Genomic DNA, 55,496 nt, shown 5'->3' with positions numbered 1-55,496 from the left:
CCGCGGCCAGTCCCTCGGGGACGATCGAGAAGAGCATCGCGCTGAACACCAGCACCGCGATGGCGCGCAGCACGGGCCGCTGGAAGACGATCTGGAAGCCCTGCACGGTCTCCCGCAGCAGGTGGCTGCGGTGCACCTCGGTCATCGCCGGTGGCCGTTCGCGTACGCCGAAGCGGACTATCGCGGCCGACACGGCGAAGGTCACGGCGTTGACGAGCAGCGCGGTGTTCGGGTTGAGCGCCGCCACCGTGGCGCCGATCAGGTAGCCGACGACCTGGGCGGCCTGGCCGGCGCTGGTGAACGCGGACAGGCCCACGACCAGCCGGTCGCCGGTCAGGATGTGCGGCATCAGCGCGGACCGTGCCGCCTGGCTCGGCGGGTTCGCGAGCGTGGCCAGGAAGATCAGTGCGAACACCGACCAGGTCGGCATCCAGGGCATCGCGACCAGCGCCATCAGCGCCATCCGGAGCAGGTCGCAGACCACCATGACGCGCCGGTAGTGGTGCCGCTCGGCGAGCGCGGAGAGCAGCGGCCCGCCGACCAGCCAGGGAAGGTAGCTGGCGGCGAACGCGGCGGCGGAGAGCGCGACCGAATCGGTCTCGCGCAGCACGAGCACCGTGACCGCGGCGCGGGCCAGGTAGTCACCCACCCAGGAGAGGGTGTTGGCGGCGAAGATGGCGCGGAACTCCGACTGACCGAAGACGTCCCGGAAGGTGGCCGGGCCCTCCCGGGCAGGTCGCGCGTCGGACACCGTCGCCTCCATCGTTCCTGGTCGACCACTTGTGATGGCCCGACCGGGAACCGTCGTCAGATCAATCGATCAGCGAGGACACGAGCACGCCCCCCGGTGGAGCGTGTGCACCGGATTCTGCCCGATCGTCTGACAACTGGCTAGGGCGAACGGATTGATCGTCGCATCTCCGACTGAACGAACGGACGATACCCGAGGGGCCGCGCGGTGCGGAACCCCGGAAAACAGTCCGGCTCGTCCGGCGGCTCAGGTGGGTCCGCCGGTACCCGTACCCTCGGCGGCGGCGGGCGGCGCCGGCGGCTGGACCGGCAGGCCGGGGAACAGCCGGGCGGCCGCGATCTGCGCGACGATCCCCGAGTTCTCCAACGCCTCCGCGAGGCGCCGGCGCAGCTCGCGCCCGACCGCGAACTGCCCGTCCGCGGTGGTCTTGACGACGGTACGGATCACCGCGCCGTCGACAGTCATCTGCTCGACGCCCAGCACCTCCGGCTGCTCCACGATGCTCGGCGCCAGCTCCGGGTCCAGCGCCACCGACGCCGCCGCGGTACGCAGCACGGCGGTGGCGTCCTCGGTGCCGGCGAATCCGATCGGCAGGTCGACCACGACCAGCGCCCAGCCCTGGCTCTTGTTTCCGACCCGGACGATCTCGCCGTTGCGGATGTACCACAGCACGCCGCGGCCGTCCCGGACCGTGGTGACCCGCAGCCCCACCGCCTCGACCACGCCGGTGGCCTCGCCCAGGTCGACCGTGTCGCCGACGCCGTACTGGTCCTCTATCAACATGAACAGGCCGGCGATCAGGTCCTTGACCAGACTCTGCGCGCCGAAGCCGAGCGCCACGCCGGCGATTCCCGCGCTGGCCAGCAGCGGGGCCAGGTCGAAGCTGAACTCCTTGAGCACCATCAGCAGCGCGATGCCGAAGACGAACGCGGTGACCATGCTGCGCAGCACCGACCCGATCGCCTCGGCCCGCTGCCGCCGCCGCTCCGGCACGAACTGGTCCGGGTCGAGCGTGGCGCTGGGGATCCGCTCACGCAGCGGGCGGAGCATGGTCGGCACCGCGCCCTGGGTGGTGGTCCGCACCAGCCGGTTGATGGTCCGGTGCAGTGCCCACCGGGCGGCCACCGCGATCAACAGGATCAACGCGACCCGTAGCGGCTTCAGCAGGATCCAGTAGCTGCTCTCGGCGAACCAGGCGGAGCCGGTGAGCCGGTACAGGAACTCGCAGGAACTGCTGCCCTGGCAGTCCGGGCGCCGGTCGGAGAAGGCCGACAGCAGGGCGGAGATCAGGTCGGAGACGTTCACCCTGCTTTCGTACCGCACCGGTGACCGGCGGCGGACACCGCCACCTCGGCGAAGTGTCGCTACCGGAGGGGGTAGCCCGGATTAGTACGTGCAATCCGGGGCGCGATCAGGGACTATTGGCGCAACGGACGTCGGTGATCCGGCCGGCGTCGGAGCCGTTCCGCGCTGTCCGCGGGGCGGTTCCGGCGCGGACGAGGCGGGAGCGACTGGACCGGGAGGGTGAGCGCGATGCCTGACATACGACCCACTGCGGGCTCCGGTGCACTCGTTCTCAACGCCACCTACGAGCCCCTGTGCGTCGTGTCGGTGCGTCGTGCCGCGATCCTCGTCCTCAGCGCCAAGGCGGTCTGTGTGGCCGACGGCGAGGGCATCCTGCACAGTGCGCGCAACGCGTTACCGGTGCCCTCCGTGGTACGCCTGACCCGCTACGTCCGGGTGCCGTACCGCACCCACGTCGGGTTGTCCCGGCGGGCCGTGTTCGCCCGCGACGGGTGGCGGTGCGCGTACTGCCGGGGGCCGGCCGAGACCATCGACCACGTGTTCCCGCGCAGCCGGGGCGGCCGGCACGCCTGGGAGAACGTGGTCGCCGCGTGCGCGCGGTGCAACCACACCAAAGGCGACAAGACGCCCGCCGAGCTGGGCTGGCGGCTGCACCACCTGCCGGCCGCGCCCAAAGGAGCCGCCTGGCGGGTGCTCGGGCACCGCGCCCCCGATCCGCGCTGGGCGGACTGGCTCGACCTGCGCGAGCCCGAGCCCGAGGCGGCCTGACCGGCCCGCTCAGCGCGCCTTGACCAGCGAGGCGTAGACGACCAGGTTGTCCGCGTACCCGGTCTCGCCGCCCACCCAGCGCCCGCCGCACGTGATCAGCCGCAGGTTGGGCCGGCTGAAGTCGCCGTAGACGTCCTCCACCGGCAGCTTCTCCTTGCCGTACCGCTCGATCGAGGTCACCTCGAACACCGCCACCGACCGGTCCTCGCGGGTCACCTCGATCCGGTCGCCGTCGTCCAGTTGCTTCAGCCCGTGGAAGACGGCCGGACCGGTGGTGGTGTCGACGTGTCCGACGAGCACGGCGGGTCCGTACTGACCGGGAGTGGGGCCCTGGTCGTACCAGCCGACCTCGCCGGCCCGCTCCACGTCCGGCACCGCGATGCTGCCGTCCGGCGCGATGCCCACCCGGTGCACCGGCGCGCGCAGGTTCAGCTTGCCGATGCTCAGGTCCGTCGGCGGGCTGGCCGGCAGCACCGGGAACTTCTTCGGCGGCGGTCGCAGACCGGCGACGATCCGGTCCGGCAGCAGGCTGACGCCGGTCACCCGTTCCACGCCCAGCATGGCCACGATCAGCGCCATCACGCTCGCCACCACGAGCACCGGGACACCCGGGTTGCGGCTCGGGGCGTACCGGCGGGTGGTGGTCCGGGCGGCGCGGGCCCGGACCGGCCGGGACTGCGGGTCGGCGGTGGCGACGCTGGCCGAGAACGCGTGCCCGGCGACGTGCGCGAACCGGCGCGCGGCCCGGGACGTCAGCCGCAGCGCGGCCCGGAGCCGGCCGGCGCGCTCGGGCGACCGGCGGCCGGGACGGTCGGCGGCGCGGCGTGTGCGGTCCGCCGCCGGGCCGGTACGGTCCCGGCGGCGCGAGGAGCGGGCCATTGCGGCACCTCTCGTCAGACGCGGCCGCCGGGCTTGCGGCGGGCGCTCACACCGGCCACCACTGCCACCGCGACCAGGCCGCCGACCAGCAGCAGGGAACCGGTGCCCCGGCTACCCGCGGTGCCACCGCCGCCGGTCGCCGGCCCCTTGCTCGGCTGCGCCATGTTGAGCACGGTGAGCATGGTCGAGGCGGTGTTGCCGTTGGAGCAGTCCAGGTTCACCGGGTAGTCGCCCGGCCCCTTGTTGCCCGGCACCGTGACCGAGCCGCTGAGGAAGCCGTTGTCCGGCCGCAGCGTCACCCGCCCGAAGGCGTCGGAGGTGACCTGCGCCTGGCGGTTGTTGCTGTTGTCGCAGCCGGCCCGCAGGTTCACCCGGGAACCGGCCTGGACGCTGTTCGGCGTGACCTCGATGAACACGCTCTCCCCGGCCCGGGCCGGCGGCGCGGTGGTCAGGACGAACGCCGCCACCAGGCCGAGCAGGCCCAACAGGGACGACAACGCACGATGTGACAAGAGCCCTCGCATGGTTCCCCCCTCCCGGCGCGACGGTGCGCCGGACCACTGACGGGCAGCGGCGCCTGCTTTCCCGGGGGGCGGGGGAAGCTAACGAGGCGCCTTGACCACGGGGTGCCAGGCCAGCGGGGTGGAGAGCACCATCGTGCTGGACGGCTGCCCGTACGGCGCGAGACGGTCGATGACCTCCTCGAACTCGCCCATGTTGGTGGCGGCGACCTTGAGCATGCTGCACGCGTCCCCGGTGATCCGGTGGATCTCCATGATCTCCGGCCAGCCCGCGACGTCGGGGTCGTTGAGGATGCAGCGCGCGCCGTAGCAGGACATCCGGATCAGCGCGAGCACCGTCCGCCCGGCCCGGGTCAGGTCGACGTGGGCGTGGTAGCCGGTGATCACACCGGATTCCTCCAGCCGCCGCACCCGCTCGGCCACAGCGGGCGGCGACAGGTGGACCCGGCGGGACAACTCGCTGTACGACAGCCGGGCGTCGGCCTGGAGCTCGCGCAGCAGCGCCCAGTCCATGTCGTCCACGCGCGGACCTTCCTTCCGTAAAGACGGCGACGCGAGATGGTTTCGGTTCGCGAAGTGAGACCACCATACCGCCGTTGAACAGGCATTCCATTCGGCCGCCCACCAGCGGGATCATGACGTCTACCCCGCGCACGGACGGAGAATGACTGTGGAACAGACGACGGCGGTGCGCCCGGTAACCCCCCAGGAACGGGCGGCTCGGGCGGCACGCAACGGCGGCGAGCCGACGCTGGAGTTCGCCGACCGCGTGCCGTACGACGCGTACGTGCGGGCCAGCACGCTGCACCGGCTCCAGGAGCCGCTCAGCGACGACCCGGGCGAGATGTCCTTCCTGATGGTCAGCCAGATCATGGAGCTGTACTTCGGCCTGACCTGCCACGAGCTGCGGCACGCCAAGCGTGAGCTGCGCGAGGACCGGATCTGGGAGGCGCTGCCCCCGCTGCGCCGCGCCGCCCTGCACCTGGAGGGCCTCAACGCCGCCTGGCACGGCCTGCGCTGGATGAGCCCGGCCGACTTCAACCGCTTCCGCGACCGGCTCGGCGAGGGCTCCGGCTTCCAGTCCGCCATGTACCGCCAGCTGGAGTTCCTGCTCGGCCTGCGCGACCGGGCGCTGATCCGCCCGTTCCGCCGGCAGACCGAGGTGTACGACGAGCTGACCGCCGCGCTCGCCACCCCGAGCCTCTGGGACGAGGTGGTGGCGCTGCTGGCCCGCAAGGGCTTCGACGTGCCCGAGGAACTGCTGTCCCGGGACGTGAACGCCGAGCACGAGGCGCATCCCGCGATCGAGGCGGCCTGGGTCCGGATCTACGGCGACAACGGGCCGGACAACCACCTGCGCCTGCTCGGTGACGCGCTCACCGAGATCGCCGAGGAGTTCGGCGACTGGCGCTGGAACCACGTCAAGGCCGTCCAGCGCACCATGGGCGCCAAGGTCGGCAGCGGCGGTTCCGCCGGACTGGCATGGTTGCAGCGCAGCATGGCCCGGGTGGTCTTCCCGGAGCTGTGGTCGGCCCGCACCGCGATGTGACGAGAGAGAACAGCATGCACACCCCCGAGAACGAAGCCCTCCGCCGCGACGCGGCCGACCCCGGCCACCGGCACCTGTTCCACATCCCACCCGCCGACGGCGGGCGCTACCCCGACACGGCGTACCTGGCCGGCAACTCGCTCGGTCTCCAGCCCCGGGCCACCCGCGACGAACTCCTCGCCGACCTGGACGCCTGGAGTCGCCTGGGCGTCGAGGGGCACCTGGAGTCGGAGCGGCCCTGGCTGCCGTACCACGAGCTGCTGACCGCACCGGCCGCCCGCCTGGTCGGCGCGCTGCCCGCGGAGACAGTGGTGATGAACTCCCTGACCGTCAACCTGCACCTGCTGATGGTCAGCTTCTACCGGCCGGCCGGCGAGCGCACCCGCATCGTCATCGAGGACAGCGCGTTCCCCTCGGACAGCTACGCGGTGCGCAGCCAGGCCCGCTTCCACGGCCTGGACCCGGACACCACAGTCGTACGCCTCAAGCCGCGCCCCGGCTCCGACACGCTCGGCACCGAGGACGTGCTGGACTTCCTCGCCCGCGAGGGCCACACGGTGGCGCTGCTGATGCTCGGCGGCGTGAACTACCTGACCGGCGAGCTGATGGACATCCCCACCATCACCGCCGCCGGCCGGGCCGCCGGCGCGGTGGTCGGCTGGGACCTGGCGCACGCCGCAGGCAACGTGCCGCTGGCGCTGCACGACTGGGACGTCGACTTCGCCGCCTGGTGCTCGTACAAGTACCTCAACTCCGGCCCGGGCGCGCTGGGCGGCGTCTTCGTCCACGAGCGGCACCTCGGCGACCCGTCGATCCAGCGCTTCGAGGGCTGGTGGAGCACCGAGGCGGCCACCCGGTTCGAGATGACCCCGGTGTCCCGGCCGCCGGCCACAGTGGAGGCGTGGCAGATCTCCAACCCGCCGATCTTCGCGATGGGCCCGGTGCGGACGTCGCTGGAGCTGTTCGACTCCGTCGGCATGCCGGCGCTGCGCGAGCGCAGCCTGCGGCTCACCGCCTGGCTGGAGCAGCTGCTCGACGAGGTGACGCCCGGGCGTCCGCTCACGGTGGTCACGCCGCGCGACCCGGCCCGGCGCGGCTGCCAGCTCTCGGTGCGGATCGGGGCCGGCAGCGCGAACGAGCTGACCAAGCGGCTGCGGCACGAGCACGGCGTGGTCGCCGACGCCCGCGAGCCGGACATCGTCCGGTTCGCGCCGGTGCCGCTCTACTCCACGTACCACGACTGCTGGCGGGTCGCCGAGGCGCTGGCGGCGACGTTCGACAAGGAGGGATCGTGACGGAGCGCGACGAGATCGCTGTGGTCGGCGCCGGGCTGGCCGGCTGTCTGCTGGCCTGCTACCTGGCCCGGCGCGGCTACCCGGTGGCCCTCTACGAGCGGCGGCCCGACCCGCGTACCGGCACCGTCGAGCGGGGTCGGTCGATCAACCTGGCGCTGTCCGAGCGCGGCCTGGACGCGCTGCGCCGCATCGGCCTCGAGGACGAGGTGATGGCGGACGCGCTGCCGATGCGCGGCCGCATGATCCACCCGGTCGAGGGCGAGCCGGAGTTCCAGTCGTACAGCGGTTCCGGGGACCGGGCGATCAACTCGATCAGCCGGGGCGCGCTGAACAACGCCCTGCTCGACGCCGCCGCCGCGCTGCCGAACGTGCGCGTCGCGTTCGACCACCGGCTGGTCGGCCTCGACCCGCTCGGCGGCGAGATGACGTTCGAGACCCCGCAGGGCAAGGTCACCGCCACCGCCTCGGTCGTCCTCGGCGCCGACGGCGCCGGCTCCGCGGTGCGCGGGCAACTGCTCGCGTACGGCGGCGTGACCGAGAGCCTCGACTTCCTCGACTACGGCTACAAGGAGCTGACCATCCCGCCGCTGGGCGGGGAGTTCGCGCTCGATCCGGGTGCCCTGCACATCTGGCCGCGCGGCACCTCGATGATGATCGCGCTGCCGAACCCGGACCGCTCCTTCACCTGCACGCTGTTCTGGCCCACCCACGGCACGCGCAGCTTCGCGTCGCTGAGCAGCCCGGCCGCGATCGAGCAGTTCTTCGCCACCCACTACCCGGACCTGGTCCCGCTCGCGCCGAACCTGGTCGACGACTACCAGCACAACCCGGTCGGTGTGCTCGGCACGGTGCGCTGCACGCCGTGGCAGGTGGCCGGCAAGGTCGGCCTGATCGGTGACGCCGCGCACGCCATCGTGCCGTTCTACGGCCAGGGCGCGAACTGCGCGTTCGAGGACGTGGTCGAGCTGGACCGCTGCCTCGACGAGTGCGACGACGAGTGGGCCGCCGCGCTGCCGCTGTTCCAGCACCGCCGCCAGGACAACGCCGAGGCGATCGCCCGGATGGCGCTGGCGAACTTCGTGGAGATGCGGGACAAGGTCGCCTCGCCGGTGTTCCGCACCCGCAAGCAGGTCGAGCACGCGCTGGAACGGGCGCTGCCCGGCCGCTACGTCTCCCAGTACGAGCTGGTCTCGTTCTCCACCACCCCGTACGCGCAGGTGCGCCGCCGGGTGCGCGCGCAGTACGCGGTGGTCGGCGCGGTAGCGGCCGGCGCTGTCGCGCTGCTGGCCGGCGGTGTCCGGGCGGCGCTGGGGCGGCGGCGATGACGCTCTGGGATCCCCGGCTGATGACCGGGCACGCGCCGGACGGTCCCGGACTGCTGCGCAACTTCGTCGGCGGCGAGTTCGTCGACGCCGGTTCCCGGTTCACCAAGCGCAGCCCGGTCACCGGCGAGCCGGTGTTCGAGGTGGTCGAGGCGTCGCAGTCGACAGTGGACGACGCGGTCGCCGCGGCCCGGTCGGCGCTGCGCGGCCCGTGGGGCCGGATGGGGGAGCGGGAACGCGCCGAGGTGCTGCGCCGCGTCGCCGACGAACTGGAACGGCGCTTCGACGACCTGGTGGCCGCCGAGGTCGCCGACACCGGCAAGGCCATCTCGCAGGCCCGGACGCTCGACATCCCGCGCGGCGCGGCGAACTTCCGGGCGTTCGCCGAGATCGTGGCGACCGCGCCCACCGAGTCGTTCACCACTGTCACCCCGTCCGGTGGCCGGGCGCTGAACTACGCGGTCCGCAAGCCGGTCGGCGTGGTCGCTGTCATCGTGCCGTGGAACCTGCCGCTGCTGCTGCTCACCTGGAAGGTCGCCCCGGCACTGGCCTGCGGCAACGCCGTGGTGGTCAAGCCCAGCGAGGAGACTCCCGCCTCCGCCACGCTGCTGGCCGAGGTGATGGCCGCGGCGGGTGTGCCCAAGGGCGTGTTCAACCTGGTGCACGGCTTCGGCCCGGGCTCGGCCGGTGAGCATCTGACCCGGCACCCGGGCGTGGACGCGATCACGTTCACCGGCGAGTCGGCGACCGGCAGCGCGATCATGCGCGCCGCCGCCGACGGGGTGAAGGCGGTCAGCTTCGAGCTGGGCGGCAAGAACGCCGGCCTGGTGTTCGCCGACGCCGACCTCGACGCGGCGGTCGCCGGTTCGGTGCGGTCCAGCTTCACCAACGGCGGTCAGGTGTGCCTGTGCACCGAGCGCATCTACGTGCAGCGGCCGGTGTTCGAGGAGTTCACCGCGCGGCTGGCCGAGCGCGCCGACGAGCTTGCGTACGGCTGGCCGGACGACGAGGCGACGGCGAACATGCCGCTGATCTCGCACGGCCACCGGGACAAGGTGCTCGGCCACTACGCGCTGGCCCGTACCGAGGGCGCCGAGGTCCGCGCCGGCGGCGGCGCGCCGCGCTTCGGCGACGCCCGCGACGGCGGGGCGTACGTGCAGCCGACGGTGCTCACCGGCCTCGGCCCGGACGCCCGCACCAACCAGGAGGAGATCTTCGGCCCGGTGGTGCACGTCGCGCCGTTCGACGACGAGGACGAGGCGTACGCGCTGGCGAACGGCACCGCCTACGGCCTGGCCGCGACGGTGTGGACGCGGGACGTGGGCCGGGCGCACCGGGCCGGCGCCCGGCTCGACGCCGGCATCGTCTGGGTGAACACCTGGTTCCTGCGCGACCTGCGGACCCCGTTCGGCGGGGTGAAGGCGTCGGGCGTGGGCCGGGAGGGCGGCGTGCACTCGCTCGACTTCTACTCCGAACTGACGAACGTCTGCGTGGATTTGACGTGAGCGCGAGGAGTGAGCCGGTGTTGCGAGCCCCGCAGTCGCGAACGAAGGGTGGCTCAGCATGAGCGCCCGGACTGGCACGGGCGCGCGTGGTGGGCAGAATGGCCGGAATCCCCAGCGACGTAAGCGAGGAGCCGCCATGACCGTGGACATCGAGGCCGCCAACCGGGAACTGGCAGTGGCCCGGCAGGACGGGAAGCCCTGCCCGCCGCTGCGCGGCCGGCTGCTGCCCGAGGGTGACATCGAGGCCGCGTACCAGGTGCAGCAGGTCTACACCCGGCAACGGCTGGGCAAGGGGCACCGCCGCGTCGGCGCGAAGATCGGCCTGACGTCGCGGACCGTGCAGGAGAGCTTCGGCGTCTTCCAGCCCGACTTCGGGGTGCTCTTCGACGACATGGCCGTCGGTGACGGTGTCGAGGTGCCGATCGACCGGCTGCTCCAGCCGCGGGTGGAGGCGGAGATCGCCTTCGTGCTCGGCGCGGACCTGCCGGACGAGCGGGTCACCACTGTCGACCTGATCCGCGCGGTGGACCACGTGCTGCCGGCCATCGAGATCGTCGACTCGCGGATCGCCGACTGGGACATCTCCATCGTGGACACGGTGGCGGACAACGCCTCCAGCGGGCTGTTCGTGCTCGGCACCGCGCCCCGGCGGCTCGCCGACGTGGACCTGCGGCTGTGCGGCATGGTGCTGGAGCACGCCGGTGAGCCGGTCTCGGTCGGCGCGGGCGCGGCCTGCCTCGGCAATCCGCTGCACGCGCTGCAGTGGCTGGCCGGCACCATGGCCCGCGCCGGTGACCCGCTGCGCGCCGGCGACGTGGTGCTCTCCGGCGCCCTCGGCCCGATGGTGCCGGTCACGCCCGGCGCCGCGTACGAGGCGCGCATCTCCGGGCTCGGCTCGGTGCGTACCTGTTTCTCCTCGGAGGGAACGTCATGACTGTCGGAGTGGCGGTGCTCGGGTCGGGCAACATCGGCACCGACCTGATGATCAAGGTGCTGCGGCTCAGTGAGAGCCTGCGCATGGTGGCCATGGCCGGCATCGACCCGGCCTCGGACGGGCTGGCCCGGGCCCGCCGGCTCGGCGTGACCACCACCGCCGAGGGCGTCGACGGCCTGGTCGCGCTGCCCGAGTTCGCGGACGTCCAGCTGGTCTTCGACGCCACCTCGGCCGGCGCGCACAAGCGGCACGACGAGGTGCTGCGGGCACACGGCCGCACGGTGGTCGACCTGACGCCCGCCGCGATCGGCCCGTACGTGGTGCCGCCGGTGAACCTCGACGAGCACCTGGGCGAACCGAACGTCAACATGGTGACCTGCGGCGGCCAGGCGACAGTGCCGATCGTGCACGCGGTCGGCCGGGTCACCCCTGTCGCGTACGGCGAGATCGTCGCCTCGATCGCGTCGAAGTCGGCCGGTCCGGGCACCCGCGCCAACATCGACGAGTTCACCGAGACCACCGCCCGTGCCATCGAGGTGGTCGGCGGCGCCGAGCGCGGCAAGGCCATCATCGTGCTGAACCCGGCCGACCCGCCGCTGCTCATGCGCGACACGGTCTACTGCCTGTGCCCGGACGCCGACGCCGACCGGGGCGCGATCGCCGCCTCGGTGGCCGACATGGTGAAGGCCGTGCAGGAGTACGTCCCCGGCTACCGGCTCAAGCAGGACGTGCAGTTCGACGCCGTGGACACGTACGCGCCGGTGCTCGGCCGGCACTTCACCGGCCTCCAGGTGTCGGTGTTCCTGGAGGTCTCCGGCGCCGGGCACTACCTGCCCGCGTACGCCGGGAACCTGGACATCATGACGTCGGCCGCGCTGCGCACCGCGGAGCGGCTGGTGGCGCTGCGTTCGCCGGAGGGGGCACCCCGATGACCGACCTCTACATCCAGGACGTGACGCTGCGCGACGGCATGCACGCCATCGGGCACCGCTACACCGTCGACCAGGTGCGTACCATCGCCGCCGCGCTCGACGCGGCCGGCGTGGCAGCGGTCGAGGTGGCGCACGGCGACGGCCTTGCCGGTTCCAGCGTCAACTACGGGCACGGCGCCGCCGCCGACGCGGACTGGATCGCCGCCGCCGCCGAGGTGCTCACCACCGCGCGGCTCACCACGCTGCTGCTGCCCGGCATCGGCACCATCGCCGACCTGAAGGCCGCGAAGGCGCTCGGCGTGAGCAGCGTCCGGATCGCCACGCACTGCACCGAGGCGGACATCTCCGCCCAGCACATCGCGTGGGCCCGGGAGAACGACATGGACGTCTCCGGGTTCCTGATGATGTCGCACCTCAACGACCCGGCCGGGCTGGCCGCGCAGGCCAAGCTGATGGAGTCGTACGGCGCGCACTGCGTCTACGTCACCGACTCGGGCGGCCGGCTGCTGATGTCGGACGTGGCGCAGCGCGTCGACGCGTACCGGCAGGTGCTGGAACCGGAGACGCAGATCGGCATCCACGCGCACCACAACCTGTCGCTGGGTGTGGCGAACAGCGTGCTCGCGGTCGAGCACGGCCGGATCCTCGGCGACGGCCCGCTCGGCTCGCCGTCCGGCCGGACCGTCCGGGTGGACGCGTCGCTGGCCGGCATGGGCGCCGGTGCGGGCAACGCGCCGCTGGAGGTCTTCGTCGCGGTCGCCGAGCTGCACGGCTGGAAGCACGGCTGCGACGTGTTCGCGCTGATGGACGCCGCCGACGACCTGGTCCGCCCGTTGCAGGACCGGCCGGTCCAGGTCGACCGGGAGACGCTCTCCCTCGGGTACGCGGGCGTCTACTCCAGCTTCCTGCGGCACGCCGAGCGGGCCTCGGCCAAGTACGGCGTGGACGTCCGCTCGATCCTGGTCGAGCTGGGCCGGCGCCGGATGGTCGGCGGCCAGGAGGACATGATCGTGGACGTGGCACTGGACCTGGCGGCTAAGGAGAACAACTCATGATCGGGCCGGACATCGCCGGCATCGCGGAGAAGCTGGGTGCGGCGGCCGACACCGCCACCGCCATCCCGCAGCTGGCCGCCGAGACCGGCCTCGACGTCGACGCCGCGTACGCGGTGCAGACCGCTCTGGTGAAGCGCCGCCTCGACCGGGGTGAGCGGCTGGTCGGCCTCAAGATGGGGCTCACCAGCAAGGCCAAGATGGCGCAGGTCGGCGTGGACGAGGTGATCTGGGGCCGGCTGACCGACGTGATGCGGGTGCCCGACGGCGGCGGTGTCGACGTCGGCGACTTCATCCACCCCCGGGTCGAGCCGGAGGTGGCGTTCCTGCTGGACCGGCTGCCCGACCCGGGCGAACCGGTCGGCTCGTTCACCCGGGCCGTACGCGCGGTCGCCCCGGCGATCGAACTGATCGACTCCCGGTACGCGAACTTCACCTTCTCGCTGCCGGACGTGATCGCCGACAACACCTCGGCCGCCGCGTTCGTGGTCGGGCCGTGGTCGCCGGTGCCGGACGGGCTGGACAACCTCGGCGTGCTGCTGGAGATCGACGGGCGGGTGGCACAGGTCGGCTCGACCGCTGCCATCCTCGGCGACCCGCGCCGCGCGCTGGACGAAGGGCTGCGGCTGGCGGGCCGGCACGGTGTCCGGCTGCGCAAGGGCTGGGTGTTCCTGGCCGGCGCGGCCACCGCCGCGGTGCCGCTGCGCCCCGGCGCACACGTGCGGGCCACTGTGGAGAAGCTGGGTTCCGCCGCGCTCAAGGCTCTGCCGTGACCGCCCGGGTGGTTGCCGGGAAGGCCGTGCCGCGGGGCGCGTTCCCGCACGTCAAGGTGGCCGGCGGATTCGTCTACGTCTCCGGTACGTCGTCGCGCCGGCCGGACAACACGTTCGCCGGGGTGTCGGTGGACGAATTCGGCACCACGGACCTGGACATCCGCGAGCAGACCCGGGCCGTGGTGGAGAACATCCGCGACCTGCTCCGCTCGGTCGGCGCCGACCTGAACGACCTGGTGCAGGTCACCAGCTACCTGGTCAACATGAACGACTTCGGCGGCTACAACGAGGTGTGGGCGGAGTTCTTCGACGCCACCGGGCCGACCCGGACCACTGTGGCCGTGCACCAGCTTCCGCACCCGCATCTGCTGATCGAGATGCAGGCAGTCGCCCTACTTCCGTCGGGAGGTTCCCATGAGTGAGATCGCCGAGCCGTTCAGCTTCTCCGGCTGGATCGGCGAGAACCAGCACCTGCTCAAGCCCCCGGTGGGCAACAAGGAGATGCTGCCCGGCAGCGACGACTTCATCGTCATGGTGGTGGGCGGCCCGAACCAGCGCACGGACTTCCACGTCGACCCGTACGAGGAGTTCTTCTACCAGGTCAAGGGCAACATGCACATCAACCTGATGCTGCCCGAGGGTCCGCGTACGGTGCACGTGCGCGAGGGCCAGATGTGGATGCTGCCGCGCAACACCCCGCACTCGCCGCAGCGTCCCGAGGCCGGCTCGATCGGCATGGTGATCGAGCGGGTCCGCGAGGAGGGCACGCTGGAGAAGTTCCAGTGGTACTGCGCCGAGTGCCACCACAAGGTGCACGAGGTGGAGTTGCAGGTCCGCGACATCGCCGCCGACCTCCCCCCGGTCTTCGCCGCGTTCTACGCCGACGAGAAGGCCCGCACCTGCGACAACTGCGGCGCGCTGCACCCGGGCAAGGGCTGACGCGTGCCGGTCGTGGACGTGCACACGCACGTCGTACCGAAGGGGTGGCCGGACCTCGCCGCGGCGTGCGGCGGGTCCGGCTGGCCCTGGCTGCGGGTGGACTCCGAGCGCGCCGCCATGATCATGGTGGGGGAGACGGAGTTCCGCCCGATCGGCGCCCAGTGCTGGGACGCGCCGACCCGGCTCGCCGACATGGACGCCGACGGCGTGGACGTGCAGGTCGTCTCTCCCACCCCGGTCTTCTTCAGCTACGACCGCCCGGCCGATCAGGCGGTCAAGGTGGCCCGGATCTTCAACGACCTCACACTGGAGGTCACCGCGGCCGGCGGCGACCGGCTGGTGCCGTTCTGCCAGGTGCCGTTGCAGGACCCGGACGCGGCCTGCGCCGAACTGGACCGCTGCCTGGCGGCCGGGCACGCCGGTGTGGAGATCGGCAACCACGTCGGTGACCGGGACCTGGACGACGAGGGCGTCGTGCAGTTCCTGACCCACTGCGCGGAGGTCGGTGCGCCGGTGTTCGTGCACCCGTGGGACATGCCCGGCGGCCCCCGGCTGGACCGGTGGATGGCCCGCTGGCTGACCGGGATGCCGGCCGAGACGCACCTGTCGGTGCTCGCGCTGATCCTCGGCGGCGTGTTCGACCGGGTGCCGGAGACGCTGCGGATCTGCTTCGCGCACGGCGGCGGCAGCTTCCCGTTCTGGCTGGGCCGCGCCGACAACGCCTGGCACCGTCGCGGCGACCTGGTACGCGGCGCTTCCAGCGCACCGCCCAGCTCCTACGTCGACCGGTTCCACGTCGACTCGGTCGTCTTCGAACCGGCCGCGCTGCGGCTGCTGGTGGACACCATCGGCGCCGAGCGGGTGCTGCTCGGCAGCGACTACCCGTACCCGCTGGGGGAGCGGCCGGTCGGCCAGGTGGTGCACCGGGCGGACTTCCTCACCGACGCGCAGCGGGACGCGCTGCTCGGCGGCAACGCGCTGCGGTTCCTCGGCCGCTGAAGGCGGCTGCCGCCGGACGTGTCGCCCGGCCTGCGGGCCACCGGACCGGCAGGATGGACGGCATGGCCGAGCCGCACGACCTGACCGCGCTGGAACAGGCCGCCGCGATCCGCCGGGGCGAGCTGTCCAGCCTGGAACTGGTCGAGCACCACCTGCGCCGGGTCGAGGCGCTCCGCGACACCGTCGGCGCGTTCGTCACCGTCACCGCCGACCGGGCTCTCACCGCCGCCCGCGCCGCTGACGCGCTCGCGGTGGAGGAACGCGGCCCGCTGCACGGGGTGCCGACCGCGATCAAGGACCTCACGCTCACCGCCGGCGTACGCACCACCTTCGGCTCGGCCGCCTTCGCCGACTTCGTCCCGCCGGTCGACGCCGACGTGGTCCGCCTCCTGGCCGACGCCGGCCTGGTCAGCCTCGGCAAGACCACCACCTCCGAACTCGGCTGCTCGCTCTACTCCGAAGGGCTGGTGGCGCCGCCCGCCCGAAACCCGTGGAACCTCGCGTACACCGCGGGCGGGTCCAGCGGCGGAGCGGCAGCCGCGGTCGCCGCCGGGCTCGTGCCGGTGGCGCAGGGCTCCGACGGCGGCGGCTCACTGCGCATCCCGGCCGCGCTCTGCGGCCTGGTCGGCTACAAGCCCAGCCGGGGCATGGTCTCCGGCGGGCCGCTCGGCTTCGGCGGCTTCGGGCTGCCGGTGAACGGACCCATCGGCCGAACGGTCGGCGACGTGGCCGCGCTGCTCGACGTGCTCGCCCGCCCGGTGCCCGGCGAGCCGTACCTGCCGCCGGCCGCGCCCGCCGGCGGGTATCTCGGCGTCACCCGCGCCGCCCGCGCCGCCGGCCCCGGCCGGCTGCGCGTCGGCCGCTTCACCACGCCGATGCTCGCCGACGAACCGGTCCACCCCGACTGCGTCGCCGCCGTCGACCGGGCCGCCGCGCTGCTCACCGACGCCGGCCACGAGGTGGTCGACGTTCCCGCGCCACTCGGCCCCGAGGCGTGGCCGCTGTTCGAGACCGTCTGGTACGCGCTGGCGGTCACCCCGGTCCCGGCCGGGCGGGACGGCGACCTGCTGCCGCTGACCCGGTTCCTGCGCGAGCGCGGCGAGGCGCTCGGCGCGGCCCGGCTGATGGCCGCGCTCGGCGAACTCCAGGCGCAGGTACGCCGTGGCGTACGCCGTACCGCCGGCTGTGACCTGCTGCTCTGCCCGACGCTCGCGGCCCCGCAGGCGCCTGTGGGCGCGTTCGCCGCCCTCGAACCGGCCGAGGACTTCGACGCGCAGAGGCGCTTCTCGCCGTACTGCGCGGTCTTCAACGTCACGGGCGATCCGTCCGTTTCGCTGCCGGTCGGACGGACCGCCGACGGGCTTCCGGTCGGGGTGCTGCTCACCGGCCGGTACGGCGACGACGCGACACTGCTCGCCACTGCCGCGCAGCTGGAGCACCGGAGTGACGGATGGGATCAGCACCCCGCAATCTGGCGGGCCGCCGACTCCGCTAACGTGAACATCACAAGTGACGTGGGACGCGACCGGTCCTGACCGGCCGACCCGCACCATTCCTGGTCTCTCTTTCCGCCTGGGGGCGTTGGGATTGTCTGTTACCGAGACGTTGGTGGTCTTCGTCGGCATCCCGGCCGCCGCGGTGCTGCTGATCGCCGCCCTGGCGGCCGTCGGCAGCCGCGGCAACGGTGGCGGCGCCAAGCGCTACCGGCCGGGCCGGCCCTTCGACTTCACTCCGGTCTGGTTCCTGGGCCGTCCGGAGCAGCTGGCCGACTCGGCCGGCACGGCGCTGGCCGCCGGGGCGCAGGCGCCGGCGTTGACCAGCCGCAAGCAGGAGCAGGCCGGCCGGGAGGCGCCGGCCGGTGGAACCGGAGGCGCAAGTGACCGTTGGTGAAGCGCGGCCCACGACGGGGACCGGCACCCCGCCCGACGTGCTGGACGGCCCGTTCTCGACCCGTCAGCTGCTCCGCATCGACGAGGCGCTGCGCCTCGCCGACCAGGGCACCGGCCTGGTCTTCTCGGTCTACGTCGGCGGCCTCGACGAGCCGATCCGGGAGCACGCCGAGCGGCTGCACCGCCAGCTCGCCGACCCGGACCGCTCGGTGCTGATCGCGGTGTCGCCCAACCAGCGGCAGCTGGAGATCGTCACCGGCAAGTACGCGCGCAAGCGCATCCCGGACACGTACGCCAAGCTGGCCGCGCTCTCCATGGTGGCCTCCTTCGGCGGCGGCGACCTGGCCGGCGGCATCATCCAGGGTCTCGACCAGCTCGCCAGCCACGCCGGCAAGGGCTGATCCCGAACCGCACACACGACGAAGCCCGGCCCGCGCACACGCGGGCCGGGCTTTCTCGTTCGCCGGCGGCGCAGACCGCACGACAGCGGCCGGGGCCGGCGCGGGCTGTCACCCGCCCCGGCCCCGGCCGGCGTGCCTCACTCAGGCGCTGCGCGCGTCCCGCTCCCGGGCCTTCAGCGCGCGGACCACGCCGTCGCGGCCCTCGGCCACCAGCCGCCGCAGCGACGCCGGCCGGCCGTCCTGGGCCAGCCACGCGTCGGTGGCCGCGACGGTGTCCTCCTCGACCAGGTACGCCGGGTACGCGAGCTGCACGAACTCCTGCGCCGGCTCGCTGTCGCGCTGCGCCCACACCTGGTCCACCGTGGCGAAGTACCGCTCCCGGTAGGGCGCGGTCAGCTCGACCTGCGCCGGGTGGGTGAAGCCCTGCAACAGCGCCCGGTTGCGCCAGTTGGGCAGCGCGTCCGGGCCGGTGAGCAGCGCCCACACCGCGGCCTTGTTCTCGACGGTCGGCACCAGCGCGTGCGCGTACGCGGCCTCCCGCTCGCCGCTGGCGGTACGGTCGGCGGCCAGCTCCGCGTCCACGTCGGCGGCGCCCGCCGCGCCGTTGGCCACGAGCGACTGGAGCACGGCCCAACGCAGCTCCGTGTCGACGGTCAGCCCCTCCGGCACCCCGTTGCCGTCCAGCCAGCCGCGCAGCGTGGCCAGGTCCTCGCCGGAGCGGGCCGACGAGGCGTACGCGCGGGCCCAGGCCAGCTGGAAGCCGCTGCCCGGCTCGGCCGCGGCGAGCGCGGTCCGGGCGGTACGGGACAGGTCCGCCCAGCCGGTCGGCGCCCACTCCGGGTCGGCGTAGAAGGTGAGCGCGGTGGTCGCCTGCCGCAGCGTGGCCGTGACCAGGTTGATGTCGGTCTCGGCGGTCAGCCCGGCCAGCACCAGCGCGACGTAGTCGCGGGCCGACAGCTCGGCGTCACGGGTCATGTCCCAGGCGGCGGTCCAGCACAGCGCCCGGGCCAGCGACGAGTCGAAGCCGGCGATGTGCTGCACCACAGTGGCCATCGACCGCTCGTCCAGCCGCAGCTTGGCGTAGGTGAGGTCCTCGTCGTTGAGCAGCAGCACGTCGGCGGCGGGCCTGCCGTGCAGCTCGGACAGCTCGGTCAGCTCGCCGGTCACGTCCGTCTCGATCAGCTCGCGGCGCACCAGCCGGCCGTCGGTCAGGTCGTACAGGCCGACGCCGATGCGGTGGGTACGCAGCGTCGGGTAGCCGGACGGGGCCTCCTGCCGGACCACCACCCGCTCGTACGTGCCGTCGGCCCCGATGGTCACCTCCGGGCGCAGCGTGTTGACCTGCGCGGTCTCCAGCCACTGGGCGGCGAACTTGCGCAGCTCCCGGCCGGAGGCCGACTCCAGCTCGGACAGCAGGTCGTCGAAGGTGGCGTTGCCCCAGGCGTACTTGCCGAAGTAGGCGCGCAGGCCGGCCAGGAACGGCTCCTCGCCCACGTACGCGACGAGCTGCTTGAGCACGCTCGCACCCTTGGCGTACGTGATGCCGTCGAAGTTGACCTCGACGGCCTCCAGGTCCGGCATCTCGCAGTAGACCGGGTGGGTGGAGGAGAGCTGGTCCTGCCGGTAACCCCAGTTCTTGCGGATCGACAGGAACGTGGTCCAGGCGTCGGTGAAGCGGGTCGCGTGCGTGTTGCACCAGTGGCTGGCCCACTCGGCGAACGACTCGTTGAGCCACAGGTCGTTCCACCAGCGCATGGTGACCAGGTCACCGAACCACATGTGCGCCAGCTCGTGCAGGATCGTGTTGGCGCGCTGCTCGTACTCGAAGTCGGTGACCTGCGAGCGGAAGATGTAGTGCGACTCGGCGTGCGTCACGCAGCCGAAGTTCTCCATCGCGCCGGCGTTGAAGTCCGGCACCCAGAGCTGGTCGTACTTCGGCAGCGGGTAGCGCACGCCGAACTTCTCCTGGAAGAAGTCGAAGCCCTGCGTGGTGATCAGGTGCAGGTCGTCGGCGTCCATGTGCGGGGCCATGCTGGCCCGGCAGAAGTAGCCCATGTCGATGCCGTCGTGGGTGCGGCGCACCTCGTGGTACGGCCCGGCGCAGAGCGCGGTGATGTAGGTGCTCATCCGCTCCGAGACGGTGAAGTGCACCGTCTTCAGGCCCTCACCGGCGGCCTCCTCGCGCTCCACCGGCATGTTCGACACGACCCGCCAGTGGTCCGGGACCGTGGCGTGCCAGGTGTAGACGCTCTTCAGGTCGGGCTGGTCGAAGCAGGCGTAGACCTTCTGCGCGTCGGCGGTCTCGAACTGGCTGTAGAGGTAGGTCTCGCCGTCCACCGGGTCGACGGTGCGGTGCAGGCCCTGCCCGCTGTTGGAGTAGCCGAAGTCGGCGTCGACCACCAGCACGTTCTCGGCGGCCAGGCCGCTGAGCGTGAGTCCCTTCTCGGCGGACCAGCCGGACAGGTCCACCGGCTCGCCGTTGAGCGTGGCCGACCGCACCGATTCGGCGGCTGTCTCGATGAACGTGGTCGCCCCCGGCTCGGCACAGCGGAACCGGACCTCGGTCACCGAGCGGAACGTGCGACCGGTGGGCTGCACCGCGGTCGACAGGTCAAGGCTGATGTCGTACCCGGTCACCTCGAGCAGGCGGGCCCGCTCGGTCGCCTCGACCTGGGTCAGGTTGCGCACTCCCGGCACTGTTCGTCTCCATCCCACTCGTCTCGCCGCGCCCCGCGGCGCCGGTCTCCCCCGGCCGCTCGTGACGGCCCGTCGATAACCGAGTCTTCCATGCACGGACCGCTCTCGGTGGTCGAGGTCACGCTCTCATTCCGGTACCGGGCACCCGGGTGCGGGGTGAGGATCGGAGGTGACCGCGCCGGGTCCCCGGCGCGACGATGTCGTGAAGGGAAAACACCGTGACCGAACGTGTCACCGCGGACATGTGGTTCGACCCGCTGTGCCCGTGGGCGTGGATCACCTCCCGTTGGCTGCTGGAGGTCGAGCAGGTCCGGGACGTGGACATCCGGTTCCACGTGATGAGCCTGTCCGTGCTCAACGACGGCCGGGAACTGCCGGAGGAGTACCGCGACCTGATGCGCGACGGCTGGGGCCCGGTGCGGGTGTGCATCGCCGCCGAGCAGGCGCACGGCGCCGAGGCGCTGGCGAAGCTCTACACCGCGATGGGCACCCGGATCCACCTCGGCAAGGAGGGCCTGGGCCGGGACATGCTGGTGGGCGCGCTCACCGACGTGGGCCTGGACCCGGCGCTCGCCGACGCGGCCGGGTCCACCCAGTACGACGAGGCGCTGCGGGCCAGCCACGAGGCGGGCATGCGGCCGGTCGGCACCGACGTGGGCACCCCGGTGATCCACGCCCCGGGTCCGGACGGCGCTCAGGTCGCCTTCTTCGGCCCGGTGATCACGCCGGCGCCGAAGGGCGAGGCGGCCGGCCGCCTCTGGGACGGCGTGCTGCTCGTCGCCGGCACCCCCGGCTTCTACGAGCTGAAGCGCACCCGGGAGCAGGGCCCGATCTTCGACTGAGCGGTAAGGAAGGGCCCCTTCTTAACGCCTGCGGTAGAGAAAGGGCCCCTTCTTAACACCGGCATCGCACCCCGAGCCCCGCACCGCCCGTCACCGGGCCGGTGCGGGGCTCGTTTCACCGGGTGTCCCAGCCGACGGCCCGCGGGGCCGCAGCACGGCAGCTCCTGGAGGCGTTCCCATGGCCAAGCACCGCCGCATGTCCGACGACGCGCCGCAGCAGGCGACCGAGGACTCCGGCGCGACGTACTGGTCGGTGACCGAGAGCGACTGGCCGGCCGGCCCGGCCGAGGTGGCGGACCTGCTGGCCCCGCCGATCGTGGTGGGCGTGGCCCGGGTGGTGGCCACCTCGCGGATGACACCGCCGGGCGAGGCGGGCCGACCGGCCCGCACGCCGTCGCGGCCGGGCACCGCCGCCCACCCGCCCCCCGCGGGCGCGACGACGGTACGCCTCAACGGCGGCCCCCGCCTCGCCCCGCCGACCCGCCGTCCGGTTCCGGGCCGGCACCGTAACCCCACCGCCTGAGCCACCTGCCCGGTGTTAAGAAGGGGCCCTTCCTCTACCGGAGGCGTTAAGAAGGGGCCCTTCCTTTCACCTGGTGGTAAGCGGGTGAGTCCGGCGGCGGGGCCGATCGGGGCCCGGGTAGCGTCAGCGAACATGACGGTCGTGCATCCGATCACCCGGGCCTGGATCACCACTGGCGGCACCGGCGCGCAGAACTACGACGAGTTCGCCGACGACGCGGAGATCACCTCCATCGTCGAGGCGAATCCGCACAGCGCTCTGGGCATCGAGATGCCCCACCGGGCGCCCGGCAGCCTCGGGAAGTCCTTCCTCGACGCGCTGCCGGACGCGGTGGCGCGCCTGGCCGAGGCGAAGGCGGACGGCAGCTACACGCCGGCCGAGCAGGTGGTGGTGCTCTACCGGATCAGCGCGCCGGGCGAGGAGAGCGCGTACGGGCTGTGGGCCATGGTCGACACCGACCAGATCTCCACCCGCGCCGACGAGCCGGGTCTGGTGATCCGCAACGAGGACGTGTTCATCGCCAAGGTGCGTGAGCGCGTCGCGCTGGCCGAGGCGCTCGGTCACCTGCTCTCGCCCGTACTCCTGCTCCAGACCGGCAAGGGCGACGAGCTGCACGCCGCGCTCGCGGCGGCGACCGACGCGGCCGGCGCGCCCGCCGCGACGGACGTCGACCAGTCCGGCCGTACGCACGCGATCTGGCTGCTCGGGCCGGGCGCGGCGCAGGACGAGCTGACCGCGCTCGCAGGCGGCGGGGAGCTGGTGGTGGCGGACGGCAACCACCGCAGCCTGGCCGCGCAGACCGGCGGGTTCCCGCGCTTCCTCGCGGTGGTCACCACGCCCGCGTCGGTGGCCATCCAGCCCTACAACCGGCTGGTCAGCGAGCTGACCACCACGCCGGGCGAACTGCTCGACCGGCTGCGCGCGGCGGGCGCGGAGATCACCCCGGTGGACGGGCCGGTCGACGTCCCGGCCACCGGCGGCGTCGTGCACCTCCACCTCGGCGGGCGGGGTTACGCGGTGACGCTGCCGCACGTCGGCGCCGGCCGGCTGGAGAACCTCGACCACGCGCTCGTCGAGCGTCTGCTGCTGCGCGACGCGCTCGGCCTCGACCCGGGCGACAAGCGGATCACGTACGTGGGCGGCGACTATCCGGCGAGCTGGCTCGTCGGTGAGGTCGACGCGGGCCGGGCCGAGCTGGCGGTGCTGGTCGCGCCGGTGACCGTGGACGACTTCGTCGCGGTGAACCTGGCCCGGGAGAAGATGCCGCGCAAGAGCACCTGGTTCACGCCGAAGGCGCGGGCCGGCCTCGTAGTGGCCGAGCTGCCGCACTGACCGTGTGACGAATCCGCCTCCGGGTCGCCGCCCGCGCGCCGGCCCGGAGGCGGGCCTGTCAGACTGCGCGGTATGCGCGTCTACCTGGGATCCGACCACGCCGGTTTCGAGTTGAAGGTGCACCTCGCCAACCACCTGGCCAAGCAGGGCTACGAGGTGGTCGACGTGGGACCGCACGTCTTCGACCCGGACGACGACTACCCGGCGTTCTGCCTGCACACCGGTGACCGGGTGGTCGGTGACCCGGGCAGCCTCGGCGTGGTGATCGGCGGCTCCGGCAACGGCGAGCAGATCGCCTCGAACAAGGTCGCGGGCGTCCGGGCGGCGCTCGCCTGGAACGTCGAGACCGCCCAGCTGGCGCGCGAGCACAACGACGCCAACATCGTCGCGATCGGCGCCCGGCAGCACACGCTGGACGAGGCCACGGCGCTCGTCGAGGCGTTCCTCACCACGCCGTTCTCCGGCAACCCCCGGCACAGCCGGCGCATCGAGCAGGTCGCCGCCTACGAGCAGAGCCGCCGCCTGCCCGAGCTGCCCGCCTGAGCGGACACCTCAGGGCTCACCGCCCGTTGCGGGGCAGTTCCTCGCGCGGCACCCAGTTGCGGCGGATGAGCACCACCCGCTGTTCGGCCTCGGCGAGGTCGTCCTCGGTGGGGCGGGCCGCGTCCCGGGCCCGCAGCGCGGCCGTCACGCTCACCTGCGACGAGCCGGAGCCGACCAGCCCGCGCAGCCCGCGCTCGCCCTCCTCGGCGGACGCGGCGGCGCGGCGTCCCCGGGGCTCCGGCTCGCCCGGCCGGCCACCGCGCGCGGGCCGGGGCGTCACGTCGTCGTGTACGGGTGCGGTGCTGGCGGTGGTCCCGCCGGCGTCGCTGCTGTCGGCGTCGGCCGGGGTGCCGGCCTCGCCGTGATGCCGCAGCCGTCGTCGCCGTCGCTCCGCCTCACCCATCCTGTGACCGTACCGCCCCCGACCCATCCGCGCCCGGGACCGCGCGATCATGAAGTCGGCCGGGACGAACCGGACGGAACACGCCGCCAACTTCATGATCGACGGAGGGCGCGGTGGTCAGAACACCTCCATGGGGGAGGGGGCGCGGTGCCAGGTGAAGGCGGGCGTCAGCGCGGCCAGAGTGTGCGGGATCAGCTCCTGGACCCGGCCGGCGGCGGCCAGCGCGTACGGGTTCGCGCCACCGAGGTACAGCTCGCCGAGCGCACGTACGTCGCACGCCAGCCCGGCCGGGGCGGTGGTGGGCGTGCACTGCGCGCCGTCGCGTCCGCCGACCAGCCGCCAGCGGCCGGTGTTCTCCTTCAGCAGCTCGTCGGTGACCTCGATCACCACGTCGACGTCGGTGGCGTAGCGCCGGGCGGCGAGCGCGGCCGGCACGTCCACCACCCGTACCCAGAGCGCGTCGGCGAGCTGTGGGGAGAGCTGGCGGGGCTCGTCCGCCAGCCGCAGCAGCGGCTCGTCCAGTGCTGCGATCGGGAACGACAGCCGGCGGGTCAGGTCGACCGAGAGCAGCAACCGCCACAGCGCCGTGTAGGCCTCGGGCGTCGCCGCCACCACCTCGCCGACCTGCACCTCGGCCTGCGGGCCGGTGACCGACGAGCTGTCCTTCGTCCGGTAGAGCGCGTACCCGTCGAGGCCGTCGGCGCCCTCGTGCAGCAGCACCCGGCGCTCGGTGGCACCGCCCCGGTGCGCCTTGAGGTCCGCCAGCACGTACGACCACCAGCGCTCGTCGCGCCGGGACCAGCCGGGACGCTCCGCGCGGACCCGCTCGTACAGCCGGGCCAGCTCGTCCCGGTGCGCGTCCGGACGGTCCAGTCGCAGCCTGCGCTCGGCGGGCGCCGGGGCGGGCAGTCGCAGGCCGGTGGTGTCCACGGACAGCACGTAGCGCGGGGCCGCCGACCCGTAGCCGAAGCGGGGGTAGATGCGTCCCTCGCTGGCCCAGAGCACCGTGATCGGCTCCCGGCCGGCGTCGTGCACGTCCCGCAGCTGGCGCCGCATCAGCGTGGTGAGCAGGCCGCGTCGCCGGTGCGTCGGCGCGACCGCGACCATCGTCACGTGCGCGGCGGGCACGTCCGCGCCCGGCACCGCCAGCTCGCGGCTGAACGCGGCGGCATGGGCCACCGGTGTCGCGCCGTCGCGGACCAGCAGCGACCGGTCCGGCTCGAAGATCGGGCGTTCCAGCGCCTGTACCTCGGGGTCGAGGTCGCCGTGGAAGGCGAGCGCCAGCAGCGCCGCGATGTCGTCGAAGTCCTCGGCCCGGGATACCAGCACGTCAGTCACGGCACGTGTGTATCGCACCGCGACGGGGGTCGGCACCCTATTTGCGGGCTGGCTACCCTCGGAACGGAGGCCGGTACCGGTCGAGGGGGAGGACGGAAGATGGCGGACCAGACACAGCCGTGGGCCGAGCGCACCGTGGAGGTGCCGCCCCAGCCGGGGGTGGTGCCCCCGCAGCGGGACGCGTTCCAGCGCGGGGTGGCGGCGGTCGGTCAGCCGCGCCCGTCGCGTACGCCGCGCACCGAGCAGTTCCCCACCGTGGAGCACGGCGACTGGGCGGCGGAGCCGGCGCCGCGCCGGCCGATGAGCTGGCACCTGGCCCAGGCGCGCAAGGGCGGGGAGCTGAGCGCCGCCGGCGCGCTGTTCACGTTCGTGTGCTGGGGTATCTGGGCGATCTCCGGCCGGGGCAACCTGGTCGCACCGCTGCTGACGTTCGTGCTCAGCCTGCTCACCGCGGTCGGCCTGTTCGCGCTGGCCCGGCTGCTCGGCCGGCTGATCCTGGAGCGGCAGTTCGGCCGGGTGCGCCGCAGTGCCAAGGGCGCTCACCTGGTGACCGCGTTGTTCCTGGTCGGCGTCGGTGTGGCGTATCTCCAGCAGACCGAGTGGGTGGTCTCGGCCTGGAACTGGGTGACCGGCAACTGAGCCGACCGGTCGTCCGTCCGGTACGCGCCGGACGGACGACCGGGGGCGCCGGCGTCAGAAGGTGGTCGGCGCGCCGGCCGTCCGGCAGGCGGCGTTGATGTCCTTGCCGGCCTTCTCCATGGCGGGGTTGTCGGCGGCGGTGCCCGGGTCGGCGGCCGAGCCAGCCTTGCCGGCCTCCGCGCCGAACTCCTTCAGCGCGGTGGCCGCCTTGCCGTCACCGGCGGTTCCGGCGAGCTCGGTCACCCGGTCGCCGAGTTCGGTGAGGATCGCGCCGGTCTGCTTCGTCAGGTCGCCGCCTCCCTGAACGACGGCCATGAGCTTCGCCCGCATGTCCTTGTTGATCTTCTCTGCTGCGGTGCAGAGTTCCTTGTCGCTCAGGGCGGCCGCCGACGGCGACGGGGCCGCCGTGGAGGGGGCCGCGGAGGCCGACGTGGCCGCCGGCCCGGCCGTGGTCGAGGGCTTCTCGTCGCCGCATGCGGCGAGGCCCAGCACGGCACAGGTCAGGAGGATCGGGATGATCCGGTTCGTCTTCACGTCTGGGCACGCTAGTCGATGCCGGTCATTGATCAAACTCGGTTTGCCGGGGTGGTCCGCGGGACGCACGGGCGGGCGGCATGCGTGCCGCCCGCCCGTGCCCGGCCGCGGTACGCCGCGACACCGGTCGTCGCTCCACCAGGACCGTGCTGCCTTACCCCGCCGCACGGGCTTCATCCGTCGCCCGTTGGGCTGAGCGCTCAGCCCTGCTCGTCGGCCTTCGGCGACGCGACCCGGGCCGCCGGGTCCTCGACGCCCGGCTCGCCGCCACCCGGCGCCACCATGCCGTCGTAGTTGTAGACCACGCCGTCCTCGTGCGTCTTGGTGGTCCGGATGTAGCGGTGGATCATCCCGTCGATCTCGATCTCCAACAGGGCCTTGCCGTCCGTGTCCTGGCTGCTGCCGTCGCGGGGACCGCCCGCCAGGTACGCCTTCGTGTTCGTCTCCATGTGCCCGCCCTACCCCCATCCGGGCCGGCGGAAACGGCTGGGGCCGGCGACCGCCCACCGCCGTGAGCGGCCGTTCAGCGAGCCGGGGCGTGCTTCCGGCGCACCGGCCCCGCCCGGCCGTCGTGCCGGCACGGCATAGCGGAGCAGCATGACGGCATGGGCGCGTATCGATCAGCGTACGAGCGGAGCATCGCCGACCCGGCCGGCTTCTGGCGGGACGCGGCGGCCGACATCGACTGGGTCGTCCCGCCGGAACGCATCCTCGACGAGGAGGCGGCGCCGCTGTACCGCTGGTTCCCCGACGGGGTGCTGAACACCTGTCACAACGCGCTGGACCGGCACGTCGCCGCCGGGCGCGGTGACCAACCCGCGCTGATCCACGACAGCCCGGTGACCGGCACGGTCCGTACCCTCACCTACGCCGAACTGCTCGCCGAAACGGCCCGGTTCGCCGGTGCGCTGCGCCGTCTCGGCGTCGGCCGGGGCGACCGGGTGCTGCTCTACCTGGCGATGGTCCCGGAGGCGGTGGTCGCCATGCTGGCCTGCGCCCGGATCGGCGCGGTGCACTCCGTGGTCTTCGGCGGGTTCGCCGCGCACGAGCTGGCCGTCCGGATCGACGACGCGCGGCCGAAGGTGGTGGTGGCCACCTCCTGCGGCATCGAGGCCGACCGGGTGGTGCCGTACCACCCGATCCTGGCCGCCGCGCTCGACGAGGCCGCGCACGCGCCGGAGCGCTGCGTGGTGGTGCAGCGCCCGCAGGAGCCGGCCCCGCTGGTGCCGGGCCGCGACCTGACCTGGGCCGAGGTGATGGCGGACGCCCAACCGGTGCCGTGCGAGCCGGTGGCGGCCACCGATCCCCTCTACATCCTCTACACCTCCGGCACCACCGGCCGGCCCAAGGGCGTGGTGCGGGACAACGGCGGGCACGCGGTGGCGTTGCGCTGGTCGATGCGCCACGTCTACGGCATCGAGCCGGGCGAGGTCTTCTGGGCCGCCTCCGACGTGGGCTGGGTGGTCGGCCACTCCTACATCGTGTACGCGCCGCTGCTCACCGGCGCGACCACTGTGCTCTACGAGGGCAAGCCGGTCGGCACCCCCGACGCCGGGGCGTTCTGGCGGGTCGCCGCCGAGCACCGGGTGGCCGCGTTGTTCACCGCGCCCACCGCGATCCGGGCGATCCGCCGCCAGGACCCGGAGGGCGAGCACATCACCCGGTACGACCTGAGTGCGCTGCGTACCCTCTTCCTCGCCGGTGAACGGCTGGACCCGGACACCTGGGCCTGGGCGGGCCAGCGCCTCGGCGTACCCGTGGTGGACAACTGGTGGCAGACGGAGACCGGCTGGCCGGTGGCGGCCAACCCGCGCGGCCTGGAGCCGCTGCCGATCAAGCCGGGGTCGCCGTCGGTGCCGGTGCCCGGCTACGACGTGCGCGTGGTCGACGGCGCGGGCCGGGACGTGCCGCCCGGCACGGACGGCTCGATCGTGATCCGGCTACCGCTGCCGCCCGGCTGCCTGCCCACGCTCTGGGGTGACGACGAGCGGTTCGTCCGCTCCTACCTGTCCACGTTCCCCGGCCACTACCTGACCGGCGACGGCGGCCGGTTCGACGAGGACGGCTACCTGTACGTGATGGGCCGCACCGACGACGTCATCAACGTGGCCGGGCACCGCCTGTCCACCGGCGCGATGGAGGAGGTCCTGGCGACGCACCCGGCGGTGGCCGAGTGCGCGGTGATCGGCGTGGCCGACGCGCTCAAGGGGCAGGTGCCCAGCGGGTACGTGGTGCTCAAGGCCGGCGCGGAGTTGGATCGGGACGCGCTCGCCGCCGAGCTGGTCGCGCTGGTCCGGCAGCGGATCGGCCCGGTGGCCGCGTTCCGCCGGGTGACAGTGGTGCCGGCGCTGCCGAAGACGCGCTCCGGGAAGATCCTGCGGCGCACCATGCGGGGCCTGGTGGAGGGGCGCGACGAGCCGGTCCCGGCGACCATCGACGACCCGGGCGCGCTCGCCGTCTTCCGCGACCTCGGCACCGCTGACTGAGCCGGCCGGGCCGACCCGCCCCGGACGAGCTGACGCGGTCCCCGGCCGGACTCCACCGGCCGGGGACCGCGTTTGGTCAGCGCCGCACCGGGTTGGCGGCGGCGTAGTCGCGGGCGACCCGGACCAGTTCCACCAGGCCGCCGGCGTACTCCTGCGCCTCGGCGTGCGCCTCGTCGAACGGCGGCTGGAAGCCGACGCCCTCCCACTGACCGGTGGCCTCGTTCCACCTGTCGTTTCCGACCTCGAAGTCCCACGCGAAGATGCCCAGCTCGTAGTAGAGCTGGTCGGCCGAGTTGCCGGCCGCCGAGTAGAGCACGTCGGCGACCGGGCCGGTCTGCGACGGCCAGGTGACTGTGCCGCGCTCGGCCGCGATGGCGCCGACGATGCGCCGCGCGCTGCCAAGGAACAGCGTCGACTCGTCGATCGACGGGCGCGGCAGCGTCACCCGCCCGTCGGCCTTGTACGCACCGGGCGGCCACATGAAGTAGCCGCCGTACGAGTGCACGTTCATCGCGAACTTGATGTTCGGGTGGGCCTTGGCCAGGTCGATCACGTTGCGGCTCTCCGGCTCGGACAGCTCCGCAGTGCCCGCGTAGTTGCCGGACAGGCAGTTCGCGCTCGCGCCCACGTACCCGTCGAACAGGGATCCGACCGTGTAGTTGCGGTTGACGTCGACGCCCCACATGGTGCGGTACTTCGGGTCACGGGAGGCGCCGGTGCAGTGGTTGACCAGGTTCTTGCGCTGGAAGTTGTAGTCGTGGAACGAGTAGTTCGCGCCGTCCGGGTTGACCGTCGGGATGACGAACACGTCCACCTGCTCCAGCAGCTTGCGGGTCGCCGCGTCGGTACGCGCGTTCGCCAGCAGCCGCTCGGCGAACTCCAGCGTCACGAGCGGGGTCGCCCATTCGCGGGCGTGCTCCTGCGAGTACGCCAGCACGCCGATCCGGGAGCCGTCCCGGTGCTTGCCGATCCGCAGCGCCTGCACCGTCCACGGCCGGGCCGGCACCTCGGTGCCCTGCAACCCGTCGTCGAGGCGTACCGGCCCGGTGACCGGCATCGGCAGCCCGGCCGAGCCGTCCTCCACAGTGGCCCGGAAACGCGCGCCGCGCGGGGCGTTGATCAGGGCGGCGACGTCGTCGGTAGTGCTCGTCACCTTGCCCGCGCGGTCGGTGGCCAGCGAGACGGTGAGCACCCGGTCCCGGTAGCGCATGCTCAGCGGCCGGTTCGGCCGGCCCGGGTCGACGGTGCGTACCTGCACGCCGTTCATGCCCTGGTCGCCGAAGCGGACCGACTCGACCACCACGGCGGCGGCCGCCGGGTCGCCCAGGTAGGCGGCGGCGTTGCGGCGGTAGCCCTGGGTCTTGTTCGGCAGGTCGATCACGTCGACCAGGTCGCGGTACTGGCGGCCGAGCCGGGCGATGCGCGCCTTGATGTCCACGGGCGTCAGGTACGCGTCGATGAAGTCCTTCTGGTAGCCGGCCGGCTGCGGCGGCGGGGTCGCGTTCGGCCAGAGCGACGGCGTCACCGGCCGGCTCGTGCCGCCGAGCGTGGAGGTGGCGGTGAGCTGCACCGGCCGGCTCGGCACCGGCTGCGGCAGCGCGTAGTGGTACTGGTACTCGCCCGAGTCCTCGAAGCGGTACAGCGGGAACGAGCCGGTGGCGCCGTCGGCCGTACGCCAGGTGACAGTGATCTCGACGTCCGGGTCGTCGGTGGCGGTGGTGGCGACCTGGGCCTGGAGGAACGTCCTGCCGCCGGTGGTCCACCAGTACGCCTGGAGGAACTGGAGCGTGTCCACGGCGGCGGCGGTGCCGCTCGTACGCAGCCCGGCGCGGGTGCGGTCCTGCGCGGCGCGGCGGCTCTCGGCGAGGTGCCGGGTCCCGTCGTCGGCGCGCTGCACCACCTGCACGGCGGTGGCCCCCTGCCGGGTGAGGTCGGCGAGCTGCCGTCCGGTGAGGACCAGGTCGGCGATCAGCACGCCGTCGCGGGAGCGGGGACGGTTGGCCAGGTCGGCGCCGCCCGCGACCAGGCGGTCGAGCTGCGCCCGGTCGGCGAGCTGCACGCGGACCAGGGCGGTCTCGGTGGCGGCGAGCGTGATCGCGGGGGAGGGCGGTGCGGCGGCGCCCGGCCCGGGATGGGCCAGCGCCGCGGCGATCAGGATGCTGGTGGTGGCGAGTGCGGTCCACCGTCGTCGGACGAACACGGGGCCTCCTGACGAACGTCGATCTCTCTGCCGTTCACACCAGCCGAGGCATCGATCGCTGTCAAGCTCACTTCCGGTCAGCCGGCGAACCGGTACAACCGGAACTCCTTGTCCGCGCCGCAGACCAGCATCTCGGTGTTCCACGAGCAGGACTCGCTGCGGATCTGCTTGAGCTGCCCCATCTCGACCGGCTTGCCGCCCACAGCCGTCCCGGCGAGGACGCGGTCGTCCTCGTACGCGCTCGGCGCCTCGGAGAAGATCAGCAGGTTGCCGGCGTCCAGCCGGACCGCCACCCCGTCCCGGTCGCGCAGCACCGCCGTGCCGTCCGGCGCGAACAGCGTCACCGCGTCCTGCGGCGAGTCCCGCCCGGCCAGCACGTGCTCACCGACCGGCACCAGCGACTCGGCGCGCGGCGCCGCCCACTGCCGGGTGCCCTCGCCCTCGGTCGCCGCCACCACCCGGGTGTCGTCGGCGCCACTGCCCGGCGTCTCCAGCAGGCACACGCGACGTTCCCCGCAGGTGACCATGTCCTTCGCCCGGCCGCCCTGTTCCGGCGCCTCGTACAGCACACTGGGCGTGCCGAGGCCGCCCAGGTCGTAGGCGAGCAGCCGCAGGCCGCGCTGGTTCTCCGCCACGTACAGCCGGTCGTCGCGGGCGGCCATCGCATCGTCGAGCCCGGCCACGTTCCCCCGGTCCTTGAGGATCTTCCCGCTGCGCAGGTCCAGGACCCGGACCGACCGGTCCGCGCCGACCTGCACCAGCCGGTCCGCCTTCCCCGCCCACGGGGCGAGCGGCGAACCCTCGGCGTCGCCAGGCCCGTCCAGCGCCGCGCCGGTGCCGACCGGCACCACCTTCGTGCGCGCGTCGCCGTACTCGGTGCGCGGGTTCGCCCGCTCCCACCGCTGCTCGCCGTCGTCCAGCCGCATCCCGACCAGGCGCTCGCCGGTGCGGTCCAGCCGGACCACCGTGTCGGGTCCGAAGAACAGCGCGTCGTCGCGGCCCACGTCGGTCCGCCAGCGCTGCTTGCCGGAATCACCGTCGAGCACCGCGAGCACGCGCGGGGTGCCGCTGCCGGTGGCCTCGCCGAGGACGAGCAGCCCGTCGGGCAGCGCCCGGACCCCCGCCCACCGCTGCGCGGCCGCGTCGGTCCGCCTCTCCCAGACCGTCTTGCCGGTCGCCGCCTCGACGGCTGTCACGTGGAGATGGTCGTCGGGCAGCGAACGGACCAGGTAGGCGCGGTCTCCGAGCGTCGCGGTGAACATCTGGTCCGGCCGCCCGTCACCGGCGGACACCGTCTTCACCAGCTCGGCGGTGTGGAAGTCGAGCGCCGGGTGCCGGTCCCGGAACACCCAGAGCAGCACCGCCGCCGCCACGGCGACGACCACCAGACCCGCGCCGAGCGCGATCCACCGGCCGCGCCGTGGCCGGCCGCCGCCGGGCCGGACACCGCCCGGCGCGGAGAAGAAGGGCGTCCCGGGTACGCCGGGACCGGGCCCCGCCGGCGGCCATCCTCCGCCGTGCGGGGGCGGCGGCATCCCGGGTACGCCGTGGTGCGCGGCGGGCGCTGCTCCCGGCGGCACGAAACCGCTGGCGCCCGGAGTGCCGTCGTACCTCGGGTGCGGGACCGGGCCCCCGGCGAGCGGCGCGCCGTCGTACCTCGTGGGGGACGTCGGTGGGACGGGGCCGTCGGCGACCAGCGTGCCGTGCGGGCCGGCGGGCGCCGGGTCCGGCGCGCCGAGCGGCGCGGTCGGGTTCGGTCTCGTCGCACCGGCGGGGATCGTGGCCGCACCGGCGTCCGCAGCTGATCCGGGCGGGGCGGGCGCGGGTTCGGTCGACCCGGGCCGGGCCGGCGCGGGTTGTGCCGACGCCAGGTGAGCGGGGACGGTGGGGCGGCCGGACCGCCGGGGCAGCGGCAGGTCGGTGAGCGCGCCCTCGGCGACCGGCATCTCCGGCTGCTCCAGCACCGTCGGCGCGATGCCCAGCTCGGCGTGCAGCAGCCGGGCCACGAGCGGCACCCGGGTCGACCCGCCGACCAGGAACAGGCCGGCGAGCTGCTCCGGGCGCAGCCCGGCGGCGGCGGTCACCTCCCGGGTCTCCGCCACCGCCCGGGACAGCAGCGGCGCGGCCAGGCGTTCGAAGTCCTCCCGGGGCAGCGGCACCGCCGCCTCCACCCCCGGTACGGCGACCGGCGCGACCATGGCCCGGGACAGCATCTCCTTGGCGCCGCGCACGTTGTCCCAGAGCTGCTGGCGGTCCCGCCGATCGGCGGTGGTCGTCGGTTCGGTCAGCCGGGCCCACTCGCGCGGATGAGCCGGGCCCACCAGCTCACCGAGCCGTCCGAGCAGTGCCGCGTCCAGGTCGAGACCGCCGAGGTCGGGGATTCCGCCGGTGGCCACCAGCTGGAAACCGGAGTCGCCCCACGGGTCGGCGCCCTCGTTGCGCAGCACCGCCACGTCGAGCGTGCCGCCGCCGAAGTCGAACACCGCCACCGCACCGCCCACCGGCACCGGCCGGCGCAGCACCTGCGTGAAGTAGCGCGCCGCCGCCACCGGCTCGCGCAGCAGCCGGGTGCCGGGCGCGATCGGCCCGGCGAGCGTGTGCTCGGCCGCGGCCGGCCAGCCGGCGAGTTCCAGCGCGTCGTGCAGCACCTGACGCCGGGCCGGCGTCCAGGCCGCCGGGTGGGTGACCACCGCCGGAGGCAGCATCCCGACCGCCGCGACCGCCGCGTCCGCCACCGCGCGCAGCGTCGCCGCCAGCAGCTCCGCCGGGCGGTACGCCCGCCCGCCCAGCTCCACGGTCGCCTCGTCGACCCGGCGCTTCGGGTTCGGCTCGTAGCCGGCCGGGTCGGCCTGGGCCAGGCGCTGCGCGTCCCGCCCGACGTGCAGGTGACCGTCGGCGTCGGCGTACACGCCGGACGGCAGGATCGGGTGGCCGTCGACGAGCACCGGCCGGGTCCGCCCGTCCGGCCAGCGCAGCACCGCCACCGTGTTCGAGGTGCCGAGGTCCACGCCGAGGGCGAAACCGTCCTGCTGGCCTGCCATTCGCGGCTACCTCCACCACCCGACGAGGATGTCCGGCCCGCATCGTACGCAGGCCGCGCCGCCTCGCCGTTCACCCGGCCCGGGGAATGGACTGGCCCGTCCGGCCCTGCGCCGCATACCGTCGCCGTCATGAGGGTGATCTCCGTCAACGTAGGCCGACCGCAACCGAACCCGTGGAAGGGCATCGGCGCCACCGGCATCGACAAGCGGCCCGTGGACGGCCGGGTCGCCGTCACCGCGCCCGGCCCCAAGGGCACCGGCGACGTCGGGCTCGCCGGTGACCGGGTCTACGACGTGGCCCACCACGGCGGCACCGACCAGGCGGTCTACGCGTACGCGCGGGAGGACCTCGACCACTGGGAGGCCGAGCTGGGCCGCCCGCTCGCCGACGGCAGCTTCGGCGAGAACCTGACCACCAGCGGGCTGGACGTCAACGGCGCCCTGATCGGCGAGCGGTGGCGGATCGGGCCGGACCTGGTGCTGGAGGTCTCCTGCCCGCGCATCCCCTGCGGCACGTTCCAGGGGTGGCTGGGCGAACGCGGCTGGATCAAGCGGTTCACCCAGGCGGTACGACCCGGGGCGTATCTGCGGGTGATCACGCCCGGCAGCGTCGGTGCCGGAGACCCGGTCGAGATCGTGCACCGGCCCGACCACGACGTGACGGTGGCGCTGGTGTTCCGGGCCACGACGCTGGAGTCGGAGCTGCTGCCCCGGCTGCTGGTGGCCGACGCGCTGCCCGCGGAGGACATGGCGCAGATCCGCCGCCGCCTGTCCTGACCGGCGGGCCGTCAGGGGTGTCCGCCTCCGGCCCGCCGCCTGGCTGCCACCACCAGCCCGGCGGCGAGTACCGCCACCGTCGCGCCGCCGACGATCCACCAGGGGCCGGGGATGTGCCGTGCGGCGACCTGCGTCCGCTCCGCCGAGACGGCCGACGGGGTGGCGGCGAGCGCCGGGGCCGAGATCTCGCGGATCCCGGCGCACAGCCCCGTGGCACCGGCGGACGAGTTCACCCGGTACCGGGCGCCGACGCGGAAGCCGTAGCCGCAGCTCTCCTCGCTGCGCGACACCTTCAGGCCGAGCATGTCCCCGACCCCGGCGCCGCCCTTCTCGACCGACTCGACGGTGATCCGGACCCCGCGGTCGGTCACCTCCGAGACGGTGCCGACGACGATGCTGTCCGCCCGCTCCTCCCGCTCGGACGTGGACAGGGCGCACGAGCAGGCCGACGCGGGTTCGGCGGGCGACACGACCACGACCAGGCCGAGAGCTGCCAGGGCGACGACGAGCAGGGCACGAAGTCTCATGGCCGCTTCGACGCCGCCGGATGCCGGTCGGTTCCGCGCCCGCTTGACGTCAACCGGACTTCAGGTCGGAGGCTTCCGGTGTGCTGAACTCCGTACTCGACGAGGCGTACGAGCGCGTACGCCACACCGGTCCCGAGCGCGACGGGTGGCTGTCCAACCACGTGCCGATGGCGGCGGAGGCCCTGGTGCGCCACGGCCACGGGCGGGCCGTGCACCGCTGGATCGACGCGTACTCCGACCGGCTGGAGGAACGCCCGCGCGGCATCCGGCGCATCGCCGCCGACGAGTGGCGTGACCCGCTCGGCGACCCGGTGCGCACCGGTGACTGGCTCGACCTGTTCGACAGCGAGCTGGCCGCCGATCCGTGGCGCGACGTGCTGGCCCGCTGGTGGCCCCGCCTGCTGCCGGGCATCGCCGCCGGCGCCACCCACGGCGTCATCCGCGTCGGGCACGCCGTGCGCGCCCTGCTCGACGCCGAGACCGCACCGCGTGTGACCGAACTCGGCCAGGGGCTCGCCTACTGGGCCGCACGCTGGCAGCCGCTCGCCCCGCCCGGCGCCGGGTCGTACCCCGGAACCGACGCCCGGTCCGCGCTCGACGCCGTGCCGTGCGTACCCGATCAGCGGTTCGGCATCCGGTCCCGCCTGGTGCAGCTGGCCGACCTGGACCGGTGGCCGGCCGCCGCGGCCGCAGTGCCCGGCGACGCCGCCGCCGACGTGCCTTCCCGGCTCGCCGCTGTCGTCGACGCCGCCGTGCTCAGGCACGGCACCCACGGGTACGCCAGTCCCGTGATGCTCGTGCACGCCGCCACCGCGCCGAACGCCGTGCTGCGTACCCTGCCGGCCCTGCCGCCGGCGCTGTGGCACCCGAGCCTGGCCGCCGCCTGGGCGGCGACCGCCGCCGTCACCGCGGCCTACGCCCCGGCCGAGGCCCGTCCCCTCCCGCCGGCCGCCGGGCCGGAACTCGACGAGGTCATGGCGCGGGCGCTGGACACCGGGGACGCACACGCGATCAAATTCATCGACACCCTGAGTGATGCGTACGCCCGCAGCGCCGACCCGGCCCTGCTCGCCGTCGCGGCCCGATCCGTCGAGCAGATCGCCGCAGACTGAACACGTGGAGGGCTGATGACACCCGACGACGAAGCGTTCCTGCGCCGCGCCGTGGAACTCGCCGACCGGGCCGGCGCGTCCGGCGAGCGGCCGTTCGCGTCGCTGCTCGTCGGCGCGGACGGCACCGTCCTGATCGAGGACCACAACACTGTGGTCTCCGACAGGGACGTCACCGCCCACCCGGAGCTGAAGCTGGCCCGCTGGGCCGCCCGGCAGCTCGCCCCCGAGGCGGCGGTCGCCACCACCATGTACACCAGTTGCCAGCCCTGCCCGATGTGCACAGTCGCGATCAACGCATCAGGCCTCGGCCGGGTCGTGTACGCGCTGTCCACCGAGCAGTTCGAGCAGGTCAAGCCGGCCACGCCCGCGCCGCGCCCGGTGCGGTACGACGGGCCGGCGCTGTTCGACGAGGCGCGCCGGCCGATCGAGGACCACTACTAAGCGCATCGGCCGACGGTAAGGGCCCCGAACATCGACTTCTCCTGATAGCTTCTTCCCACGATCAACTTGGTCGGCCGTGCTCTGGCGGGCCTACCAGATCGGCATTTGCTGCCAGGAAGAGGAGTAGAGACTCGTGAATCGCCTAAAACTCGGCGTCATTCTCACCGTCGGCGCCCTTATGGCGTCGGTTGGGCTCGCGGCCGCGCCGGCGCATGCCGCATCCCCGACTCCCTTCAGCATCTCGGCCGGTTCAGACTTTGGTCACACAAAGGGTGGCATCACCTGGTACAACCGATCAGTCGGTGTTCAAGGCGAGGTTTGCAATGGCGGAGGCACCACGACCGCAGCGTGGTTCTACTTCTACACCAACCGCACCGGTTCCGGCACCCCGCACAGTTACCAGAGTCGCACGGCCCCTGATGGCGCCTGTCGCAGTTTCAACTGGACCGAGGAAGGGCCCGTCGGCGGTATCCTGAGCGTTCACGTCTATCTCTGCGCGCCTGAGTGCGGCGTACCGCAGCTCCTCAAGCGGCCCTGAACAACCCGACCTCGTTATGGCGGTTAGGGCGGTGGTTGGGCAGCAGGGTCATGCGGCCTGATCAGCTCGGTGCGAATGCTGGCCGGCGGTGCCGGCCAGCAGTTCGCCGAGATGAGGCCGGGTACCTCACTTAACTCCGCAGCGGGACGACGGATTTGCGCTGTCTGACGAGGCGTGCCGACCGACCGAGGACAACTATCAGCGAGTGTCCCTCGGCGGGAAGTTGCGCCTTTGCCTGCGGAGCTTGGTCTTACCGCCGGGCAGTGGGGACGGCGTGCGACGCCTACGCTGTGCCGCACGGCGACAGGGGGTGTGGCCGGTGGGGTGTCGGCTGGGTATGTCGCCCTGCTGTTCGGCACGGCCGGTCTGGCGCTCGGGTGCCGACGACGTCGGCGGGAGCCGGATCGAGTTCCAGTACGGCGACGACGCCGACTGCGCGCTGTCCCAGCAGATGCGGCGCGCCGCCGAGACGCGCGGATGGCGGGAACTCCGCCGGGCGCCGGGCGCCTCGTGCGACGGCTGGCGGGCCGAGCGAGACGGGATGACGGTCACGCTCACCCATCCGGCGCGCGGGTCGAGGCTGAGCATCACGCAGTCCGTCCCCGGAGGGTTCCGCGCCGCCACGATCACCGGCGCCCTGCTCGGCGCCGTCGCCGGTGCCGCGCTGTTCTGGGCGGTGGCGCGGAGTCGTCGGCCGGCACCCCTGCTGGTCGGCACCCTCGTGACCGTCGCACTGTTCCCGGGGGCTGCCCTCACCTGGACGGATCTGGCCGCGAACCGGCTCGCCGAGCCGGTGTGGCCGGTCTGGCGCGGGCTCGCTCCCGCGCTGGTGCCGCTCTGGCTCGTGCTCCTTCTGGTCGGCGTGATCGTCCTCGCGAAGCGACGGGATCCGGCCGTGCCCGCCACCGACCCGGTCGCGACTGGGCATGCCGGCTGATCAGTGGACGCCCGACTCGTCGTACGGCACGCAGTCCCAGAGGGTGTTCGCACGCTCCCGGACGACCGCGAACACCGGCCGGGACAGCACGACATCGCCCGCCCGCTGCACGCGCACGACGATCCCCAGGTCATCGGACCCCGGATCACCTCCCGGGGCGTACTGCGGCGCTGTGCCACGCGCCAGCATGTAGCGCAGCGCGGCTGCGTTCCCGGCGAAGACCGGAAGCGGCGCGGGAACTAGAACACGATCCCAGGGGTGCGGGCTAGCCTGACCGCCGTGACATCGATCGAGCAACTTGAACGGGACGTCTGGCCGGACCCAGGCCAGGAGGCCACGTCTCTCGTGAGGCGCTGCGTGGAGCTACGACGCAAGCCGCTGGCTGAGTTCACGGTCGGAGACCTGCGCATCATGCTCGGGCAAGAAATCGGCGTGCCTGCTCTGCTGCCTCTCGCGTTGCAGGTCCTGCTTCGCGATCCGTTCGCGGAGGGCGACTACTACCCGGGTGACCTGCTCGCCAACGTGCTGCGGCTCCCCGAGTCGGCGTGGTCGGGCCTGCGAGCCGAACGGGAGCGGCTGCGATCTGTTCTGACCGAACTCGTCGCCGGTCGCCCGTTCTCCGACCCCGACCTTGAACCTCTCGAGCTGGATCGGGATCTGCACGACGCCGTCGTGCGGTTCCTCGGTCGGTGAGAGCGGCGGAGGTCATCTGCCGGCAAAGCGCTCTGATGGCATCATCGCTGCGTGCCTGTGATCGAAGTCGTCCTCGGTGACATCACCCAAGAGGACGTCGATGCCGTCGTTACCGTGGCGAATGAATCGCTGTTGGGTGGCGGGGCGCAAGGGCGGCCAGAGCAGCTATTGGCCAACGGATGGCCCACAAGCTCAGAGCAGGGGAGTGGCCGACCGGCCCAGGACCGGTGGATACAGGCTCTGACCTGGGGCGAGGCCGTGGAGCGGGCGACGGGAATCGAACCCGCACCGTCAGTTTGGAAGGTGCCTTGCATCGCTCTTATGGACGGTCTGGTCAAGGTGCTGACCAGCCATGGCGGCGGTCGGGAAACGCCAAGTGGTCCATGTGGTTGCCGTCCAATATCCCGCTGTTGGCCGGTGTTGACCGCTGCGTCGGGCACGGATCGGGCACGTCCAGGGCTGCCTGCTGTCGTATAGGGTCAGCCCGTGGAGTACGGCACCTTTGGTCCCATCGGCCTACTCGCCTGCGCAGGATGTAGTTGCCTGTTCCTGCTGGCTGTCGTGGGGCTCCTCGCTGCTTGGTGGAAGCCGAAGATCCAGCGAAAGTGGCCCCACCGGCCCTCTGGCCTGGCTTGCGTTCCTCGGTGCCTCTCGCTTTCGCTGTCGGCTGTGCCGGATCTGTGCCGCTGATCTTCGGATGCCCACGTAGCGACGACGGCTAACCGTTGGGGTGCGGGCAAGCAAGCCCTGGGCCCAGGGCTGGCCAGACTGTCGCGGCCGACTCCCTGTGACGGCGCTCTACCTGTAGCGCCAGGGGGCGGCAAGTCTGCACCAAAAGCCCTGGCAGAGCTTTCTGCCAGGGCTCTTGATGCTTTACGCCATCTCACTCACGATAAGTTGTGAAGGTGTTCATCCCGTTATGGGTTTCGTCGATGACGTCTATCGCAACCTTGCTTATCCCGCCAACCCGAGAGCTACCATCGAGCGTCTCGCTGCCAAAGCTGTACCACCCGCCGGTAGAGGAGGTTGTGCAGATGCGCTCCGAGTAAATGTCGGCAACCTCCCGGCCCTTTCCCCAGTAACCCCAGAAGTTGAAGCGGGCACAGTGGCTGGGCATGACGTAAAATTGGACATTGCCGAGCTGAACAGAGCGGTTCAGCCAACTCAGGTCCGCTGTAACCTTGGTGGCAAGGGCGCCCCCAGCATGGCTGTAGGAAGAAGAAACAACCTGGGCGGCGCTAGCCGGCAGCGCGCCGACGCCAAGTGAAGCCATCGTTGTCAAAACCGATAGCACCGCTGCCGATTTTACTCGCGGCATTTGATACCTCCCGTGTTAGCCGACACGGTGGACCCTAAGGCATTCAAACTCGCAAGATCAATAGGCTTTGCTATATGCGCTGGATGCACCTTCCGCGCCGAAGATCCTTATTGATATAATTGAAGCTTGTTGTGCATGGATTTCTGCCAAGGTCCCCACCGACAGCGCCAGTTGCCATCCCGTCTGCCGTCGACCCGCCCTCCTGGGGAGCGGGCCGCCGCCCGGGCCGCCACGTCAAGAGGGCCTTGACGCACGTTCGGACGCTGGCGGGTCGGGCGGTGGCCTGCTCGGCTTGCCCGGGTCGGTGGTAGGCGGGATGGCCTACCGCAGCCACCCACGGACCGTGACCCGCCGACGGGGCCCCGGCCATCCTGGAGCCGGAGAGCCCCCGCCGGAGGCGTAGTAGCCGCAACCCTGCGACCGCCGCCAGCTCGCCGACGCGGCTGGCGTGCGCTCCCCTCCGCCGCGCGGGCTCGTGGCCGCGCGGCCCGGTCGGCTGCCGGCCTACCCCTCCGCCGCCAATAGTCTGTCGTTCTGCGGCGGCCCTCCGGGCTTCCCGCTGTTCGCGCCAGCCGCCGGGCGTTAGGCGCGGCCGGAGCGGAGCGGCAGCGCAGTGCAGGCCGCGCGCCTTGGCGGCGGTGCGTGCGGCCCGTTGCGGGCCGCCTTGAAGACGTACAGAAAGTTCTCACCGATCGCCGGGCAGTCGGCCGGTTCGGGTGCGAAAGCGCTGCTCAGGCTGCGTAGACAGCGGTGGCGTCGTCGCTGCGCTTGTTGCGTGCCCACTTCATGCAAGAGGGGTCGGCGCCCTCAATGGCGCGTACTCGGCGGATCAGCTCCGTGGGACCGTTCTGCTCCAGGACGTCAAGCACGTCGGGCCAGTCAAGCAGCCCGAACAGGGCGACCAGGCGGGCGGCTCCGTCGGTGAGCACCGCGACCCGCCGCACGTTGTCGAGTGGGATCTCTCCGGTGATGGCGTGCTGAGCGGCGAACGGATCTGCGGCTGCTACCCAGTAGCCGCCGGGTTGGTTGCGAGCAGCCAGCTCGGCGTGCTTCATCCGCAGTAGCGCTGCCTGCTTCTCGGCTGACCCGAACGGGTGCCGGTCGGCCTCCTCGCGTTCGGCTCTGGCGGTCTTGTCCACCCGGTCGTCGGTGATGACCTGGATGCCGTCTGCCGTGTCGATGAGGACGGTGACGTCGCCGAGCACGAGGTATTCCAGCGCGGTGTCTCTGAGTCTCAGCATCGCTGTGGCTGCCGACGGGGTACCAGGGTGGCTGAGGTCGCAGGTTTCGCGGTGCTGGTCGGCGGTGAACCGGATGCCGTACATGAGCGCGTTCGCCAGCTCCGAGTCACGGTCGGCGGCCAGTCCGGCGAGGGCCGAGCCGAGCTTGGCGGCGTACCAGGCGATGCCATGGATGCAGCCGGTGCCGGTGCGAGCGGTAGCGCCGTCGAGGACCACGATCAGGCTTTCGCTTGCCATGGCCCAATCCTCGTTGGGGGAGGTCGGGTTGCCAGCCTCAGTAGCGGTTGCGACGCGCATCAGGCCACGCCCTCGCTGCGGTAGATCGGCGTCAGCGCCTCAACCTTCTTGATCGTGCGCTTAGCGGCGTCGTAGGCGCATGACACCAGCAGCGAGAACCGCCGGTTCTTGACCTCGCGGTACAGCTCGTCGAGGTGGTCTTCGAGGTACTGCGCGACACCCAGGGTGCCCATGGCGTGGATACCGGCGAGGTACAGGAACGTTCCTCGTCCATCCGGGCGGGGTAGCCGGCCGATGTACCCGTAGTCGATCGGCTTGCCGCTGTCCGACGGGGAGCGGAACTCCTCGCCCGTCTGGTGGTTTACCAGGTACAGACCCGCGTCATCCTTGCCGAAGCCCAGCTTGGCATCAGAGGCGAGCACCTGCCCGACGAAAGGCAGGATGCGAGGGCTGCCGACGACGACGAGGTTGGTTCGGTTGAGGTCGACCATGCCCGGCGGCGGGACCACCTCGTACTCGGTCTTCAAGCCGAGCCCTCGGGCGAGGTTGGACAGCTTCTCGTACGCGGCGAGCATTTCCGCCGAGACAACCGCGTACGGGTCCTTCTTGCCTGCCTCGAACTTGCCGCCGACGGCAACGGTCAGCGCACCCGTGCCCAACATCGCTCGTTCTGGCCTAGGCCCGGACGACAGGAGCTGGCCTACTCGGGCGCGGGTCATCCCGATCACCTGAGCGATCTGCGCCTGGGTCATGCCCTGAGACACCATGTCGTCAAGTGCCTCGCGACGTAGCCGGGACAGCTCGTTGACGGCCGCTTGGTGCTCATCGATGAGGTCACTGGCCTTACGTGCCCGTTCTCCCGGGTCTTCGATCTCGGCCAAGCCCTGTGGCGCGATCTCCACGGCCTCCCCCTGAAGGTGCGCTAGACGTCCAACGCACCTTATCGCAGAACAGGGCTTGACCCCAGCAAGGGGGCTTGCGTAACCTCAGCACACATCGATGCGCAACCCCCCTTTACAGAGGATACGGGGAGCGCAACGAAAAAGGCCCCGACGGGATTGCGGCCCGTCGAGGCCCGGTGCATCGGCCCTCTGCGAAAGGAATCACGATGCCTGTCCAGCCTACCGTTCACCCTGCTGTCTGCGCCTCGGGTCATTCTTCGGCGTTGTCTGATGCTCGCCTGCTGTCTGCGTTGGCGACGCTTCGGGACGCGCTGGCCCCTGGGGAGGCGCTGAACCTGCCTGCGGTGCTTGATCGCACCGCGTTGCTGGATGCCTTGTCCGTGCTCACCACGAACGCCACCACCGCTCCTGCTACCCGTCAGTTCACCTGGCCGTGGAAGAAGCTGCGTCAGTCTCGGGGCTGGTCGCAGCAGGAGGTGTTCCGCCGTCTGTGCAGGGTCGCCGCCAAGGATGGCGTGCGGCTGCCGGAGTGGCCCACCTTCAAGCGCAACCTGTGCCGCTGGGAGAGCGGCACCGTCACGGCATCTGCGTTCTACGAGGAGCTGCTGGGCCGGCTGTTTGGCCTGCCCGGCTGGGCCGTGGTCGAGGCTGACTACACCGCAGAGTTGTGGTGAGGCCGCGATGACCATCACGCCGGTCCGTCCGCTCATGTCCCCGCAGCCTCGCCGAGCGTCGGCTGCTGTCGTCCGCCTGGACGGCTTGACCAACGGTGAACTCGCCGTGGCTATCCACGCCGCCGGTATCCCGGCCAAGGCACACGCTCTGACCGCCGACCAACTCAAGGCCCTCGCGGTTGCCGGTATCGCCCGGCTCGGCCTGGCCGGTGTGTACCGGCTCGACGCCGAATCGCGGGCGGCCAACGTCGCCTACTGCGACAAGACCCGCTACGACCGTTCGGCCGACGTCCGCGCCGAACTCGCCACCACCCGCCGGATCTGGGGCTCCGACCGAAACGAACAAACGGCGGTCAACCTCGCCTGCCGACTCCTGGCGGCCATCCGCCGAGGCGAGGTGACGGCATGACCACCACCCCCGCCGCCCCGGCCTCGTATCGCTGGCGTCAACCCCGGCTTGCCCGGGGTTGGGAACCCGTCCAGCTCATCGGCCGCATGAAGATCCTCGCCGCCCGTGACGGGATCGAGCTGCCGAAGACCTACCAACTCGTCCGCGACATCTACCTGTGGGAACACCACCGGGCCGACCTGCCCGCTGCTGTGGCGTCCCTGCTCGGCCGGATCTTCGACGGACCCAACCCGTTCGCCACCGGCCACATCACCCACCTACCGATGAAGGCGGCCCGCACCCGTGGCCGCTGACCTGATCGCCGTTGTCCCGGACCAGGCTCGTCTTGGTCCGGGGCTTCGGCCCACCCCCACCACCGGCTCGGCGGGCTCGTTCACCGGCCGCGACGAGTCCGCGTTCCACCGGGCCACCACCCCCGGCTACTTCGGCTGGCTCGACCACGTGACGGCCGCCGCGGGCTGCTCCCACCCGATCCGCCTGGCCGGTGAGGTCGCCACCATCGACCGGGCCACCGGCCAACTCCTGGGCTCGATGTCGACCGCTGACTTGCCGGATGGGGAGATCTACAAGCCGTGCGGCAACCGCCGCCACGCGGTCTGCCCGTCCTGCGCCCGCACCTACCAACGCGACGCCTACCAACTCCTCCGCGCCGGGCTCACGGGCGGCAAAGGCATCCCCGCCTCGGTGGCCTCGCATCCGGCGGTGTTCGTCACCCTGACGGCCCCGTCGTTCGGCACCGTGCACACCCGGATCGTGAAGCGCCACACCTGCGCCGGCCGCCGCCGCTGCGACTGCCGCGCCGAACCCTGCCACCCCCGCCGCGCCACCGACCCCACCGCCCGGCCCTGTGAACACGGGCAGCAGACGGTGTGCTGGGCCAGACACGAGGCAGACGATGCCCGGCTGGGACAGCCGTTGTGCCTGGACTGCTACGACTACGACGCCCAAGTGGTGTGGAACCATGCCGCGCCGGAGTTGTGGCGCCGCACCACCATCGCCGTCACCCGCCACCTGCACGGCCGCGCCCGTCAGCTCGGCCTGCCCCCGGTCGTCCAGACCACCTCCAGCGGGAAGGTCCGCCGGGTGACGCCGGTGAAGCCGTCGTTCGGGAAGGTCGCGGAGATGCAACGCCGCGCCGTGGTCCACTACCACGCCATCGTCCGCCTCGACGGCGTCACCGGCGACCCGGACACCATCGTCGCCCCGGTCGGCCTCGGCGTTGACGACCTGGTCGCCGCCATCGAACACGCTGCCGCCACCGTCGCCTTCACCACCCGCCCCCACCCCAACCGGCCCGAAGGCTGGCACATCACCTGGGGCGACCCGGACAAGGGCATCGACGTACGCGCGATCACCGCCGACGGTGAGATCACCGACGGCAAAGCAGCCGGTTACCTCGCCAAGTACGCCACCAAGTCCACCGAGGCCACCGGGCACGTCTCCCGCCGTCTCGACGGCGAGGTCGTCGACCTCTACGCCGACGAGCACGGCACCCACCCGGAACGGCTCATCGACGCCTGCTGGACCCTTGGCCGCCACGGCGACTGGCAACAACTCCGACGGTGGGCGCACATGCTCGGCTTCGGCGGCCACTTCCTCACCAAAAGCCGCCGCTACTCGGTCACCTTCCGCATCCTGCGCGACGCCCGCACCATCTGGCGACGCACCGATGGCGGCCACGAACACGCCGACCAACCCGACGACGAGGACACCACACTGATCGTCGGGTTGCTCACCTACGCCGGTTCCGGCTGGCGCACCACCGGAGACGCCCTCCTGGCCAACACCGCCGCCGCCATGGCCAGAGAGCGACACGAGATCGCACGAGAGGAGATCACCGCTGCCGCCTGAAACTGCACGACCCTGACCACCCTCACGAAAGGAGTACCGCGCTGAACGAACCCCGCAACGTCGACATGCTCACCGTCGAACAAGCCGCCAAGCGCCTCGGCACCGGAGTCCGCTTCGTGCGCCGCATCGTCGCTGAACGCCGCATCCGCTTCTACAAGGTCGGCAAGTACGTCCGGTTCCACCCCGACGACATCGCCGACTACATCCGTCAAGGACGCATTGACGCCATCCGGCCCGTCCTGCACTACCGGAAGGGAGAACACGTCTATGGCTAGCAAGCGCCGCTTCGGCCGTATCCGCAAACTCCCGTCCGGCCGGTACCAGGCCCGCTACCCCGGCCCGGACGGCATCGACCGGCCAGCACCACACACCTTCGCCCGCAAGACCGACGCCGACCGGTGGCTCACCGCTGTGGAAGCCGACATTCTCAAGGGCACCTGGCATGACCCGAACCGGGGGCGGGTCGAGCTGGGGAAGTATGTGACCACCTGGATCGACCATCGGCCGAACCTGCGGCCACGGACTGTCGACCTCTATCGGTGGCTCTCGCGTAAGTACATCGAACCGACCCTGAGCGCGGTTCTGCTCAGTGACCTCACGCCTGGCCGGGTCCGGGCCTGGTACGCCGAACTTGTCGCGGCTGGCGCAACCGCCACTATGACTGCCAAGGCGTACCGACTGCTGCACGCGGTGCTTTCCACCGCCGTTGACGATGAGCTGATTCGCCGCAACCCTTGCCGCATCAAGGGAGCGGGCGAGCACCACACGCCCGAGCGACCCGTGGCGACCATCGCCCAGGTCCTCGACATCGCCAGCCGGGTACCCGCACGCTTCCGTGCCTTGGTGCTGCTGGCCGCCTTCACGAGCCTCCGCTACGGCGAACTCGCGGCGCTACGCCGCACTGACCTCGACCCGCGCTGCCAGACCGTTACGGTCCGCGCGACCCTGGTCGAGATGTCTGACGGACGCATGATCTTCGGCCCGCCCAAGTCGGCTGCTGGTCGCCGTGCCGTCACCATCCCGGCGGCTATCCGCCCGGACCTTCGGTGTCACCTGCGTGACTTCACCGCCGACGACGCTGACGCCTTGGTATTCACCGGCGCGAAGGGCGCTGCCTTGCGCCGCTCCAACTTCCAGAAGGCGGCCGGCTGGTCCGCCTCGGTGGCTGCCGCCGGTCTTCCCGGCTTCCACTTTCACGATCTGCGCCACACCGGCAACACTCTCGCCGCTGGCACTGGTGCCAGCCTGGCTGACCTGATGGCGCGCATGGGACACGGCTCGACCCGGGCCGCGATGATCTACCAGCACGCGACGGCCGAGCGTGACAAGTCCATCGCGGGAGCGCTCAGCGCCAGCATCGCCAAGGAACGTGATCGGACACGTAGCGGGCACGTCCGCAAGGGCAAGGGATAAGTATGGATGCGGCCCAGGTCGGAATTCGCCTCTGACCTGGGCCACCATCGCTGAGCGGGCGACGGGAATCGAACCCGCACCGTCAGTTTGGAAGACTGAAGCTCTGCCATTGAGCTACGCCCGCGAGCGCCCCACCACAGCAGGGCGCGCCGACAGCGTACCGAATCACCCCCGCCGCCGTGCAGCGTGTACCCCGCGCACGCCGCCGGCCGTCAAGATCCACACCACTTCGGCGAGGTGGCGCCTTCCTGCGCCCCCGGATCCAGCCACTTCCCCGAAGTGGCGCCCGCCGCGCCCGCCCGACGGCGTCCGGCGCCGCCCGCCACACCGCACGCCGCGCCCCGGTCACCCCCACGGAGGGCCGGACGGCATACACTCTTCGTCGCCACCGGGGTGTGGCGCAGCTTGGTAGCGCACTCGCTTTGGGAGCGAGGGGCCGTGGGTTCAAATCCCGCCACCCCGACTGTCGTTCGCGACCGGATCGTCCCGGGAACCGCCGGTTTTTTCCGCGCGGTGCCCGGGCCCTGCCGATGCCGTCGGCCGGCTCGCCTACACTCGATGCGCGCAATCACGCCCCAGACTCAACACCCAGATCCGTCAAGGAGTACGCCTGTGAAGAGCACCGTCGAGACTCTGAGCCCGACGCGCGTGCGGCTCGCCATCGAGGTGCCGTTCGTCGAGCTCGAGCCGAGCCTCAAGAAGGCGTACCGGGAGATCGGCCAGCAGGTCCAGGTTCCCGGCTTCCGCCGGGGCAAGGTTCCCAGCGCGGTGATCGACCAGCGGGTGGGCCGGGGGACCGTCCTCAACGAGGCGATCCAGGAGGCCATCCCGCAGAACATCCTGGCTGCGGTCCGGGAGCACGACCTGAAGACGCTCGGCCGTCCCGAGGTCGACATCACGGAGTTCAACGACGGTGACTCGCTCAACTTCACCGCCGAGGTGGACGTCCGGCCGGAGATCACCCTGCCGGACCCGGCCACCATCGAGGTGACCGTCGACGAGATCGAGATCGCCGACAGCGAGATCGACGAGCAGATCAACAGCCTGCGTGAGCGCTTCGCCACGCTGAAGACCGTCGAGCGGGCCGCCCAGGAGGGCGACTTCGTGCAGATCGACCTGAACGCCACGGTCGACGGCGAGGAGGTCCCGGGCGGTTCGGCGAGCAACATCTCGCACGAGGTGGGCAGCAAGCAGCTCCTGCCGGGTCTGGACGAGGCGCTGGTCGGCCTGGCCGCCGGCGACAGCACCACCTTCACCACGCAGCTCGTCGGTGGCGACTTCGCCGGCCGCGACGCCGACGTGGCGGTGACCGTCCGCACGGTCAAGGAGAAGGAGCTCCCCGAGCTCAACGACGACTTCGCGCAGATGGCCAGCGAGTTCGACACCATCGACGAGCTGCGCGGCGACCTGCGGGAGCGGGTCACCCGGGGCAAGCAGGTCGAGCAGATCTACGCCGCCCGCGACAAGGCCCTGGAGCAGATGGTGGCCGCCGCCGAGGTGCCGGCGCCCGAGGGCGTCGTCAAGGAGGAGGTCGAGAGCCGCAAGGCCGCGATGGTCGACCAGCTCGAGCGCATCGGCGCCTCCCTGGAGGAATACCTCGCGGCGGAGGAGAAGACCGAGGAGCAGATCGACGCCGAGCTGACCGAGGCGGCGACCGACGGCGTCAAGATCCAGCTCCTGCTGGACACCCTGGCCGACGCCGAGGACGTGCAGGTCTCCGACGACGAGTTCGGTCACGAGATCGTGCACCGCGCGCAGCGCGCCGGCATGGCCCCGCAGCAGTACTACGACCAGCTGGTCCGCTCCGGCGCCGCCGCGGCCGTCTTCGGTGACGTCCGCCGGGGCAAGGCGCTCGCCGCGGTGATGGAGAAGATCAAGATCAAGGACTCGGCGGGCAACGAGGTCTCCCTCGACGCGCTGCGGGCCCAGAACGAGGCCGAGCACGACCACCAGCACTGATCATCGGGGGTGTCGGCCGCCGTCCCGCGCTGCGCGCCGGGAGGCGGCCGAAACCCTTTCCGGGGTACGCCGTGCGGGTGACTGCGCTGAGAGCGAACAGTGCCCCGACCGGGAGTACGCCTCCCGGCTGAGCGGTTAGTGTCGGGTAGGACGGTACGGAGAGCGAAGGGCTGCCATGACCGACATGCACATCCCCAAGAAGTCGCTCCGGGTGAACGAGGCCCGCGGTGGCGACTCCATTGGCAACCTCGACGACTCGGTCTACAACCGGTTGCTCAAGGAACGGATCATCTTCCTGGGCAGTGAGGTGAACGACCAGGTGGCCAACCGCATCTGCGCGCAGCTCCTGCTGCTCGCTGCGGAGGACCCGGACCGCGACATCTTCCTCTGGATCAACTCGCCGGGTGGCTCGGTCTACTCCGGCATGGCGATCTACGACACGATGCAGTACATCGACAACGACGTCTCGACCGTGGCGATGGGCATGGCGGCCTCCATGGGCCAGCTGCTGCTCTGCGCGGGCACCAAGGGCAAGCGCTACGCCCTGCCGCACGCGCGGATCATGATGCACCAGCCCTCGGGTGGCCTCGGCGGCACCGCGTCGGACATCGCGATCCAGGCCGAGCAGATGCTCTACACCAAGCGGATGTTCCAGGAGCGGGTCGCGTTCCACACCGGCCAGTCCCAGGCGCAGATCGAGGCGGATTCGGACCGTGACCGCTGGTTCACCGCCCAGGAGGCCATGGACTACGGCTTCATCGACAAGGTGATCATCGGGGCCGCGCAGGTTCCGGATGGCGCCGGGACCCTGAGCTGACCGAGGAGCTGACGATGACCGACCTGAGCCTGCCGCCCCAGTTCGCGGCCGTGCACAACCGTTACGTCCTGCCGTCGTTCGTCGAGCGCACGTCGTACGGGATGAAGGAGTCCAACCCGTACAACAAGCTCTTCGAGGACCGGATCATCTTCCTCGGCGTCCAGGTGGACGACGCGTCGGCCAACGACGTGATGGCCCAGCTGCTGACGCTGGAGGGCACCGACCCGGACCGCGACATCATCATGTACATCAACTCGCCCGGTGGCTCCTTCACCGCCATGACGGCGATCTACGACACCATGCAGTACGTCCGCCCGGACATCCAGACCGTCTGCCTCGGGCAGGCGGCCAGCGCGGCGGCGGTGCTGCTCTCCGCGGGCACCCCTGGTAAGCGGATGGCGCTGCCGAACTCCCGGATCATCATCCACCAGCCGGCCACCGAGGGTGGCTACGGTCAGGGCTCGGACATCGAGATCCAGGCGCGGGAGATCCTGCGGATGCGGACCCAGCTGGAGGACATGCTCTCCAGGCACTGCAACCGCCCGATCGAGCAGGTTCGCAAGGACATCGACCGTGACAAGATCATGACGGCCGAGGAGTCCAAGGAGTACGGGCTGGTCGACACGATCCTGACCAGCCGCAAGAAGGGTCTGCTGGCGTCGCACGCCGCGGGCTGAGCAACGTGTGGTCGGAGGTCGGTCGGGGTATCGTTCCCGGTCGACCTCTGACACACCCGTTTTGGGGGTCGGAGAAAACCCGGCCACCGGGTAACGTCGGGTCTGTACCGCTCCGCCGGTCGGATCAGGTGGAGCCGACAGCATGGTGGGACGACAGGACGGACGGGCGCCCCGGCGCCCGCAGGTCAGGGCCGGCGTTCCGGCCGACGAGTGCAGGGAGAACGTAGGTGGCACGGATCGGTGACGGCGGCGACCTACTGAAGTGCTCCTTCTGCGGCAAGTCGCAGAAGCAGGTCAAGAAGCTCATCGCGGGCCCTGGTGTCTACATCTGCGACGAGTGCATCGATCTCTGCAACGAGATCATCGAAGAGGAGCTGGCCGAGTCCGGCGAGGTGAAGTGGGAAGAGCTTCCCAAGCCGATGGAGATCTGCCAGTTCCTCGACAACTACGTCGTCGGTCAGGAGCAGGCCAAGAAGGCGCTCGCCGTCGCGGTCTACAACCACTACAAGCGGATCCAGGCCGAGGCCGCTGGCGCGCCGGGCTCCGGCACCGACGGCGTCGAGCTGGCCAAGTCCAACATCCTGCTGCTCGGCCCGACCGGCTGCGGCAAGACGCACCTGGCGCAGACGCTCGCCCGGATGCTCAACGTCCCGTTCGCCATCGCCGACGCAACCGCGCTCACCGAGGCGGGCTACGTCGGTGAGGACGTCGAGAACATCCTGCTGAAGCTCATCCAGGCGGCCGACTACGACATCAAGCGCGCCGAGACCGGCATCATCTACATCGACGAGGTCGACAAGATCGCCCGCAAGTCGGAGAACCCGTCGATCACCCGCGACGTCTCCGGCGAGGGCGTGCAGCAGGCGCTGCTGAAGATGCTGGAAGGCACAGTCGCCAACGTGCCGCCGCAGGGTGGGCGCAAACACCCGCACCAGGAGTTCATCCAGATCGACACCACGAACGTGCTGTTCATCTGCGGTGGCGCGTTCGCCGGGCTCGACCAGATCATCGAGGCCCGCACGGGATCCGGCGGCACCGGCTTCGGCGCCCGCCTCCGGTCGGTGTCGGAGCGGTCGACCGACGACATCTTCAGCCAGGTCATGCCGGAAGACATGTTGAAGTTCGGGCTCATCCCCGAGTTCATCGGCCGGCTGCCGGTGATCACCAACGTGCGCAGCCTCGACCGCTCCGCGCTGGTGCGGATCCTCACCGAGCCGCGCAACGCGCTGGTCCGGCAGTACCAGCGCCTGTTCGAGCTGGACGGCGTCGAGCTGGAGTTTGAGCAGCCCGCACTGGAGGCCATCGCCGACCAGGCGATGCTCCGCGGCACCGGCGCCCGTGGCCTGCGGGCGATCATGGAGGAGGTGCTCCTCTCCGTGATGTACGAGGTGCCGAGCAACCCCGACGCCGCCCGGGTGCTGATCACCCGCGAGGTGGTCCTGGAGAACGTCAACCCGACGATCGTGCCCCGCGAGTTCACCGGCCGGCGCCGGCGGGACCGCGAGGAGAAGTCGGCCTGAACCGCCGTTCGCGACCGCGCCCGGGTCAGCTCGGGCGCGGTCCGCGTGAGCGGGTCCGCCGGTCCCATTCGCCCGACGGGGTGACCACCACCATCATCAGACGCAGCGGCCCGTCGCCGGCCGCGCGGTAGCCGTGTTCCCGGTCGGCGTGGAACTCGACAGTTTCGCCGGCGCGTACCTCGTGGTCGACGCCGTCGACTGTGACGGTCGCGGCGCCGTCGAGCACGTGCAGGATCTCCCGGGTGCCGTGGGCGTGGTCGGGGGACTGCAACGCCTCCCCGGGTTCCATCCGCCAGTCCCACAGCTCGACCAGGTCGGGTTCGCCGAGGCCGCTGAGCAGACGCGCCTTGCCGCCGTTCGGGCCGCGCCACAGCACCGGCGCCTCGTCCGCCGCGCTGACCCGTACGGTGCTCTCCTCGGCGGGCTCCAGCAGCCGGGCGATGCTGACGCCGAACGCGTCGGCGACCCGGCAGAGCGTGCCGATGCTGGGGTTCGTCCTGGCCCCCTCGATCTGCACCAGCATGCCCTTGCTGACCCCGGACCGGCCGGCCAGTTCCTCGAACGACCAGCCACGGGCGGCGCGTAGCTCACGTACCTGGCGGGCGACAGCGGAGGTCACCGCGCCGACCCGTCCGCTTGCGTCGGTCATCACACTGTCCTTCACGGTCACTATTGTGGTACGACTGCGGGGTGCTCCCCATTGTCCTCGCCGCCGTGTCCGCGCTCGCCTTCGGCACCGCTGACTTCGCCGGCGGCAAGGCGTCCCGTCGTGCCGACCCGATCGCCGTGACCGTGGTGTCGCAGATCCTCAGCGTTCCGCTGCTGCTCGTCCTCGTCCTCGTGGTGCCCGGCTCGCCGAGCGCGCTCGACCTGGGGTGGGGGCTGCTCGCCGGTGTGGCGGGCGCGGGTGGCGTCATGCTGCTCTACCGCGCGCTCGCCACCGGCGTGATGGCCGTCGTCGCCCCGGTCACCGCGATCACCGCGGCGATCGTGCCGATCGTCGCCGGCCTGGTCGTCGCGCACTCCCCGGGCGCCGTCGCGCTCGGCGGCGCCGGGCTCGCCGTGGTCGCCATCGGGCTGGTCAGCCTGGGGGAGCGCGGTGCGGCGCGCCGCGTCTCCGGCCGCGTGCTCGGCACCGCACTGGCCGCCGGGCTGCTCTTCGGCATCTTCTTCGCGCTGCTCGGCCAGGCCGACGAGACCGCCGGCATGTGGCCGGTCCTGGCGGTACGCGTCAGCTCCATCGCATTCGGCCTCGCGCTCGCCGTCCGCACCGGCGCACGTCTGCGCCTGGGCCGGCGGGTGCTCGGCTGGGCCGCGGCGGCGGGCCTGCTCGACTCCGCCGCGAACGCGCTCTTCCTCACCGCGGCGGGCCGGGGGCACCTGAGCGTGGTGGCCGCCATCGCCTCGCTCTACCCGGCGAGCACCGTCCTGCTCGCGCTCGCCGTCGACCGGGAACGCCTCCGGCCGGCACAGGTCGCGGGGCTCGGCTTCGCCGCGGCAGCGCTCGTCCTCTCCAGCGTCTGAGCCCTGTTGCGCGCCTGCTTCCGCCCGTACCCTCTCCTCATGCGCGTCGCCGTCTGCCAGCTCAACGCCCGTGACGACCGGGCGGCGAACCTCGCCGCCGCCGAGGCCCTGCTGATCAGGGCGGCGGCGGCCGGCGCGGATCTCGCCCTCCTTCCCGAGTACGTCGACTACCTCGGTCACGCCGACCGGATGCCGCCGGCCGAGTCGGTCGACGGCACGGTGGGGCGGTTCTTCGCGGAGACCGCCCGCAGGCTGGGCATGTGGGTGATCGCCGGCTCGTTCCACGAGGCGGGTCCGGACCCGGCGCACACCTGGAACACCTCCCTGGTCTTCGACCGTGAGGGCGCGCTCGCCGCCGCGTACCGGAAGATCCATCTGTACGACGTGGAGATCCCCGGCCGGGTCTCCTACCTGGAGTCGGCGACCGTCGCACCCGGCGAGAAGCCCGTGGTGGTCGACGTCGAGGGCCTCCGGGTGGGCCTGTCCATCTGTTACGACCTGCGGTTCCCGGAGTTGTACCGGCAGCTCGCGACCGACGGCGGCGCCGAACTGCTCGTGGTGCCGGCGGCGTTCATGATGCACACCGGGCGGGACCACTGGGAGGTGCTGCTGCGGGCCCGGGCGATCGAGAACCAGTGCTTCGTGGCGGCGGCGGGCCAGACAGGCGACCACGACCCGGGCCGGACCTGCTTCGGGCGCAGCATGGTGGTCGACCCGTGGGGGACGGTGCTGAGCCAGGTCGCCGACGGTCCGGGGCTGGCCGTCACCGAGCTCGACCTGGAGCGTCTGCGGACGATCCGCGCGGAGCTGCCCAGCCTGGCCAACCGCCGGCTCTGACCGCGGTCAGCCCCCGAAGAGCAGGCCCAGGGCGGCGATCCCGGCGATCGCCGCCGCAGTGACCAGGAGAGCGGTCGTCATCCGGGAGGGGCCGCGCCGGGCCAGGCGCCTGACCGACAGCAGCAGTACGGCGAGCACGACGGCCCCGATCACCAACTGCCAGAACGGCAGCAGGAGGCCGAGCAGAGCGTCCTCGGCTACGGCCGGGACCGGGGACGGATCATCCATGCCGACCACTCTGACACGACGCCGCTCCCGGCGTCCCCCTTCGACGGTGGCCCTCTGGCGGACCGTCCCGCCCGCCCAATGACGATCATTGATTTGCCCTCAGGGGCGGGGCCGCGTAACTTTCTCTCTGCACGCGGGAGGCCGGGCAAACCGGCCGAGAGCGGGCGCCAGGCTGGTGGCGGTGACGCCGAGCCAGACTGAGACTCGGGCGGTGCTCGACACTCCGGAACACGGAGTTGCGAACGCGAAGCCGACCGGGTAGAGTTCGAAAGCCGGCAGGGAGCCGGGCGGGTGGTCGCGAGAGCGACGCCGGCCGGTCCGCCGAAACCCACGACAGCAACGACCACCGGAAACGGTGAGCGTCAGCGTGGGTCTGGTCGAACCAAGTTGATCACCTCGGACACGAGGTTGACGACGGAAGCGAGACCGAGTAGGTTGGAGAGGTTGCCCCAAACGGGGGTTCCGCTGATGC

At 72.0% G+C, this 55,496-nt stretch carries 57 protein-coding genes, 2 tRNA genes and 1 pseudogene (1 of these 60 running past the window's edge); 41 read left to right on the top strand and 19 right to left on the bottom strand.

The annotated features are described in order from the left end of the window. Positions 1-763 carry the 5' portion of an MFS transporter gene (locus tag Q3W68_RS08995; protein WP_302905034.1) on the bottom strand. 611 nt of this gene lie to the left of the window's left edge, so 763 of the gene's 1,374 nt are visible here — the first part of the coding sequence; it begins with the start codon at positions 761-763; its stop codon lies off the left edge, out of view. Between the two features lie 234 nt (positions 764-997). Then, complete coding sequence (locus Q3W68_RS08990; protein ID WP_302905662.1) at positions 998-2,029, bottom strand: mechanosensitive ion channel family protein; 1,032 nt, start codon at positions 2,027-2,029, stop codon at positions 998-1,000. A 255-nt stretch (positions 2,030-2,284) separates the two neighbouring features. On the opposite strand from Q3W68_RS08990, the gene Q3W68_RS08985 reads away from it, so the two are divergent. Next, the gene (locus tag Q3W68_RS08985) at positions 2,285-2,824 is read left to right on the top strand and encodes an HNH endonuclease (protein WP_013288071.1); all 540 of its coding nucleotides are present in this window, start codon (positions 2,285-2,287) and stop codon (positions 2,822-2,824) included. A 9-nt stretch (positions 2,825-2,833) separates the two neighbouring features. On the opposite strand, the gene Q3W68_RS08980 is transcribed toward Q3W68_RS08985, so the two are convergent. The 3 genes from Q3W68_RS08980 to Q3W68_RS08970 all read right to left on the bottom strand — a co-directional run bounded on the left by Q3W68_RS08980 (position 2,834) and on the right by Q3W68_RS08970 (position 4,746). Beyond that, positions 2,834-3,703: a class F sortase gene (locus tag Q3W68_RS08980; protein ID WP_302905033.1), complete on the bottom strand. Its 870-nt coding sequence runs from the start codon at positions 3,701-3,703 to the stop codon at positions 2,834-2,836. Between the two features lie 14 nt (positions 3,704-3,717). Next, positions 3,718-4,227, bottom strand: coding sequence for a hypothetical protein (locus tag Q3W68_RS08975; RefSeq protein ID WP_302905032.1), 510 nt, complete (start codon positions 4,225-4,227; stop codon positions 3,718-3,720). A 78-nt stretch (positions 4,228-4,305) separates the two neighbouring features. After that, positions 4,306-4,746 carry an Lrp/AsnC family transcriptional regulator gene (locus Q3W68_RS08970; RefSeq protein ID WP_091423095.1) on the bottom strand — a complete coding sequence of 147 codons (441 nt, stop codon included), beginning with the start codon at positions 4,744-4,746 and terminating at the stop codon, positions 4,306-4,308. 142 nt (positions 4,747-4,888) lie between these two features. On the opposite strand from Q3W68_RS08970, the gene Q3W68_RS08965 reads away from it, so the two are divergent. The 14 genes from Q3W68_RS08965 (at position 4,889) to Q3W68_RS08900 (ending at position 17,814) form a co-directional block, all read left to right on the top strand. After that, the gene (locus tag Q3W68_RS08965; RefSeq protein ID WP_302905031.1) at positions 4,889-5,773 is read left to right on the top strand and encodes a tryptophan 2,3-dioxygenase; all 885 of its coding nucleotides are present in this window, start codon (positions 4,889-4,891) and stop codon (positions 5,771-5,773) included. A 14-nt stretch (positions 5,774-5,787) separates the two neighbouring features. Next, a complete protein-coding gene (kynU, locus tag Q3W68_RS08960; protein WP_302905030.1) occupies positions 5,788-7,068 on the top strand; it encodes a kynureninase in 1,281 nt (426 codons plus the stop codon). Further along, positions 7,062-8,393 carry an NAD(P)/FAD-dependent oxidoreductase gene (locus Q3W68_RS08955; protein ID WP_302905661.1) on the top strand — a complete coding sequence of 444 codons (1,332 nt, stop codon included), beginning with the start codon at positions 7,062-7,064 and terminating at the stop codon, positions 8,391-8,393. Before kynU ends, Q3W68_RS08955 begins: the two co-directional genes overlap by 7 nt. A 20-nt stretch (positions 8,394-8,413) precedes the next feature. Beyond that, positions 8,414-9,895 carry a 2-hydroxymuconic semialdehyde dehydrogenase gene (locus tag Q3W68_RS08950; protein ID WP_302905660.1) on the top strand — a complete coding sequence of 494 codons (1,482 nt, stop codon included), beginning with the start codon at positions 8,414-8,416 and terminating at the stop codon, positions 9,893-9,895. Positions 9,896-10,031: 136 nt separating this feature from the next. Continuing rightward, on the top strand, positions 10,032-10,829 hold the full coding sequence (locus Q3W68_RS08945; RefSeq protein WP_120573580.1) for a 2-keto-4-pentenoate hydratase: 798 nt from the start codon (positions 10,032-10,034) through the stop codon (positions 10,827-10,829). Next, positions 10,826-11,761 (top strand): acetaldehyde dehydrogenase (acetylating), encoded by a 936-nt coding sequence (locus Q3W68_RS08940; RefSeq protein WP_302905029.1) that lies wholly within the window; start codon positions 10,826-10,828, stop codon positions 11,759-11,761. Before Q3W68_RS08945 ends, Q3W68_RS08940 begins: the two co-directional genes overlap by 4 nt. Then, positions 11,758-12,816 (top strand): 4-hydroxy-2-oxovalerate aldolase, encoded by a 1,059-nt coding sequence (dmpG, locus tag Q3W68_RS08935; protein WP_302905028.1) that lies wholly within the window; start codon positions 11,758-11,760, stop codon positions 12,814-12,816. Before Q3W68_RS08940 ends, dmpG begins: the two co-directional genes overlap by 4 nt. After that, positions 12,813-13,586, top strand: a complete 774-nt coding sequence (locus Q3W68_RS08930) for a 2-keto-4-pentenoate hydratase (protein ID WP_302905027.1) — start codon at positions 12,813-12,815, stop codon at positions 13,584-13,586. Before dmpG ends, Q3W68_RS08930 begins: the two co-directional genes overlap by 4 nt. Next, positions 13,583-14,008, top strand: a complete 426-nt coding sequence (locus tag Q3W68_RS08925) for a RidA family protein (RefSeq protein ID WP_071098021.1) — start codon at positions 13,583-13,585, stop codon at positions 14,006-14,008. The genes Q3W68_RS08930 and Q3W68_RS08925 overlap by 4 nt, the downstream gene beginning before the upstream one ends. Continuing rightward, positions 14,001-14,525 carry a 3-hydroxyanthranilate 3,4-dioxygenase gene (locus Q3W68_RS08920; RefSeq protein WP_091571745.1) on the top strand — a complete coding sequence of 175 codons (525 nt, stop codon included), beginning with the start codon at positions 14,001-14,003 and terminating at the stop codon, positions 14,523-14,525. The genes Q3W68_RS08925 and Q3W68_RS08920 overlap by 8 nt, the downstream gene beginning before the upstream one ends. Positions 14,526-14,528: 3 nt before the next feature. Then, a complete protein-coding gene (locus Q3W68_RS08915) occupies positions 14,529-15,524 on the top strand; it encodes an amidohydrolase family protein (RefSeq protein WP_302905026.1) in 996 nt (331 codons plus the stop codon). A gap of 62 nt (positions 15,525-15,586) precedes the next feature. Continuing rightward, entirely contained in the window at positions 15,587-17,059 is a 1,473-nt protein-coding gene (locus Q3W68_RS08910; protein ID WP_302905025.1) for an amidase, read from the top strand. 70 nt (positions 17,060-17,129) lie between these two features. After that, entirely contained in the window at positions 17,130-17,414 is a 285-nt protein-coding gene (locus Q3W68_RS08905; RefSeq protein WP_026268244.1) for a hypothetical protein, read from the top strand. Further along, positions 17,401-17,814 (top strand): DUF5130 family protein, encoded by a 414-nt coding sequence (locus Q3W68_RS08900; RefSeq protein ID WP_091423148.1) that lies wholly within the window; start codon positions 17,401-17,403, stop codon positions 17,812-17,814. The genes Q3W68_RS08905 and Q3W68_RS08900 overlap by 14 nt, the downstream gene beginning before the upstream one ends. 141 nt (positions 17,815-17,955) lie before the next feature. On the opposite strand, the gene pepN is transcribed toward Q3W68_RS08900, so the two are convergent. Beyond that, positions 17,956-20,502 (bottom strand): aminopeptidase N, encoded by a 2,547-nt coding sequence (gene pepN / locus Q3W68_RS08895; protein WP_302905024.1) that lies wholly within the window; start codon positions 20,500-20,502, stop codon positions 17,956-17,958. A 227-nt stretch (positions 20,503-20,729) separates the two neighbouring features. Here pepN and Q3W68_RS08890 point away from each other — a divergent pair, with 227 nt between their 5' ends. The 4 genes from Q3W68_RS08890 (at position 20,730) to Q3W68_RS08875 (ending at position 23,751) form a co-directional block, all read left to right on the top strand. Beyond that, positions 20,730-21,353 carry a disulfide bond formation protein DsbA gene (locus Q3W68_RS08890; protein WP_302905023.1) on the top strand — a complete coding sequence of 208 codons (624 nt, stop codon included), beginning with the start codon at positions 20,730-20,732 and terminating at the stop codon, positions 21,351-21,353. A 178-nt stretch (positions 21,354-21,531) separates the two neighbouring features. After that, positions 21,532-21,876, top strand: coding sequence for a hypothetical protein (locus Q3W68_RS08885; protein ID WP_302905022.1), 345 nt, complete (start codon positions 21,532-21,534; stop codon positions 21,874-21,876). 132 nt (positions 21,877-22,008) lie between these two features. Further along, entirely contained in the window at positions 22,009-23,208 is a 1,200-nt protein-coding gene (locus tag Q3W68_RS08880; RefSeq protein ID WP_302905021.1) for a DUF1015 family protein, read from the top strand. A 72-nt stretch (positions 23,209-23,280) separates the two neighbouring features. Further along, positions 23,281-23,751, top strand: a complete 471-nt coding sequence (locus Q3W68_RS08875; RefSeq protein ID WP_302905020.1) for a ribose-5-phosphate isomerase — start codon at positions 23,281-23,283, stop codon at positions 23,749-23,751. A 16-nt stretch (positions 23,752-23,767) separates the two neighbouring features. Here Q3W68_RS08875 and Q3W68_RS08870 read toward each other — a convergent pair whose 3' ends face one another. Both Q3W68_RS08870 and Q3W68_RS08865 read right to left on the bottom strand, forming a co-directional pair. Continuing rightward, complete coding sequence (locus Q3W68_RS08870) at positions 23,768-24,154, bottom strand: hypothetical protein (protein ID WP_302905019.1); 387 nt, start codon at positions 24,152-24,154, stop codon at positions 23,768-23,770. Between the two features lie 117 nt (positions 24,155-24,271). Next, positions 24,272-25,492: a GNAT family N-acetyltransferase gene (locus Q3W68_RS08865; protein WP_302905018.1), complete on the bottom strand. Its 1,221-nt coding sequence runs from the start codon at positions 25,490-25,492 to the stop codon at positions 24,272-24,274. A 99-nt stretch (positions 25,493-25,591) separates the two neighbouring features. Between Q3W68_RS08865 and Q3W68_RS08860 the strand changes: the two genes are divergently transcribed. Continuing rightward, positions 25,592-26,131, top strand: coding sequence for a hypothetical protein (locus Q3W68_RS08860; RefSeq protein WP_302905017.1), 540 nt, complete (start codon positions 25,592-25,594; stop codon positions 26,129-26,131). Positions 26,132-26,185: 54 nt separating this feature from the next. Here the strand turns inward: Q3W68_RS08860 and Q3W68_RS08855 are convergent, their stop codons facing one another. Both Q3W68_RS08855 and Q3W68_RS08850 read right to left on the bottom strand, forming a co-directional pair. After that, the gene (locus tag Q3W68_RS08855; RefSeq protein WP_302905016.1) at positions 26,186-26,665 is read right to left on the bottom strand and encodes a hypothetical protein; all 480 of its coding nucleotides are present in this window, start codon (positions 26,663-26,665) and stop codon (positions 26,186-26,188) included. 200 nt (positions 26,666-26,865) lie between these two features. Next, the gene (locus Q3W68_RS08850; protein ID WP_302905015.1) at positions 26,866-27,114 is read right to left on the bottom strand and encodes a hypothetical protein; all 249 of its coding nucleotides are present in this window, start codon (positions 27,112-27,114) and stop codon (positions 26,866-26,868) included. A gap of 156 nt (positions 27,115-27,270) precedes the next feature. On the opposite strand from Q3W68_RS08850, the gene Q3W68_RS08845 reads away from it, so the two are divergent. Next, complete coding sequence (locus Q3W68_RS08845; protein WP_302905014.1) at positions 27,271-29,151, top strand: propionyl-CoA synthetase; 1,881 nt, start codon at positions 27,271-27,273, stop codon at positions 29,149-29,151. Between the two features lie 76 nt (positions 29,152-29,227). On the opposite strand, the gene Q3W68_RS08840 is transcribed toward Q3W68_RS08845, so the two are convergent. Both Q3W68_RS08840 and Q3W68_RS08835 read right to left on the bottom strand, forming a co-directional pair. Next, the gene (locus tag Q3W68_RS08840) at positions 29,228-31,351 is read right to left on the bottom strand and encodes a M14 family zinc carboxypeptidase (protein ID WP_302905013.1); all 2,124 of its coding nucleotides are present in this window, start codon (positions 31,349-31,351) and stop codon (positions 29,228-29,230) included. A gap of 77 nt (positions 31,352-31,428) precedes the next feature. After that, entirely contained in the window at positions 31,429-34,392 is a 2,964-nt protein-coding gene (locus tag Q3W68_RS08835) for an Hsp70 family protein (RefSeq protein ID WP_302905012.1), read from the bottom strand. A gap of 129 nt (positions 34,393-34,521) precedes the next feature. On the opposite strand from Q3W68_RS08835, the gene Q3W68_RS08830 reads away from it, so the two are divergent. Beyond that, positions 34,522-35,169, top strand: coding sequence for an MOSC domain-containing protein (locus Q3W68_RS08830; RefSeq protein ID WP_302905011.1), 648 nt, complete (start codon positions 34,522-34,524; stop codon positions 35,167-35,169). A gap of 11 nt (positions 35,170-35,180) precedes the next feature. Here the strand turns inward: Q3W68_RS08830 and Q3W68_RS08825 are convergent, their stop codons facing one another. Then, positions 35,181-35,696, bottom strand: coding sequence for a hypothetical protein (locus Q3W68_RS08825; protein WP_302905010.1), 516 nt, complete (start codon positions 35,694-35,696; stop codon positions 35,181-35,183). An 80-nt stretch (positions 35,697-35,776) separates the two neighbouring features. Between Q3W68_RS08825 and Q3W68_RS08820 the strand changes: the two genes are divergently transcribed. The 6 genes and pseudogenes from Q3W68_RS08820 to Q3W68_RS08795 form a co-directional block, all read left to right on the top strand. After that, positions 35,777-36,808 carry a questin oxidase family protein gene (locus tag Q3W68_RS08820; RefSeq protein WP_302905009.1) on the top strand — a complete coding sequence of 344 codons (1,032 nt, stop codon included), beginning with the start codon at positions 35,777-35,779 and terminating at the stop codon, positions 36,806-36,808. A gap of 15 nt (positions 36,809-36,823) precedes the next feature. Continuing rightward, positions 36,824-37,249 (top strand): nucleoside deaminase, encoded by a 426-nt coding sequence (locus Q3W68_RS08815; RefSeq protein WP_194803417.1) that lies wholly within the window; start codon positions 36,824-36,826, stop codon positions 37,247-37,249. Positions 37,250-37,382: 133 nt separating this feature from the next. Then, positions 37,383-37,787: a hypothetical protein gene (locus tag Q3W68_RS08810; RefSeq protein WP_302905008.1), complete on the top strand. Its 405-nt coding sequence runs from the start codon at positions 37,383-37,385 to the stop codon at positions 37,785-37,787. A 337-nt stretch (positions 37,788-38,124) separates the two neighbouring features. Then, on the top strand, positions 38,125-38,724 hold the full coding sequence (locus tag Q3W68_RS08805) for a hypothetical protein (RefSeq protein WP_302905007.1): 600 nt from the start codon (positions 38,125-38,127) through the stop codon (positions 38,722-38,724). Between the two features lie 279 nt (positions 38,725-39,003). After that, positions 39,004-39,417: a contact-dependent growth inhibition system immunity protein gene (locus Q3W68_RS08800; RefSeq protein WP_302905006.1), complete on the top strand. Its 414-nt coding sequence runs from the start codon at positions 39,004-39,006 to the stop codon at positions 39,415-39,417. Positions 39,418-39,468: 51 nt separating this feature from the next. Continuing rightward, positions 39,469-39,561: pseudogene (locus Q3W68_RS08795) on the top strand (RNase III inhibitor); the annotation flags it as partial. Positions 39,562-40,300: 739 nt separating this feature from the next. Here Q3W68_RS08795 and Q3W68_RS08790 read toward each other — a convergent pair. The 3 genes from Q3W68_RS08790 to Q3W68_RS08780 all read right to left on the bottom strand — a co-directional run bounded on the left by Q3W68_RS08790 (position 40,301) and on the right by Q3W68_RS08780 (position 43,115). Continuing rightward, a complete protein-coding gene (locus Q3W68_RS08790) occupies positions 40,301-40,711 on the bottom strand; it encodes a hypothetical protein (protein ID WP_302905005.1) in 411 nt (136 codons plus the stop codon). A gap of 755 nt (positions 40,712-41,466) precedes the next feature. Then, positions 41,467-42,213: a protein phosphatase 2C domain-containing protein gene (locus Q3W68_RS08785; RefSeq protein ID WP_302905004.1), complete on the bottom strand. Its 747-nt coding sequence runs from the start codon at positions 42,211-42,213 to the stop codon at positions 41,467-41,469. A 59-nt stretch (positions 42,214-42,272) separates the two neighbouring features. Beyond that, the gene (locus tag Q3W68_RS08780) at positions 42,273-43,115 is read right to left on the bottom strand and encodes a sigma-70 family RNA polymerase sigma factor (protein ID WP_302905003.1); all 843 of its coding nucleotides are present in this window, start codon (positions 43,113-43,115) and stop codon (positions 42,273-42,275) included. A 206-nt stretch (positions 43,116-43,321) separates the two neighbouring features. Here Q3W68_RS08780 and Q3W68_RS08775 point away from each other — a divergent pair, with 206 nt between their 5' ends. The 6 genes from Q3W68_RS08775 (at position 43,322) to Q3W68_RS08750 (ending at position 47,462) form a co-directional block, all read left to right on the top strand. Next, on the top strand, positions 43,322-43,789 hold the full coding sequence (locus Q3W68_RS08775) for an XRE family transcriptional regulator (protein WP_302905002.1): 468 nt from the start codon (positions 43,322-43,324) through the stop codon (positions 43,787-43,789). A 7-nt stretch (positions 43,790-43,796) separates the two neighbouring features. Further along, positions 43,797-44,198: a hypothetical protein gene (locus Q3W68_RS08770; RefSeq protein ID WP_302905001.1), complete on the top strand. Its 402-nt coding sequence runs from the start codon at positions 43,797-43,799 to the stop codon at positions 44,196-44,198. Next, positions 44,195-44,491: a hypothetical protein gene (locus tag Q3W68_RS08765; RefSeq protein ID WP_151013681.1), complete on the top strand. Its 297-nt coding sequence runs from the start codon at positions 44,195-44,197 to the stop codon at positions 44,489-44,491. Before Q3W68_RS08770 ends, Q3W68_RS08765 begins: the two co-directional genes overlap by 4 nt. Further along, complete coding sequence (locus Q3W68_RS08760) at positions 44,481-46,049, top strand: replication initiator (protein WP_302905000.1); 1,569 nt, start codon at positions 44,481-44,483, stop codon at positions 46,047-46,049. The genes Q3W68_RS08765 and Q3W68_RS08760 overlap by 11 nt, the downstream gene beginning before the upstream one ends. Positions 46,050-46,114: 65 nt before the next feature. Continuing rightward, on the top strand, positions 46,115-46,324 hold the full coding sequence (locus Q3W68_RS08755; protein WP_302904999.1) for a helix-turn-helix domain-containing protein: 210 nt from the start codon (positions 46,115-46,117) through the stop codon (positions 46,322-46,324). Continuing rightward, positions 46,317-47,462 carry a site-specific integrase gene (locus Q3W68_RS08750; RefSeq protein WP_302904998.1) on the top strand — a complete coding sequence of 382 codons (1,146 nt, stop codon included), beginning with the start codon at positions 46,317-46,319 and terminating at the stop codon, positions 47,460-47,462. Before Q3W68_RS08755 ends, Q3W68_RS08750 begins: the two co-directional genes overlap by 8 nt. A gap of 53 nt (positions 47,463-47,515) precedes the next feature. On the opposite strand, the gene Q3W68_RS08745 is transcribed toward Q3W68_RS08750, so the two are convergent. Next, a tRNA-Gly gene (locus tag Q3W68_RS08745) sits at positions 47,516-47,586 on the bottom strand. 265 nt (positions 47,587-47,851) lie between these two features. Here Q3W68_RS08745 and Q3W68_RS08740 point away from each other — a divergent pair. The 5 genes from Q3W68_RS08740 (at position 47,852) to clpX (ending at position 52,435) form a co-directional block, all read left to right on the top strand. Beyond that, a tRNA-Pro gene (locus Q3W68_RS08740) sits at positions 47,852-47,925 on the top strand. A gap of 149 nt (positions 47,926-48,074) precedes the next feature. After that, complete coding sequence (gene tig, locus Q3W68_RS08735) at positions 48,075-49,421, top strand: trigger factor (protein WP_302904997.1); 1,347 nt, start codon at positions 48,075-48,077, stop codon at positions 49,419-49,421. Between the two features lie 175 nt (positions 49,422-49,596). After that, the gene (locus Q3W68_RS08730) at positions 49,597-50,238 is read left to right on the top strand and encodes an ATP-dependent Clp protease proteolytic subunit (RefSeq protein ID WP_013288035.1); all 642 of its coding nucleotides are present in this window, start codon (positions 49,597-49,599) and stop codon (positions 50,236-50,238) included. A gap of 14 nt (positions 50,239-50,252) precedes the next feature. Continuing rightward, entirely contained in the window at positions 50,253-50,915 is a 663-nt protein-coding gene (locus Q3W68_RS08725; RefSeq protein WP_013288034.1) for an ATP-dependent Clp protease proteolytic subunit, read from the top strand. Positions 50,916-51,142: 227 nt separating this feature from the next. Next, positions 51,143-52,435 (top strand): ATP-dependent Clp protease ATP-binding subunit ClpX, encoded by a 1,293-nt coding sequence (gene clpX / locus Q3W68_RS08720; RefSeq protein WP_013288033.1) that lies wholly within the window; start codon positions 51,143-51,145, stop codon positions 52,433-52,435. A gap of 25 nt (positions 52,436-52,460) precedes the next feature. On the opposite strand, the gene Q3W68_RS08715 is transcribed toward clpX, so the two are convergent. Continuing rightward, positions 52,461-53,084, bottom strand: a complete 624-nt coding sequence (locus tag Q3W68_RS08715; RefSeq protein ID WP_302904996.1) for a helix-turn-helix domain-containing protein — start codon at positions 53,082-53,084, stop codon at positions 52,461-52,463. A gap of 41 nt (positions 53,085-53,125) precedes the next feature. Here Q3W68_RS08715 and Q3W68_RS08710 point away from each other — a divergent pair, with 41 nt between their 5' ends. After that, positions 53,126-53,959 (top strand): DMT family transporter, encoded by an 834-nt coding sequence (locus Q3W68_RS08710; protein WP_302904995.1) that lies wholly within the window; start codon positions 53,126-53,128, stop codon positions 53,957-53,959. A gap of 39 nt (positions 53,960-53,998) precedes the next feature. Then, on the top strand, positions 53,999-54,796 hold the full coding sequence (locus Q3W68_RS08705; protein ID WP_302904994.1) for a carbon-nitrogen hydrolase family protein: 798 nt from the start codon (positions 53,999-54,001) through the stop codon (positions 54,794-54,796). A gap of 6 nt (positions 54,797-54,802) precedes the next feature. Here the strand turns inward: Q3W68_RS08705 and Q3W68_RS08700 are convergent, their stop codons facing one another. Beyond that, complete coding sequence (locus Q3W68_RS08700) at positions 54,803-55,024, bottom strand: hypothetical protein (protein ID WP_302904993.1); 222 nt, start codon at positions 55,022-55,024, stop codon at positions 54,803-54,805. Positions 55,025-55,496: the final 472 nt, after the last annotated feature.

The sequence above is a fragment of the Micromonospora sp. C28ISP2-4 genome (assembly GCF_030519385.1).
In the GTDB taxonomy this organism is placed as follows: Bacteria; Actinomycetota; Actinomycetes; order Mycobacteriales; family Micromonosporaceae; genus Micromonospora; species Micromonospora tulbaghiae.
Note: the sequence above shows the minus strand (reverse complement) of the source record. Positions and strands in the feature narration are given on the sequence as shown.

Bases quoted from the DNA above. Each gene is read 5' to 3' on its own strand.
- Q3W68_RS08985 (WP_013288071.1), top strand. From the start codon at position 2,285: ATGCCTGACATACGACCCACTGCGGGCTCCGGTGCACTCGTTCTCAAC.
- Q3W68_RS08980 (WP_302905033.1), bottom strand. From the start codon at position 3,703: ATGGCCCGCTCCTCGCGCCGCCGGGACCGTACCGGCCCGGCGGCGGAC.
- Q3W68_RS08975 (WP_302905032.1), bottom strand. From the start codon at position 4,227: ATGCGAGGGCTCTTGTCACATCGTGCGTTGTCGTCCCTGTTGGGCCTG.
- Q3W68_RS08965 (WP_302905031.1), top strand. From the start codon at position 4,889: ATGACTGTGGAACAGACGACGGCGGTGCGCCCGGTAACCCCCCAGGAA.
- kynU (WP_302905030.1), top strand. From the start codon at position 5,788: ATGCACACCCCCGAGAACGAAGCCCTCCGCCGCGACGCGGCCGACCCC.
- Q3W68_RS08950 (WP_302905660.1), top strand. From the start codon at position 8,414: ATGACCGGGCACGCGCCGGACGGTCCCGGACTGCTGCGCAACTTCGTC.
- Q3W68_RS08945 (WP_120573580.1), top strand. From the start codon at position 10,032: ATGACCGTGGACATCGAGGCCGCCAACCGGGAACTGGCAGTGGCCCGG.
- Q3W68_RS08940 (WP_302905029.1), top strand. From the start codon at position 10,826: ATGACTGTCGGAGTGGCGGTGCTCGGGTCGGGCAACATCGGCACCGAC.
- dmpG (WP_302905028.1), top strand. From the start codon at position 11,758: ATGACCGACCTCTACATCCAGGACGTGACGCTGCGCGACGGCATGCAC.
- Q3W68_RS08930 (WP_302905027.1), top strand. From the start codon at position 12,813: ATGATCGGGCCGGACATCGCCGGCATCGCGGAGAAGCTGGGTGCGGCG.
- Q3W68_RS08920 (WP_091571745.1), top strand. From the start codon at position 14,001: ATGAGTGAGATCGCCGAGCCGTTCAGCTTCTCCGGCTGGATCGGCGAG.
- Q3W68_RS08910 (WP_302905025.1), top strand. From the start codon at position 15,587: ATGGCCGAGCCGCACGACCTGACCGCGCTGGAACAGGCCGCCGCGATC.
- Q3W68_RS08885 (WP_302905022.1), top strand. From the start codon at position 21,532: ATGGCCAAGCACCGCCGCATGTCCGACGACGCGCCGCAGCAGGCGACC.
- Q3W68_RS08880 (WP_302905021.1), top strand. From the start codon at position 22,009: ATGACGGTCGTGCATCCGATCACCCGGGCCTGGATCACCACTGGCGGC.
- Q3W68_RS08875 (WP_302905020.1), top strand. From the start codon at position 23,281: ATGCGCGTCTACCTGGGATCCGACCACGCCGGTTTCGAGTTGAAGGTG.
- Q3W68_RS08870 (WP_302905019.1), bottom strand. From the start codon at position 24,154: ATGGGTGAGGCGGAGCGACGGCGACGACGGCTGCGGCATCACGGCGAG.
- Q3W68_RS08860 (WP_302905017.1), top strand. From the start codon at position 25,592: ATGGCGGACCAGACACAGCCGTGGGCCGAGCGCACCGTGGAGGTGCCG.
- Q3W68_RS08850 (WP_302905015.1), bottom strand. From the start codon at position 27,114: ATGGAGACGAACACGAAGGCGTACCTGGCGGGCGGTCCCCGCGACGGC.
- Q3W68_RS08845 (WP_302905014.1), top strand. From the start codon at position 27,271: ATGGGCGCGTATCGATCAGCGTACGAGCGGAGCATCGCCGACCCGGCC.
- Q3W68_RS08835 (WP_302905012.1), bottom strand. From the start codon at position 34,392: ATGGCAGGCCAGCAGGACGGTTTCGCCCTCGGCGTGGACCTCGGCACC.
- Q3W68_RS08830 (WP_302905011.1), top strand. From the start codon at position 34,522: ATGAGGGTGATCTCCGTCAACGTAGGCCGACCGCAACCGAACCCGTGG.
- Q3W68_RS08825 (WP_302905010.1), bottom strand. From the start codon at position 35,696: ATGAGACTTCGTGCCCTGCTCGTCGTCGCCCTGGCAGCTCTCGGCCTG.
- Q3W68_RS08815 (WP_194803417.1), top strand. From the start codon at position 36,824: ATGACACCCGACGACGAAGCGTTCCTGCGCCGCGCCGTGGAACTCGCC.
- Q3W68_RS08805 (WP_302905007.1), top strand. From the start codon at position 38,125: ATGTCGCCCTGCTGTTCGGCACGGCCGGTCTGGCGCTCGGGTGCCGAC.
- Q3W68_RS08785 (WP_302905004.1), bottom strand. From the start codon at position 42,213: ATGGCAAGCGAAAGCCTGATCGTGGTCCTCGACGGCGCTACCGCTCGC.
- Q3W68_RS08775 (WP_302905002.1), top strand. From the start codon at position 43,322: ATGCCTGTCCAGCCTACCGTTCACCCTGCTGTCTGCGCCTCGGGTCAT.
- Q3W68_RS08770 (WP_302905001.1), top strand. From the start codon at position 43,797: ATGACCATCACGCCGGTCCGTCCGCTCATGTCCCCGCAGCCTCGCCGA.
- Q3W68_RS08765 (WP_151013681.1), top strand. From the start codon at position 44,195: ATGACCACCACCCCCGCCGCCCCGGCCTCGTATCGCTGGCGTCAACCC.
- Q3W68_RS08755 (WP_302904999.1), top strand. From the start codon at position 46,115: ATGCTCACCGTCGAACAAGCCGCCAAGCGCCTCGGCACCGGAGTCCGC.
- Q3W68_RS08750 (WP_302904998.1), top strand. From the start codon at position 46,317: ATGGCTAGCAAGCGCCGCTTCGGCCGTATCCGCAAACTCCCGTCCGGC.
- Q3W68_RS08730 (WP_013288035.1), top strand. From the start codon at position 49,597: ATGACCGACATGCACATCCCCAAGAAGTCGCTCCGGGTGAACGAGGCC.
- Q3W68_RS08725 (WP_013288034.1), top strand. From the start codon at position 50,253: ATGACCGACCTGAGCCTGCCGCCCCAGTTCGCGGCCGTGCACAACCGT.
- Q3W68_RS08715 (WP_302904996.1), bottom strand. From the start codon at position 53,084: ATGACCGACGCAAGCGGACGGGTCGGCGCGGTGACCTCCGCTGTCGCC.
- Q3W68_RS08705 (WP_302904994.1), top strand. From the start codon at position 53,999: ATGCGCGTCGCCGTCTGCCAGCTCAACGCCCGTGACGACCGGGCGGCG.
- Q3W68_RS08700 (WP_302904993.1), bottom strand. From the start codon at position 55,024: ATGGATGATCCGTCCCCGGTCCCGGCCGTAGCCGAGGACGCTCTGCTC.